Here is a 57214-nt window from a genome sequence, read left to right as displayed (position 1 = left end):
GCACCAAGCTGTCCAGCATCGCGGTGACCGACACCGTGTCGTTCATGGACGACCGCCTCCTGATCACGGCCGGCGCGCGGCGCCAGACGGTGGACGCGAAGAACCTGAACGCCGCCGGCGCCGTCACCGGTGCGTACGACGAAAGCGCGGTGGCGCCGCTGGCCGGCATCGTGTTCAAGCCGGTCGACAACGTCTCGGTGTACGGTAACTTCACCGCCGGCCTGTCGCGCGGCAGCACCGCGCCGGACACCGCGGCGAACCGCGGCGAAGTGTTCCCGCCGTACCGCTCGAAGCAGTACGAAGCGGGCGTCAAGGTCGAACACGACAAGATGATGAGCGCGGTCTCGGTATTCCAGGTCGACCGCCCCAACGCGCTGACCGATCCGTTCACCAATATCTACAGCCTGGACGGCAAGCAGCGCAACCGCGGCCTGGAACTGTCGACGATGGGCGAAGTGGCCGGCGGCGTGCGCCTGATGGCCAGCGCCATCTTCTACGACGCCACGCTCGAGCGCAGCGCCGGCGGCGTCAACGACGGCAAGGATGCGATCGGCGTGCCGAAGCGCGCCTTCAACCTGGGCGCCGACTGGGACCTGCCATGGGTGCCGGGCCTGGGCCTGAACGCGCGCGCGATCTACACCGCCGAAGCGCCGTTCGACGTCGCCAACACCTTGCTGCTGCCGTCGTGGAACCGGATCGACATCGGCGCGCGTTACACCACCGCGGTGATGGGCAAACCCGTGGTACTGCGTCTGAACGTGGAGAATGTGGCCAACAAGGCGTACTGGCTGTCGAGCAGCACGCTGGCGACGGTGGGCACCGTGGCGGCGCCGCGTACCGTCCTGCTGTCGGCGCAGGTGGACTTCTAAGCGGGAGTGGTGTGTTGTAATGCGCTACCGGCCTCGGGGCTGGTAGCGCTGTCTTTCTCTCGTGCTCGTCATATGAGCACGCAAGCCATTGCTATTCCGTTCCTTCAAACTTACGTAAAACTATTCACAGCTAGCTTTACCGTTGAATTCCTGCTTCGTCGAAGCTGGTTTCACCCTGCAATTTTGCAGGGCCAGAGCCGTCTTCTCCACAGGCTGACACGGTGGAACTCACCGCCGTATGATAAGACTACGCAAGTTTGAATGAGTTCCAAGCTAACTGCTAAAACCCTACCGCACGGCGCTTAATGCAGCACCACCGGTTGGCTCATCAGGGTGTCGTACGAACCGAGGAAGTCGTCGATCTCTTCCATCGTCGGTTCGCTCGCAATCAGGTTGTTGACTTCGCGCCGGAACGACTGCGCCAGACGGCCACCGATGAACGCTTCGCACCGGCCCGCCTTGTCGACGATTTCAAAGCCGCCAAAACGCAGCGCCTCGACTTCGCGGTCCACGCCGAATTCGACGATGCTGTACTGTTCGCTGTTGTAGATCATGTTCATGATGACTCCTTCTCTTGATCAGAGTGTTTTGTGCAAACCTGCCGTCTGGCGGCGAGCGGCAGGCTCTTCACTTCGTTAAAGAGGTGGGGCTGGCCAAACCGATTTCAAGAGTGACCACACGATGTCCATATCGGGTGGCGGGTCTTAAGCGGGAGTCGCGGAGACCACCGGGTTTAGCCTCAACAGCTGATCGTATGGCGTCGACTGCAGCCACGATCGCAACTGATCAAGATGTTCGCTGCTCGCCAGACCGATGAACAATCGTCGAGGGCGTTGGCGCAGCAATCGATTCAATGTTACACGCAAAACCAGATTGCCGTCGCAGCACAGGCAGCCTGGAGCGATCCGCGTCACATGCAGGCCGGGGCCGCTTGCAAGCGGCTCGGCGGCGACGCCGAATCCTTCGAGGATGACGGCGTCGAATACGGAAGGATGGTCGGTGGAAGCATCGGGAGCGAGTGCGCCGTCCCCTGGAGCGGAGACGGCCGTGTCATGCGATGCGGATGCCAGCAGCGCCGCGATCGCGCCTTCGCGCGCGCCGGCGCTGGCGCCGCTGACGAGGGTGGTGGCGACAGGCGCCATCGGCCCCGCCATCAGCCCCCTTTTTTGGCCAGCTTGCCCGGCTCGACGCCCAGCTGCTTGAGCTTGCGGTACAGGTGAGTGCGCTCGAGGCCGGTCTTCTCGGCCACGCGCGTCATGCTGCCGCCTTCGCGCCCCAGGTGGTGTTCGAAGTACATGCGCTCGAAGGCGTCGCGCGCCTCGCGCAGCGGCAGGTCGAACGACAGCGTGTAGCCGGTGCCCTCCCCATGCGAGATCGCGTGCACCAGGCGGGTGCCGTTGCCGCCGCCGGCCATGCCGCCCATGCCGCCCATGCCGCCCACACCCGCGTTCATGCCGACACCCGCGCCCAGCCCCGCTCCCGGCGGCGGCGCGAACATCGGCGCGCTGGCGGCCGGTTCGCTGGCCACGGCCGGCGCGCTCGGGGCGATCGGCCGCGGCGGCGCCATCGGCGCGCGCGCCACTTCCTGGGCCCGGCTCAGGCCCTGCTGCACGGCTTTCAGCAGCTTTTGCAGGGCAATCGGTTTTTCGAGGAAATTCAATGCGCCGATGCGCGTCGCCTCGACCGCGGTGTCGATGGTGGCGTGGCCCGACATCATGATCACCGGCATGGTCAGCAAGCCATCGCGCTGCCACTCCTTGAGCAGGGTGACGCCGTCGGTGTCCGGCATCCAGATATCGAGCAGCACCAGGTCGGGCGCCCCCGCCGCACGCGCCTCGCGCGCCTGCTGCGCGTTCTCGGCCAGGGTGATGGCGTGGCCTTCATCGCCAAGGATCTCGGACAGCAGTTCCCGGATGCCCATTTCATCGTCAACTACGAGTATGTTCGCCATCTCTCTGCCTTCCTGATCTTCTACCCGTCATGGTGTGTATTTTATAAGTCTTTCACACTTCGGCCAAGTTCGCCTCTGGGGCTAACTTTAACAGCAAAATCGAAACCGCTGCGCCACACCCGTCGGCGCGGTTGGTGAGATCGATCCGGCCGCCGTGTTCGTCCACGATCTTTTTCACCATCGGCAGCCCGAGGCCGGTGCCGCGCGCCTTCGAGGTGACGTAGGGTTCGAAGGCGCGCGCCAGGATGCGCGGCGCGAAACCGGGGCCGTTGTCGACGATCGCCAGGCGCACCGCGGTGCCGGCCAGGCCGTCGGCGCCGGTGTAATGAATCGCTTCGGTGGTGACCTCCACCAGCGGCGGCGGCGCGTCCGGCTCGCGCTCACGGTCACGATCAGTCAATGCATCCTGGGCGTTCTGCAGCAGGTTGTGGATCACCTGGCGCAGCTGGGTGGCGTCGCCCATCACGCGCGGCAGGCCGCCCGCCAGGCGCGCGCGGATGATGTCGGTGGAGTCCTCGGCCAGATACAGGCTCAGGATCTCTTCGATCAGGCCGTTCAGGTCGAGCGGCTCGAGCACCGCCGGCGGCGTGCGCGCGTAGTCGCGGAAGTCGTCCACCATGCGCTTCATGGCGTCGACCTGGTTGACGATGGTGGTGGTGCTGCGGCGCAGGAGGTCGGCCTGGGTCTCGGGCAGATGGTCTTCCAGCTTCATCTGCATGCGCTCGGCCGCCAGCTGGATCGGCGTGAGCGGGTTCTTGATCTCGTGCGCCAGGCGGCGCGCCACCTCGCCCCAGGCCACCGAGCGCTGGGCCGTGATCACGTCCGAGATATCGTCGAACACCACGATGAAGCCGCTGTCCAGGCCTACCGGCAGGCGCGAGCCGCGCGCCAGCAAGACGATGTCATGGTCGATTTCCTCGCCGCCCGACTTGCGCAGCGTGTCGCGCGGGATCTCGATCTGCTGCTGCCAGTGGCCGCGCTTGCGGCGGTCGGCGGCCGAGTGCGCGCTCTGGGCCGAGAACGCGCGCGTGATGCACAGCGAGAAGTGCTCGAGGCCCGGGATCTTCCCCAGCGGCCCGGCCAGCGCGCCCGGCTCCACCTGCAGGATGCGGTAGGCGGCGTCGTTGGAATTGACCACCGTGCCTTCGGCGTCGAGCACGATCACGCCGGCCGACATGTTCGCCAGCACCGACTCCAGGTGGGCCTTGGCGCTTTGCAGCGCGGCGCGGTTGCGCTCGACCGCGCTCCTCGCCTCGAACAGCTGGCCGGTCATGGCGTTGAAGGATTGGGTCAGGGTGCCCAGTTCGTCGTTGGTCTCGACGATCGGGCGCGGCGACAGGTCGCCCTCGGCCACCGCCTGGGTGCCTTCGGCCAGCACCAGCAGCGGCTGGGCCAGGTTACCGGCGATCAGGAAGGCGCTGGCGATGGCGCCGAAGATGGCCAGCAGCAGCGTCAATGTGAGCGTTTCGATGTACATCTTGCGCAGGCCCGTGCGCGCCACGTTGCGCTGCTGGTATTCGCTGTAGGCGGTGCGCAGCACTTCGGCATTCGAGGCCAGGTTGACCGGCACCGATTGCAGCAGCTGCAGGTAGCGCGGCGCCGCGCCGGGCGGCTCGGGCACCGCCAGCACCACGCGCAGGCGCAGGCTGGTGACGGCGTCGAGCGCATTGGCCTGGCCGTTGCCGCGCGCTTCCTGGTCGCGGAAATCGCGTTCGATGCCGCCCTCGGCGCGCGCATACCCGCCCGGCATCGAGGCCGAGCGCAGCATCTGCGGATCGGGAATGTCGGCCGCCAGGTTGGCGCGCCGGTCTTCGGTGGCGGCGGCCAGCACGCCGCCGTTGGCGTCCAGCAGCATGGCGCTTTGCAGGCCGCTGGTGTCGCTCAGCAAACGCGCCAGCACCGGCTGCGCCGTCATGTCGTTCTGGCCGGCCAGGGTGGCGGCCGCGGTCTGGCCGGTGGCGCCCAGTTCGGACAGCGATTCGTCCAGCGCCGCCCGCCCCAGATTCAGGCCCGAGGTCAATGCGGCCTCGATCTTGACGTCGAACCAGGAGTCGATCGAATGCGACACGAACATCACCGACACCATGAAGATCACCAGCCCGGGCAGGATGCCGATGCCGGCGAACAGCAGCACCAGTCTGGCCATCAGGCGCGAGCCGAACTTGCCGGCCTTGTAGCGCGAATAGAGCCGCGCCAGGCCCACCACCACCAGGGTCAGCAGCAGCACGGCCATCGCCGTGTTCAGGCCCAGCAGCCAGCCATAGTAACGGTCGAAGAAGCCGGAATTGTCGGACGCCGACGCCAGCAGGAACAGCAGGATGGAGACGATCGTGCCGCCCACCACCAGCGCATAGCGCAACGCCTGATTGAGCGATTTACTCCGCACGGTAGGTGAAGGTCTTCCTGTTGGAGGTGAGGCGCCAGTCGGAGTCGTTGAAGGCGTTCACCTGCAACGGTTTCTGCAGGTATTCGCGGTCCATGTACATGCGCAGCGAGACTTCATAGGTTTCGCCGGGCTTGAGCTTGCCCTTGGGCGCGATCAGCCAGCGCGTCGGACGCCGGATCATGAACATCGCTTCGTCGAAGGTCTGGAAGCTTTGCTGGAAGCTGCCCATCACCATCACGTGGTATTGGCGGGTCAGCACGTCGTAGGAAATGCGGATGGTGCGCTTCTGCTCCACCGCTTTCTCGTCGCGCCACCACCAGCGCGGGCGGGTCAGCTCGATCTCGGTGGTGAAGTGCAGCTGCACCCCGTGCTGGATCGCATCCTTGAGACCGTGATTGAGTTCGAAATCGTAGGCCGTGTTCAGGCGGTAGCCGTCGTCCCCGGCCTCGATGGTGGCGCGCGTGATGTCGATGCCGTCAGCCGCCCACGCCGGCGCGCCCGCGAAGGCACACGCAAACGCCAGCAGCAGCTGGCATGCGAGGAGGCGGAAAAATCGGTACGTCACGGGTGGGCCGGTGCCTTACATTGCGCGGATTATAGGAGAACGACTGCTGGAGAACATCACGCCCCTTTCTTCTGGAACAAGGCGTAGAACAGACCGTCATGATCCTGCCCGGAGCCGCCGGTCGGCAGCAGTTGGCCTGGCGCGTCGAGGCGGACTGCGTCGTGGCGCACCGCGAATGCGGCGGCCTGCGCCTCCGATTCCTGGGGCCAGAGCGAACATGTCACGAACAGCAATTTACCATTGGGCAGCAACATCTGCCAAAGATTGTCGAGTATTTTGGTGGAAAGTGTTGCAAGTTGGGATGTATCCGACTTGCGGCGCAACCAGCGGATGTCCGGGTGGCGGCGCACGATGCCGGAGGCGGTGCACGGCACGTCGGCCAGGATGCGGTCGTAGCCTTTGCCGTCCCACCAGTCGCTGCTACCCGCATCGGCTGCCAGCAGGCTGGCCTGCAGGCCCAGGCGGCCCAGATTGTCCCCCACCCGCGCCAGGCGCGCCGGGTCGGCATCGACCGAAGTCAGGTTCACATTCGCCGTCTCCAGGATGTGGCCGCTCTTGCCGCCGGGGGCGGCGCAGGCGTCCAGCACGCGCATGCCGTCCTGCAGGTCGAGCAGCGGCGCGGCCAGCTGGGCGCCGGCGTCCTGTACCGAGACCACGCCGTCGGCGAAGCCCGGAATCTGGGCCACGTTGATGGCCTGCGCCAGGCGCACTGCCGTCGGGCCCACCTGCTGCGCTTCCAGCCCGGCGTCCGCCAGGATCTGCAAGTAAGCGTCCACTGTCGTGTGGCGGCGGTTGACGCGCAGGGTCAGCGGCGGATGGACGTTGCCGGCGCGCAGGATCGCTTCCCAGTCGCGCGGATAGGCGCTGCGGGTGGCGTCGATCCACCACTGCGGATAATTCCAGCGCGCCAGCGGTTCGCGCAGCGCCTGTTCGACCAGGGCCTCGCGCTCGCGCAGGAAGCGTCGCAGCACCGCGTTGACCATGGCCTTGGCGTGGGCGAAATCGGGGTGGGCGGCGGCGGCGCTAACCGCCTGGTCGACCACCGTGAACGCCTCGTACGGGGGCTCGCCTTCGGCCGGATCGAGCAAGGCCAGCGCGGCCTGCAGCAAGGCGGCCAGCATCGGCGGCTCGGGCGCCTTGGTCGTCATCAGGCCGAGCAGGGTTTCGCCGCGGCCCAGCTGGCGCATGGTGCGGTAGGCGATGTCCTGGATCGCGCCGCGCGCCTGCGGCGCCGCATCGTAGGCGGCGAACACGGCCGCCAGCGCCTGCGGCAGCGCGGTGCCGGCGCGCACCCGCGACACGGCATTGGCCGCGCCCAGCAGGGCCAGCGCCAGCGAATCGCCTTTCAAATCGGGACGGTAGTCGCGCTGCGGCTGGACCTTGACCTCGTGGCTCTGGCGCAGGCGCGGCGCTTCGTCGCGCGGACGCTCGTGGCGCACCGGTTCACTGCGATGCTTTACCGCGCCGGGGAAGTCGCCACCCTGCACCCGCGGCGGCTTGCCGACCGGGCGCGCATCCTTGTCGAACGGACGCGGCTGGCCGGTGCTGGACGGCCCCGGCTTGCCGCCGCCCTGGGCCGGTCGCCCCGCACTGGAACTGGAACCGGCCTGGGCCGGTCCGCGGCCGACCGCGCCAGGCCGCGACGCGCCGCCGGCGGCCTTGGCCTTGGGTTTCAGGGTGAGCGTCGGGCGCTTGTCGGTCATGGCGAATACAATGTTGCGAAAAAGGGCGTCCATTGTAACGGTTATGCCTTTGGCGACGCTTAATAGCGTTGCAATGCCGTTACCTGAGTACCAATGGCCGCGCCGCCTGCCGCCAATCCGCTTTCCCAAACTAGTATAATGGCAGCTGTTTGCCTGACCACAGGCGCCAGCGTCACCGCATCCCCTTACTCTTTCGACCATTCCCATGCTCGCCCAACAAAAACAACAAATCGTTGCCCTGTTCCAGGCAGCCCTGGCGCCGATCGTCGCCGGTACCGACCTCGTCCCCAACGTCGTGCTCGAGCGTCCGCGCGACCCGTCGCACGGCGACATCGCCTGCAACATCGCCATGCAGCTGGCCAAGCCGCTCAAGACCAACCCGCGCGAACTGGCCACCCGCCTGGTCGCCGCGCTGCAGGCCGAGCCGGGCGCGCAAGGCCTGGTCGAATCGGTCGACATCGCCGGCCCCGGCTTCATCAACCTGCGCCTGGCCAACGCCGCCAAGCAGTCGGTGGTGCGCACCATCCTCGAACAAGGCCAGGCATTCGGGCGCGGCACCTCAGGCAACGGCCACCATGCGATCATCGAATTCGTCTCGGCCAATCCGACCGGCCCGCTGCACGTCGGCCACGGCCGCCAGGCTGCGCTGGGCGACGCGCTGTCGTCGCTGTTCGAAGCCCAGGGCCACCAGGTGACGCGCGAGTTCTACTACAACGACGCCGGCGTCCAGATCGCCACGCTGGCGAGCTCGGTGCAGGCGCGCGCGCGCGGCTTCAAGCCGGGCGACGCCGAATGGCCCGAGTCGGCCTACAACGGCGACTACATCCAGGACATCGCCGACGGCTTCCTGGCCAAGGCCACCGTCTCGGCCAGCGACGGCGAACCCGCCACCGCCAGCGGCGATGTGGAAGACATCGAATCGATCCGCCGCTTCGCCGTGACTTACCTGCGCAACGAGCAGGACATCGACCTGCAGGCCTTCGGCGTCAAGTTCGACAACTACTACCTCGAGTCGTCGCTGTACGCCGACGGCAAGGTCGAGCAGGCGGTGCAGGCCCTGATCGACGCCGGCGTCACCTACGAACAGGACGGCGCCCTGTGGCTCAAGACCACGGATTATGGCGACGACAAGGACCGCGTGATGCGCAAGTCCGAAGGCGGCTTCACCTACTTCGTGCCGGACGTCGCGTACCACATGCAGAAGTTCCGCCGCGGCTTCGACCAGGCCATCAACATCCAGGGCAGCGACCACCACGGCACCATCGCGCGCGTGCGCGCCGGCCTGCAGGCGGTGAACATCGGCATCCCGCAGGGCTACCCGGACTACGTGCTGCACAAGATGGTCACCGTCATGAAGAACGGCGAAGAGGTCAAGATCTCGAAGCGCGCCGGCTCCTACGTGACCGTGCGCGACCTGATCGAATGGTCGGGCAACGGCGACATCACGCGCGGCCGCGACGCGGTGCGCTTCTTCCTCATCTCGCGCAAGGCCGACACCGAGTTCGTGTTCGACGTCGACGTCGCGCTGAAGACCTCGGACGAGAACCCGGTGTACTACGTGCAGTACGCCCACGCGCGCATCTGCTCGGCCCTGAACAACTGGGGCGGGGACGAAGCAGCGCTGGTGAACGCCGACCTGTCGGTGCTGACCACGCCGCACGAAGCCAGCCTGCTGGCGAAGCTGGCCGCCTATCCGGAAATGCTGCAGCGCGCCCAGGCCGAACTCGGCCCGCACCAGGTGGCGTTCTACCTGCGCGAACTGGCCGGCGAACTGCACAGCTACTACTTCGCCAACAAGTGGCTGCTGGACGACGACGAGCCGCTCAAGCTGGCGCGCCTGGCGCTGGCCACCGCCACCCGCCAGGTGCTGCGCAACGGCCTGGCCTTGATCGGCGTCTCCGCGCCCGACAAGATGTAATGTAACGATGTGATGGTCCCGGCGCTGCGCTGCTTCGCGCTGCATTGCCGGACCATCACTTCCCCTCTCCGACCAATCGAAAGCAACATGACCGCCATCCGTTCCTTCTCGAAGCGCAGCCAGCGCGGCAGCACCCTGACCGGCATCATCATCGGCCTGATCATCGGGCTGGGCATCGCGGTAGCGGTCGCGCTCATGATTACCAAGGGCGCGTCGCCGTTCACCGAGCGTTCCAACAAGATGGGCCGCCCGGCCGACCTCGAGCCGAGCCAGGCCACCGACCCGAACAAGCCGCTGTACGGCAACCGCGACGCCGCGCGCGAAGCGAATCGCGCGCTGGCCGAACGGGCAGCCCCTGCTGCACCGGCTGCGCCCGCGGCACCTGCGCGCGCGCCGGCCGCTGCCGCCGATTCCGACCCGCTCGGCGCGGCGATCGCCGGCATGCAGGAGCAGCCGAAGCTCGCCAGCGCGGCCCCTGCCGCTCCTGCCGCGCCGGTCAACACCGCGGCCCCGGCCGGCGCTGCCGCCGCCGTCACCGACGGCTACATCTATTACCTGCAGGCCGGCGCCTTCCGCGAAATGTCGGACGCCGAGAACACCCGCGCCAAGCTGGCCCTGCTCGGCTTCGAAGCCGCGATCACCGACCGCAGCACCGACAGCGGCGTGCTGCACCGCGTGCGCGTCGGCCCGTACAACCAGGTCGAAGCCGTCAACAAGGCGCGCGCCAAGCTGCTCGACAGCGGCATCGACGTCGCCATCGTGCGCAACCAGCGCTAAGCTTCAACCCGCCGACCATGCACGCGCCGCGCACAGGGGACCGGGTCTTCATCACCGGCGCCTCGAGCGGCATCGGCGCCGCGCTGGCGCGCGAGTACGCGGCGCGCGACGCCAGCCTTGGCCTGCTGGGACGGCGTCGCGACGCGCTCGAGGCGCTGGCTGCTTCCCTGCCCGATTCCAAACGCCATCGCATCTATGTCGTCGATGTGCTCGACCGCCCTGCCCTGCAGGCGGCGGCGCACGACTTCATCGCGGCCAACGGCGGCGCCGACATCGTCATCGCCAGCGCCGGCATCTCGCACGGCACCCTGACCGAGCGCGCGGCCGACCTGTCCGTGTTCGACGCCGTCTTCGCCACCAACGTCAACGCCACCGTCGCCACCTTCGCGCCGTTCATCGACGCCATGCGCGCGCAGAGCAATCCATGCCGCCTGGTCGGCATCGGCAGCGTGGCGGGCATCCGCGGCATGCGCGGCGCCGGCGCCTATTGCGCCAGCAAGGCGGCGGTGCACAGCTACTGCGAATCGCTGCGCGTCGAACTGCGCAACACCAACATCCGGGTGGTGACCATCGCCCCCGGCTACATTGCCACACCCATGACCAGCAAGAACCGTTTTCCCATGCCCTTCCTGATGCCCGCCGAGCGTTTTGCGGCGCAGGCGGTTGACGTCATCGCGCGCGGCGCCGGCTACCGCGTGCTGCCCTGGCAGATGGGCCTCGTGGCCAAGCTGCTGCGGCTGCTGCCCAATGTCGTATTCGACTTCGCGTTTTCGCGCGCGCCGACCAAGCAGCGCAAGGGGGACGCATGAACGCCGACGCTATCGCCAGCCTGTCCACATCCGGCGTCGCCGTCGAAGTGGTGCGCGAGACCGGCTCCACCAACGCCGATCTCCTGGTGCGCGCCCCTACGCTCGATGCGCCGCTGCTGTTGATCGCCGAGCACCAGAGCGCCGGTCGCGGACGCGCCGGGCGCAGCTGGCTGTCGTCGCCCGAAGGCTCGCTGACCTTCTCGCTGGCGTGGAAGTTCGACGGTGGCCCGCAAGCGCTCTCCGGCCTGCCGCTGGCGGTCGGCGTAGCGCTGGCCGAGACCCTGGGCGCGCTCGGCCAGCAGGTGCAACTGAAGTGGCCGAACGACCTGCTCAAGGACGGTGACAAGCTGGCCGGCATCCTGATCGAGACCCAGTCGGCGCCGGGCGGCGGCACCTGGACCGTGATCGGCATCGGCCTGAATCTCCTGATGCCGGACGAGATGGAGGCGCAGCTGGGCCGCAGCGCGGCCGGCGTGCCGTGGCTGGCGCGCATGGAGCGCGACGTGCTGATGGCCGCCCTGCTCGACGGCCTGGCCGGCGCCCTGCGCGAATTCGCCGCGCGCGGCTTCGCCGCCTTCAGCGCGCGCTGGAACCTGCATCACGCCTGGCAGGGCCAAACCGTGGTCCTGCTCGACAACGGCGCCGTGCTGCACGAAGGCCGGGCGGCGGGCGTCGACGACAGCGGGCGCTTACTGCTCGACACCGACGCCGGCCGCGTGCCGATCCTGGCCGGTGACGTCTCGCTGCGGGTCAAGGCATGATGCTGCTGGTCGACGCCGGCAATACCCGCGTCAAGTGGGCGCTGGTGGACGATGATGCTGCGCCCGGTAGCTGGCGCGCGCATGGCGCCGGACTGCATGCGGAGCTGGATCGCATGGCGCCCGGATGGATTGGATGCACGCGGGCGCTGATCTCGAACGTGGCCGGCCCGCTGCTGCGCGAACGCATCGCCGCCGCGCTGCCGGCTGGGATCGCGGTCGAGTGGTTCGCCTCGACACCGGAACGCGCCGGCCTGCGCAACGGCTACCGCGAACCGGCCCGCCTCGGGTGCGACCGCTTCGCCGCCGCCATCGGCGCGCGCGCGCTGGCTCCTGGCCAGGACCTGATCGTGGCCACCTGCGGCACCGCCACCACGGTCGACGCGGTGAGCGCCGACGGCGTGTTCATCGGCGGCATGATCCTGCCCGGCCTGGCGCTGATGGCGTCCTCGCTGGCGCGCAACACCGCCCAGCTGCCGCAAGTGGCAGCCGGGCGCGCGATACCGCCCCTGTTCGGCGACAATACCGATGATGCCATCGTCGCCGGCTGCCTGTCGGCGCAGGCCGGGGCGATCGAGCGCGCCGTCGCCGGTCACGGCGCGCGGGTCTGCATCGTCTCGGGCGGCGCCGCGCCCAGCATCGCGCCGGCGCTCAAGGTCGATTACCGGGCGGTCGATAACATCGTGCTGGTCGGCCTGCAGGCGGCCGCACGCTGACAAGGAGGAGAACCGCGGTGCTGAAATTCGTATTCTGGGCTTTGGTGGCAGTGAACGCCGCCCTGTTCGCCTTCCGCCAGGGCTACCTGGGCCCGGCCGGCGCCGAGGAGCACGAACCGGCGCGCCTGAAAAACCAGTTGGCCGGCGAGCGCCTGGTGCTGCTCACGGAAGGCGAAGCGACAGCCGCCGCCACGAGCACCGACGCCTCCGACAACGTCGCCGAAGAAGAAGCCAGGGAGCCGGAAGCGCCGGCCGCCCCGCCTGCCCCGGTTCCTGCTCCCACAGTGCAGCTGATCGCCTGCGTCCAGGCCGGCCCGTTCTCGACCGCCGACGCGCGCCGCTTCGAATCGCGCATCAACCGCCTCGACCTGGCCGCGCGCGCGTCGCGCGTCGACACCCCATTCCAGGAAGTCACAAGCCGCCTGGTCTACCTGCCGCCGAACGGCGGCCGCGAAGGCGCCCAGCGCCGCGCCGCCGAACTGAAGGAACGCGGCGTGGCCAACTTCTTCATCATGCAAGGCGACTCGCCGCTGCGCTACGCGATCTCGCTGGGCGTGTTCAAGACCGACGGCGCGGCCCAGAAACTGGCCGCCGACCTCGGACGCCAGGGCGTGCGCGGCGTGCGCATCCTGCCGCGCGGCCCGCAGACCACGCGCACCGCGTTCCAGTTCCGGCGCATCGACGCTGGAGCGCGCACGCGCATTGCCGGCATCGCCGACGATTTCAGCGGCGCGGCGGTGCGCAACTGTGACTGATCACGACTGACGGCTGCTGCCCGCAGAGCCGCAGCAGTGCCGGATTACTCGTCAGTATCCGCGACGGTTTCTGCCGCCCGCTTCGGAAAGAGGTAGGTACAAATCGCGATGAAGCCAATACCGGTCTGCACGACAGTGGCGCCGACCAGGGCCATGATCACATTGGATGTAATGAGCCTGTCCGATGCGGTGATCTGTCTGGCAACGAGCATCTCCTTGTCGCTTTTCATGACCTCGGCAACGATATCCAGCACTCCATGGTTGAGCCAAATGAAAATTCCTGACACGACCACAACCATCAGAAATCGAAGAACGATGTCGACATAGATACTGTTGGCCCTGGCACTTCCGAGCCTGCTTGCATGAGCGCCGAGATTGACGACACTCTCGTTATGCCCGCTCATCGGAGAATGATCTTCGTTTCGTCTGTCTTGTTCTGGACGATCGAGAGGCTTCCATCAGCGTTTTCATGGCGCGCAGCAACATCCAAGAGTGCAATTGCCTTACGCAAAACTTCGCTTTTCGAAGAAGCGCCAAAGTGCTTCTTCAATTCCTCCAGCTTGGCATCCAGCCGACTATCAATATTGAATGAAGTTGCCATAATGATACCTCCGTTTATACGCAAATTTTGCGTAGATTATACCCCTGCATTGGGGTCCGGATTGGATGGACATCGTGCCGACGGCGAAACGTGCAAGCGTACCCAGCTCAGGAATGGAAAGTAGACGAAAACGTCAACGCAGGCTTGCCGGCGTCGCCAGCCTGCTTGATAGCGCCCTGAACCAGCAAGAAACTGAGGTGCCTCAGCGCCGCACGACGATCGGCTTCAAGCCAAAATCGACCGGCACCGCCCGCGCCGCTTCCGCCGCATCGGCCCTTGTCGCGAACGGCCCGCCGTACAGGCGATTGAGCGCCCCTACCTTCACCACTTCCAGCGTGCCCAGGTCGACGCCGGCGCGCGCCAGCTTGTCGCTCAGCGCCTCCGCGGTGCCGGCACGGCCGTAGGCGCCGAGCTGGATGTAGTAGCCGCCGGCCGGGGATGCGGGCGCGGACACGCCCGACGCGTTGGCCGCGGCCGGCATGTCGGTGATCACCGGCTCCATCTGCGCCGCCAGCGCCTTCGCTTCGACCCGGTCTTCCAGCATCAGGGCCGCGATGTCCGGCGGCGCCGATTGTTCTTTCGACACGGCTTCGCGGCGCACGGTGGCGATGCGGGTCGGGTCGTTCGGGAACAGGCGCTCGATCTCGACTTCATGGCTGCCCTTGCCCAACAGGCCGAGTTTCAGCGCCGCCGTGTACGAGACGTCGATGATGCGGCTGGAGTGGAACGGGCCGCGGTCGTTGATGCGCACCACCACCGACTTGCCCGAATCGACGCTGGTCACGCGCACGTACGAGGGAATCGGCAGCGTCGGGTGGGCGGCCGTCATCTTGTACATGTCGTAGGCTTCGCCCGACGAGGTGCGCTGGCCGTGGAACTTGACGCCGTACCAGGTGGCGACGCCGCGCTGGGTAAAGGCGTCCTGGTGCAGGATCGGCGTATAGGTCTTGCCGAACACCGAGTACGGGCGGTTGGCCCACTTGGCATACGGCTCATCCTTGACGATCGCGTCCGGCACGTCGAGCAGGCCGTCGGGGATGTCGTCGCCCGGGCCGTCGTCCTTGTAGTAGCCGCCGCGGCCGGAGTTGGCCGCGGGCAGCTTCGGTGCCGGGCCGTGCTTGGCGGCCGGCTTGTGCGGCCAGGGCAGCGGGATCAGTGGTTTATGTTCGCCGGTGGTGCTGCAGCCGGCCAGTAGTACTGCAAATCCGGTAACCAGAGCCGCCGGGATGTTTCTTCGAACGGCCATGGGTCGTCCTCCATCTATTACGTCTGCACCAGTTTACGATGTCTTTGAATACTCATCAATATGCCGGCGCCAAGGCCGAGCGTGATAAATGCGGTGCCGCCGTAGCTCATGAAGGGCAGCGGCACCCCCACCACCGGCAGAATCCCGGCCACCATGCCCATGTTCACGAATGCATAGGTGAAGAAAATCATGGAAATCGAACCGGCCAGCAGGCGCCCGAAGGCGTTCGGGGCATTGGCCGCGATCATCAGTCCGCGCCCGATCAACAATAGATAAACGAACAACAGCACCAGGTTTCCGACCAGGCCAAATTCTTCCGAATACACCGAGAACACGAAGTCGGTGGTGCGTTCCGGGACGAATTCGAGGTAGCCCTGGGTGCCCTGCATATAGCCCTTGCCGGTGACGCCGCCCGAGCCGATCGCAATGATCGACTGGATGATGTGGAAGCCCTTGCCCAGCGGGTCCGAGGTCGGGTCGATCAGCGTCATCACGCGCTCGCGCTGATAGTCGTGCATCATCGACCAGCCCAGCGGCAACGAGGCCAGGCCGGCCACGGCCAGCGCGATGATCGCCTTCCACGACAGGCCGGCCAGGAAGATCACGTACAGCCCCGACGACGCCACCAGCAGCGAGGTGCCGAGGTCGGGCTGCTTCATGATGAAGGCGACCGGGATCATCAGGATCACGGCGGCGATGACGTAGTGCTTCCAGCCCGCCACCTGGGCCCGGGTCTGGAAGTACCAGGCCAGCATCAGCGGCACCCCGATCTTCATGATCTCGGACGGCTGGATGTCGATCACGCCGATGTGCAGCCAGCGCCGCGCGCCCTTCTTGATCAGGCCGAACATGGCCACCGCCAGCAGCAGCGCCACGCCGACCGTGTAGATCGGCACGGCCAGCCGCATCAGCGTCTGCGGCGCGATGTTCGCGGCGATCCACATGACGGCGAACGACAGCAGGAAGTTGCGGATCTGGTGCTCGACCCGGTCCGGGAAGTCGGCGCCGGCCGACATCATGGTGACCATGCTGATCGTGACCAGGATCCCCAGGATCAGGGTCAGCGGCAGGTCGAACACCGTGAAATAGGGACGCAGGCGGCGCCGCAGCGAGCGGCGTTCTGGAATATGGGCCATGGTTACTGGGTTCGGGTGGTGGCGGCGGCGCTGGCGACGACGGGATTGACTGCGGGTGCCGGCGCGGGAGCCGGTGCAGGCGCAGGTTTGCGGGCGCTGCCCGGCGCGGCGCCGTCCTTCGGTTCCGGCGGCGGCGCCGGACGCTTGCCGAGGATGGCGTAGTCGAGCACCTTGCGCGCGATCGGCGCCGCCACCACGCCGCCGAAGCCGGCATTCTCGACCACCATCGCGATCGCGATGCGTGGCTGGTCGGCCGGCGCGAAGGCGGTGAACAGGGCGTTGTCGCGATGGCGTTCGTCGATCGCATTGGCGTCGTACTTCTTGCCGCGCAGGCCGATCACCTGCGCGGTGCCGGTCTTGCCGCCCGCGGTATAGGCGGCGCTGGCGAAAGCGCGCTGGCCGGTGCCTTCGCGGATCACGCCCGCCATCGCATCCTTGATGAAGTCGATGTGCTCCTGCTTCAACGCCAGGCGCCGGGTTTCCTTGGGCACGGTCAGGGTGCGCTGGCGGGTCGATCCGTCCTCGACCATCTTGACCAGGTGCGGCTTCATCACCACGCCGTTATTGGCCAGGATCGCGGTCGCATGCGCCAGCTGCAGCATGGTGTAGTTGTTGAAGCCCTGCCCGATCGAGATCGAGATGGTGTCGCCGCCCACCCATTTCTGGGCCGCGCGGTTGCGCTTGAAGCGTTCGGCCTTCCATTCCTTGGACGGCAGCACGCCGGTCTTTTCGTGATCGAGATCGATCCCGGTCGGCTGGCCGAAGCCGAATTCGCGCATGAAGTTGGAGATGTTATCGATCCCCATCTCGTTGCCGAGCTGGTAGTAATAGGTGTCGCAGGAGTGGGCGATCGAGTGGTACATGTTGACGATGCCGTGGCCGCCCGGCTTGTCGTCGTTGAAGCGGTGCCCGCCCAGCATGAAGAAGCCGGGGTCGCGGATCGCGTCGTGCGGACGGCGGAAGCCCATCTCGAGCGCCGCCAGCGACATGAAGGGCTTGAAGGTCGAGCCGGGCGGATAGGTGCCCGACAGCGGACGGTTCATCAGCGGGCGGTCGAGCGAGGTGTTCAACTCGTTCCAGCTCTGGGTGTCGATGCCGTCGACGAACAGGTTGGGGTCGAACCCCGGGCGCGAGACATAGGCCAGCACGTCGCCGGTGGACGGCTCGATCGCCACCAGCGCGCCGCGGTAGTCGCCGAAGGCTTCCTCGGCCACCTTCTGCAGCTCGATGTCGATCGACAGGATCAGGTTGCTGCCCGGGGTCGGCGCCGTGCGGCGCAGGGTGCGGATCGCGCGCCCGCCGGCCGAGCGCTCGACCTGCTCGTAGCCGGTGACGCCGTGCAGCTGGCGCTCGTAGCGCTTCTCGACGCCTTCCTTGCCGATATGGTCGGTGCCGTTGTAGTTGGCGGCGTCGTCGCTTTCTTCCAGCGCGTTCGCCTCCTTGGCGTTGATGCGGCCGATGTAGCCGATCACGTGCGAGGCCACCTCGCCCATCGGATACTGGCGGAACAGGCGCGCCTGCACCTCGACCCCGGGGAAGCGGAAGCGCTGGGCGGTGAAGCGCGCCACCTCGTCGTCGGTCAGGCGGGTGCGCAGCGGCACGCTGGCGAAACTGCGCGACTCTTCGCGCAGGCGCTTGAAGCGGCGCCGGTCGCGCGCGTCGATCTCGACCAGCTTGGCCAATTCGTCGATCACCGACTCGAGGTCGGCCTGCAGCTTCGACGGCGTGATCTCGAGCGTGTAGGCCGAATAGTTACGCGCCAGGACCACGCCGTTGCGGTCGACGATCAGGCCGCGGTTGGGCACGATCGGCACCAGCGCGATGCGGTTGTCCTCGGCCTGGGCCGCGTACTGGTCGTGGTGCAGCACCTGCAGCCAGACCACGCGCGCGACCAAGAGGCCGAAGCAGATGAAGACCAGGATCACCAGCGCCGTCAGGCGCGTGCGGAACTGGTGGATCTCGCGGTCGCTGTCCTTGAACTCGGTCATTCGCAATAATGCCTGGTCAGATGGGGCGGGTGTGGTCGCGGTCGACGGCGCGCCGCTGGGGCGCCAGCAGCAGCCAGGTGATCGCCGGCCACAGGGCCACCGCCACCACGCTTTCGATGAATTGCAGCAGGCCCGGGAAGCGTCCCGAGACGGCGAAATGGACCACCAGCTGGATGGCCTGGGCCAGCAGCAGCAGCGGGAACACGTGCATGGCCTGGGTCAGCACCGGGAACCACAGCACGCGGCGGTGGATCATGATCGCCAGGTAGGACAGCAGCGTATAGGCCAGCGCGTTCTCGCCCAGCAGGCTGGCGTCGTGCACGTCCATCAGGAGGCCCATGCCGAAGGCGATGCCGATGCCGACCTTGCGCGGCTGGTGGATGCCCCAGAACACCAGCACCAGCGCGACGAAATCCGGCGCGCCGATCCAGCGGCCCCAGGGCAGCAGGTTGAGCATGAAGGCGCACACCAGGCTGAACGCGATGAACAGCGGGCTGACGGGCAGCAGGATGTAATGCGGGCGGTTAGCGGACATTGGGATTGACTCCGTTGGGCGCGGCCGCTGCGGCTGGCGTGGTTGCCTGGCGCGCGGCCGGCGCGGTCGCTTGCGCTGCGCCCGGTGCGGTGTTGGTGGTTGCGGCAGGCGCTCCTGCGGCAGGCGCTCCTGCGGCAGGCGCCCCTGCGGCCTGCGCCGCGGCGGCCGGCGTGCCGGCTGCAGGCAACGGCGCCGCCGGCAGCGGCGGCTGCGGCACCGGTTCCATCTTCGGCAGCTTGCGGCGGCTGCCTTCGTGCGCCTGGGCCGGCTGCGGGCGTTCCGGCAGCGCGTTGTGCGACATGATCACCAGCACCTGGCGGTTGCGGTCGATGCCGGCCAGCGGCTGGCCGACCACGCGTCCGAACGAGCCGGCCGCCTTCTCGACCTGGGTCACGCGCGCCACCGCCAGGCCGGCCGGATACATCCCGTCCAGGCCCGAGGTCACCAGCACGTCGCCGACCTGGATGTCGGCGTCCTGGGCCACGAAGCGCAGGTCGAGCAGGCCCGAATGGCCGCGGCCGTACACGATGCTGCGCAAGCCGCTGCGCAGCACCTGCACCGGAATCGCCTGGTCCTTGTCGGTCAGCAGCGTGACTTCGGAAGTAAAGGGAAACACGCGCGTGACCTGGCCGACCACGCCGGCATTGTCGATCACCGGCAGGCCGAGCGTGACGCCGGCGCGCGAGCCGCGGTCGATCACCACGCGGCGGGTGGACGGGTCGCGCGCGTCGTACAGGATCTCGGCCATCTGCGACTGCACCGGCAGCTGCGCCTTGCCTTCCATCAGGCGCCGCAGCTGGGCGTTCTCGGCCATCTGCAACTGGGCCTGCTGCAGCAGGGTCGCCTGCTGCAACTGCTGTTCCTTGAGCGCCTGCACTTCGCGCTGCAGCGTCGACACCGACGAGAAATAACCGCCCATATTGGACAGCGCTTCGCGCGGCATCAGGGCCGCCATCTGCACCGGGTACAGCACGGTGGCGGCCACGCTGCGCACCCCGCCCAGCAGGTTCATGCGCGCGTCCAGCACCAGCAGCACGATCGCGATCAGCGCGAACACCGTCACCTTGACGCGCGCGGGCGCGCCTTGTTTGAACAGCGGCGGAGGACTGTATTCCATGACGTTGGTGATGGTGGAACGGGATGCCGGCGCGCGATGACGAAAAGGGCGGAAGATACGTCAAGGCGGGCAGCCGCACGCGCTTGTCCGCCGTGCGTACTGCCCGCCCTGTGCCTTCATGTCGCGCTCATGTAGCCTTGATGCGTGCCGGTCCGTGTTTTTATTCGTACGAGAAGATCGATCCCAGCTTGTCCATGCGTTCCAGCGCCATGCCCGAACCGCGCACCACGCAGGTCAGCGGATCTTCGGCCACCAGCACCGGCAGGCCGGTTTCTTCCATCAGCAGGCGATCGAGGTCACGCAGCAGCGCGCCGCCGCCGGTCAGCATCATGCCCTTCTCGGCGATGTCGGCGCCCAGTTCCGGCGGCGCCTGTTCCAGCGCATTCTTGACCGCCGAGACGATGTTGTTGAGCGGGTCGGTCAGCGCTTCCAGGATCTCGTTGCTCGAGATGGTGAACGAGCGCGGGATGCCTTCGGACAGGTTACGGCCCTTGACTTCCATTTCCTTGACTTCCGACCCCGGGAACGCCGAGCCGATCGCCTTCTTGATCGCTTCCGCGGTCTGTTCGCCGATCAGCATGCCGTAGTTGCGGCGGATGTAGTTGACGATCGCTTCGTCGAACTTGTCGCCGCCGACGCGCACCGAACCTTTATAGACCATGCCGCCGAGCGAGATGATGCCCACCTCGGTGGTGCCGCCGCCGATGTCGACCACCATCGAGCCGGTCGCATCCGACACCGGCAGGCCGGCGCCGATCGCGGCCGCCATCGGCTCTTCGATCAGGTACACCTGCGAGGCGCCGGCGCCGAGCGCCGATTCGCGGATCGCGCGGCGCTCGACCTGGGTCGAGCCGCACGGCACGCAGATGATGATGCGCGGCGACGGACGGAAGAATTTCGAGTCGTGCACCATGCGGATGAACTGCTTGAGCATCTGCTCGGTGACGGTGAAGTCGGCGATCACGCCATCCTTCATCGGGCGGATCGCCTCTATATTGCCCGGCACCTTGCCCAGCATCTGCTTGGCTTCCTTGCCGACCGCCTGGATCGTCTTCTTGCCATTCGGGCCGCCTTCCTGGCGGATCGCCACCACCGACGGTTCATCCAGCACGATGCCCAGGCCGCGGACGTAGATCAGCGTATTGGCGGTGCCGAGGTCAATCGCCAGGTCGTTCGAGAAGTAGCTGCGTAAAAAACCAAACATGGGTGTCCTGATGCGCATCAATGTGCGCCTAAACATTGATCGGGAATTCTGTGCCGCGCCTGCCAACCGAGGGCGGCGCGGGCTTCGCTGCGTGGTTGCGCGGCTTTCGGCACGACAACGCATTAGCCCGCCATTCTACCTTATAATTTGGCGTTTACATGCTGAATACCGGCGGTTTTCCCTGCCGATTAGCAAGCGAATTCGGGGGTGTTTGCAGGGTTTTATCGACCGTAAAACGCCGTTCGCTGACAACTTGCTAACATTCATTATTCGCCCAATCATATTTTGCGCGTGCCGATGCGCGCCTATTTGCCATGTCCCTGACTCTTTCAGACGTAAAACGCATCGCCAACCTGGCCCAGCTCGACATGGATGACACCCATGCCGAGACCGCGCTGGCCGAGCTGAACGGCATCTTCGCCCTGGCCGAACAGATGGCGGCGGTCGACACCTCCGGCGTAGCGCCGCTGGCCCAGCCACTGGAGGCCATCCTGGCCCTGCCGCTGCGCCTGCGCGACGACGTGGTCACCGAACAGAATCGCCGCGAGGACTACCAGGCGCCGGCCCCGAAAGCCCAGGACGGCCTGTACCTGGTGCCGAAGGTCATCGAGTAATCGCCCTGCTCTCTTGAATCGTTTTTGAATCGAACCGCATATGCATAACAAGACCCTCAAAGAGCTGTCCGCGCTCCTGCAATCGAAGCAGGTCTCGAGCACCGAACTGACGCGCCATTACCTGGACCGCATCGACGCCAGCGGCCACAACGCCTTCCTGCACGTCGACCGCGAACTGTCGCTGGCGCAGGCCGCCGCGGCCGACGCGCGCATCGCCGCCGGCACCGCGGGAGCGCTGACCGGCGTGCCGATCGCGCACAAGGACATCTTCGTCACGCGTGGCTGGCGCACCACCGCCGGCTCCAGGATGCTGCAAGGTTACGTCAGCCCGTTCGACGCCACCGTGGTCGAGCGCCTCGGCGCCGCCGGCATGGTCACCCTCGGCAAGGTCAACCTGGACGAATTCGCGATGGGTTCGGCCAATGAGAACTCGGCCTACGGCGCGGTGAAGAATCCATGGGACGCGACGGCCGTGCCGGGCGGCTCCTCGGGCGGCTCGGCCGCCGCGATCGCCGCGCGCCTGGCGCCGGCCGCCACCGCCACCGACACCGGCGGCTCGATCCGCCAGCCGGCCGCCTTCTGCGGCGTCACCGGCATCAAGCCGACCTATGGCCGCGTGTCGCGCTTCGGCATGATCGCGTTCGCCTCGTCGCTGGACCAGGGCGGCCCGATCGCCCAGACCGCCGAGGATTGCGCGCTGCTGCTGAACGACATGATCGGCTTCGACGAGCGCGATTCGACCAGCCTCACGCCGGAACAGGGCAACGGGCGTGAAGACTTCACCCGCGACCTGAACCAGCCATTGAATGGCCTGCGAATCGGCGTGCCGAGCGAGTACTTCGGCGAAGGCCTGGCGCCTGACGTCGAAAGCGCGGTGCGCACGGCGCTGGAGCAGTTCGTGAAACTGGGCGCGACCCTGGTGGACATCTCGTTGCCGAAGACGGCGCTGTCGATCCCGACCTACTACATCATCGCCCCGGCCGAGGCTTCGTCCAACCTGTCGCGCTTTGACGGCGTGCGCTACGGCCACCGCGCCAGCGAGTACAAGGATTTGCAGGACATGTACCGCAAGACGCGCGCCGAAGGTTTCGGTTCCGAAGTCAAGCGCCGCATCATGGTCGGCACCTATGTGCTGTGCCACGGCTACTACGACGCGTATTACGTGCAGGCGCAGAAGATCCGGCGCCTGATCGCCGACGACTTCCAGGCCGCGTTCGCGGATAAATGCGACGTGATCATGGGACCGGTGGCGCCGACGGTGGCGTGGGACCTGGGCTCGAAGTCGAATGACCCGGTCGCCAACTACCTGGCCGACATCTTCACGCTGTCGACCAGCCTGGCCGGTCTGCCGGGCATGTCGATCCCTTGCGGTTTCGGCGCAGGCGAGAAGAACGGCAAGCGCCCGGTCGGCCTGCAAATCATCGGCAACTACTTCGCCGAAGCCAAGTTGCTGAACATCGCGCACCAGTACCAGCAGGCGACCGACTGGCACACCCGCGCGCCGGAAGGCGTGTAAGTCCGTCGACACTGAACAAAGAGAGAACACTATGCAATGGGAAGTCGTCATCGGTCTTGAGAACCACGTCCAGCTCACGACCCAATCGAAAATCTTCAGCGGCAGCTCGATCCGCTTCGGCGCCGAGCCGAACACCCAGGCCAGCCCGGTCGACCTGGCGCTGCCGGGCGTGCTGCCGGTGCTGAACCGCGGCGCGGTCGAACGCGCGATCCGCTTCGGCCTGGCGGTCGGCGCAAAGATCGCGCCGCAGTCGGTCTTCGCGCGCAAGAACTATTTTTATCCCGACCTGCCGAAGGGTTACCAGATCAGCCAGATGGACGATCCGGTGGTCCAGGGCGGCACCATCAGCTTCGCCTACGAGAAGGACGGCAAGCTGGAGACCAAGACCGTCAACCTGACCCGCGCCCACCTCGAGGAAGACGCCGGCAAGTCGCTGCACGAAGATTACGCGGGCATGAGCGGCATCGACCTGAATCGCGCCGGCACGCCGCTGCTCGAGATCGTGTCCGAGCCGGAGATGCGCAGCGCTGCAGAAGCGGTGGCGTATGCCAAGGCGCTGCACTCGCTGGTGATGTGGCTGGGTGTCTGCGACGGGAATATGCAAGAGGGGTCCTTCCGCTGCGACGTCAACGTCTCGGTGCGCCCGCTCGGCCAGAAGGAATTCGGCACCCGCTGCGAGATCAAGAACCTGAACTCGTTCCGCTTCATGGAAGAAGCGATCCACTATGAAGTGCGGCGCCAGATCGAGCTGATCGAAGACGGCGGCAAGGTGATCCAGGCGACCCGCCTGTGGGACCCGGACCGCAAGGAAACCCGCTCGATGCGCACCAAGGAAGACGCGCAGGATTACCGCTACTTCCCCGACCCGGACCTGCCGCCCCTGATCATCGGCCAGGACTGGATCGAGCGCGTGAAGGCCGAGATGCCGGAACTGCCGGAAGCCATGCGCCAGCGCTTCACCGGCGACTACGGCCTGCCGGAATACGACAGCCTGGTCCTGACCTCGTCGCAGGCGATGGCCAACTACTACGAAGCCGTGGTGGCCAAGGCCGGCAAGGAAAACGCGAAAGCGGCCGCCAACTGGATGATGGGCGACGTTTCGTCGACCCTGAACCGCGAAGGCGTCGAGCTGCTGGACGCGCCGGTGAGCGCGGCCCAGCTGGCCCTGCTCCTGAAGCGCATCGCCGACGGCACCATCTCGAACAAGGCCGCGAAAGAAGTCTTCGCCGCCATGTGGGACGCCAAGTCGACCGATGAAGCGCTGGCCGACACCGTCATCGACCAGAAAGGCCTGAAGCAGATCTCGGATACGGGCGCGCTGGAAGCGATCGTCGACGAAGTCCTGGCCGCCAACGCCAAATCGGTCGAACAATACCGCGCCGGCAAGGAAGCTGCCATCAATGCCCTGATCGGCCAGACGATGAAGGCCTCGAAAGGCAAGGCCAACCCGGCCCAGGTCACCGAACTGCTGAAGAAAAAACTCGCCGGCTAAGCCCTCCCGCTTCGCCCCGACAATTAGGGTCAGAGTCGAATTATTGAGCAATTTCTCACGTTGCTTGGCGATTCGACACTGACCCTGATTTACTTTCGCTGCGTGCAATTTCCCAGCTCGCGCACCTTGTCCCCATTTATCGTCCGACCTCGAGCAATTGCTCAATAATTCGACTCTGACCCTAATTATTTTGGGATCGAAAGTTGCAGTAGACAATTGAATTTGAAAGCAATTCTGAACGGCTTCAGAAGACGCTGTAACGCCCGTGGATAAAAGTTATCCCCAGCAACAAGATACCCCAAAAAAAATTAGGGTCAGAGTCAAATTGTTGAGCAATTTCTCAAAACTGCCAAACAATTCGACTCTGACCCTAATTCGTTCCTGGAGAAACAATTGCAAGATAATGAGGGTCAGAGTCGATTTAAATGACAACTAGCGAAAGTTGTCAAACAATTCGACTCTGACCCTATTTGAAAGGGTTAGATGCCGTAGCGGGTGCGGTAGGCGGCGACGGCGTCTTTGTGTTGGGACAGGCGCGCATCAGCGGTATGGGTGTCCAGATAGCTGAACAGATCGGCCAGATTGGCGATCGAAATCACCGGGATGCCGAACTCGCGCGCCACTTCCTGCACTGCCGACAGCTCGGACAGCGCGTCGTCCTTGCCCGAGCGCTCCATGCGGTCCAGCGCGATCAGCACGGCGGCCGGTTCGGCGCCGGCAGCGCGGATCATCGTCACCGATTCGCGCACCGAGGTGCCGGCCGAGATCACGTCATCGACGATCACGACCTTGCCCTGCAGCTTGGCGCCGACGATGGTGCCGCCTTCGCCGTGGTCTTTTGCCTCTTTGCGGTTGTAGGCGTACGACGTGTTGCGGCCCTTCGCGGCCAGGGCCACGGCGGTGGCGCTGGCCAGGGTGATGCCTTTATAGGCCGGGCCGAACAGCATGTCGAATTCGACGCCCGAGTCGAGCAGGGTCTGGGCGTAGAACTCGGCCACCTTACCGAGGGTGGCGCCGTCGTGGAACAGGCCGGCGTTGAAGAAGTACGGCGACAGGCGCCCGGCCTTGGTCGTGAATTGACCGAACTTCAATACCTCGGCCTCGACCGAAAATCCAATGAATTGCTGGCGCAGATCGCTCACGTGCTTCCCCCTGAATGTCGAAAGCGGCTATTTTACGCGCTCCGCTCGCCGCCCGCGACCACCCGCGCCGCATCGTCAGGACTGATCGGCTTGACCAGATGGCGCTCGAAGCCGCACGCGCGGCTGCGTTCACGGTCCGCTTCCTGGCCATAACCGCTCAGCGCCACCAGCCGGCAGTCGCGCCCCGCGTCGGTGGCGCGGATGCGCGCGGCCAGCTGGTAGCCGTCCAGCACCGGCAGGCCGATGTCGAGCAGCGCCACGGTCGGGCGCAGGCGCTCGAGCGCCGCCAGCGCCGTCACCGGGTCGTAATACACCTCGACCTGGTGGCCGTGCGCGCGCAGCAGCCGCCCCAGCGTGTCGGCGCCGTCTGCGTTGTCGTCGACCAGCAGCACGCGCTGCGGCGCCACCTGCGCAGCCGGCAGCAGCGGCGCCGCAGCAAGAGCAGGCGCCAGCATGCCCGCGCCGCGCTGCAGCGGCAGCCGCACCACGAATTCGCTGCCCAGGCCGCGGCCCTCGCTGCGCGCTTCGACCCGGCCGCCGTGCAGCTCGACGATGTTCTTCACCAGCGCCAGCCCGATCCCGAGCCCGCCTTCGGCGCGGTCGATGCTGCGTTTCCCCTGGAAGAACAGGTCGAACACCTGGCCGCGCACTTCCGGCGCCAGGCCGATGCCGGTGTCGCGCACGCTGACCACGGCGTCGTTGCCGTCGCGCCGCGCCTGCAGCCGGATCTGCCCGCCCGGCTCGGTGTAGCGCGCCGCGTTGGTCAGCAAATTCGACACCACCTGCGCCAGCCGCACCGGATCGCCTTCCCACAGCACGCCCGGCGCGATCTCGACCTCCAGCCGGTGGCGGCGCTGCTCGATCAGCAGGCTGGCCATCTCGACCGCCTTGCCCAGCGCCTGCGCCAGCTCGACCCGCTCGATCTTGAGTTCGATCTTGCCGCGCGTGACCTTCGACACGTCCAGCAGATCGTCCACCAGGCGCACCAGGTGATCCACCTGGCGCCCGATGATCTCGCCCTCGCGCCCGTGCGAACCGTCGCCGCGCATGCGCATCAGCTGCAGCGCGGTGACGATCGGCGACAGCGGGTTGCGCAGCTCGTGGCCGAGCATGGCCAGGAACTCGTCCTTGGCCTGGCTCGCCGCGCTGAGATCGACCAGCAGCTGTTCGCGTTCGCGCTGCGCGCGCTCGATCGCCTGGCGGTTGCGCACGTGTTCGGTCACCTCGACCTGCACCAGGATCACGCCTTCCGGGCGACCATCGGCGCCCAGCAGCGGTTCGAGGCTCAGACGGAAGAAGCGCTCCTGCGCCACGCCGTCGGCGCCGGCCACCGTCAGCGCCAGCTCTTCCTCGTTGAACGCTTCGCCGCTGCGGTAGACGCGCGCGATGGCCTCGGCCACGGCGCTGCCTTGCACCTGCGGGAAAGCCTCGACGAAGGTCTTGCCCTTCAGGTCCGAGCAGTCGACCAGTTCGCAATAGCGGCGGTTGGCCAGGTGGAAGCGCAGCTCCGGCCCCACCAGCAGGGCCGCCGCCACCGGCGCGTTAAGCAGCATGGCATCGCGCTGGGCCAGGGCGACATCGCGCTCGTGGCGCTCGGTGGCGTCGCGCGTGAAGCAGCGCGTGTAACGCAATTCGCCATCTTCGAAGTGGCCGTTGGAGTGGATCAGCACGCGCTTGATCGAGCCGTCCTTGCAGCGCAGGCGCGCCGGCTGGTCGTACAGCGCCCCGCCGGACAGCAGCGTGGTCAGGATGTGGTCGATGGTCGACGGGTCGGCGTGGAATTCGGCGATGTGGCGGCCGACGTATTCTTCCCAGCGGTAGCCGAGCATCTGCAGCTCGGCGCGGTTGGCCCACAGGATGGTGCCGTCGGGGCCGACGCGGTGCAGGCCTTCAACGGCCTTCTCGACGAAGTCGGCCAGTTCCGTGACCGATGCATCGTCATGCATGCGCACGCCGGGTCCGGCGTCGAACGATTTGTCGTTTTTCATGGATAGGGATTCGTGTGGCGCGGCAAAGGACAAACACGGAGTCTAGCGCGCGGAAGGATTGACCAGTGTAACAGATCGTTTCCGTTAAACATGTGCCTGGCGGCATTTCCGCAACAGAGGGCCAGGTGACCGCGGCGGGACAAAAGCGTTACACTGACGCCTGAAGTTGCCGGACATCATTGAAAGCCGGCAGTCCCCCCACTGCTTTCCGATATCACCATGCCACGAATTATTTCCGCCAACCTGAACGGCATCCGCTCGGCACACAAGAAGGGTTTCTTCGACTGGCTGGCCACCCAGCAGGCCGACTACATCTGCGTCCAGGAGCTGAAGGCGCAGGAAGCCGACATGACCGAGGACTTCCTGCGCCCGCACGGCTACCACGGCCGTTTCCACTATGCCGAAAAGAAGGGCTACTCGGGCACCGGCGTGTACAGCAAGAGCGAACCGGACCAGCACCGCATCGGCTTCGGCTGCGGCGAATTCGACGCCGAAGGCCGCTACACCCGCTGCGACTTCGGCAACCTGACCGTCATTTCGCTGTACGCGCCGTCCGGTTCTTCGTCGCCCGAGCGCCAGCTGGCCAAGTTCCGCTTCATGGAAGTGTTCCTGCCGCACCTGATGGAATTGAAGGCCGAGGGCCGCGAAGTGGTGATCTGCGGCGACTGGAACATCGCGCACAAGGAGATCGACCTCAAGAACTGGAAGGGCAACCTCAAGAATTCGGGCTTCCTGCCCGAAGAACGGGCCTGGATGACGCGCATCTTCGACGAACTGGGCCTGGTCGACGTGCACCGCGGCCTGGATCCGCGGCCCGAACAGTACACCTGGTGGAGCAACCGCGGCCAGGCTTATGCCAAGAACGTCGGCTGGCGCATCGACTATCACGTCGCCACCCCGGGCATTGCCGCCTGCGCGAAAACCGTGTCGGTCTACAAGGACGTGAAGTTCTCGGACCACGCGCCCCTGATCATCGATTACGAGCTGTAAAACCTACGCCGGCCAGTCGAGCGTGAAGGCGCTGCTGAAGCTGCGCGGCTGGCCCGTCAAGGGATCGTCGAAGGCGATCGAGCGCGCCAGCAGCTTGAGCGGCGCGCTATAGTCGTCGCCCTTGCACGGCAGCGCCACCGGATAGAAGGTGTCGTTGACGATCGGCGCGCCCAGTTGCGACAGGTGCAGGCGCAGCTGGTGCTTGCGTCCCGTATGCGGATGCAGGCGGTAGCGCGCCAGGTCGCCGCGCCGCTCCAGCAGTTCGATCACGGTCTCGGAGTTCGGCTCGCCTTCCACCTCTTCGCTCACGAAGAACTGCTCGGCATCCTGCATGCGGCTACGGTAGGTGAACGGGAAATCTCTTCCTTGCATGCTGCCGGCCAGCGCCTCGTAGGTCTTCTGCACCACGCGCTTCTGGAACATCGACTGGTAGGCGCCGCGCGAATCCGGATTGTGCGAAAAGATCACCACGCCGGCGGTCTCGCGATCGAGCCGGTGGATCGGCACCAGGTGCGGCAGGTCGTATTGCCGCTTCAGGCGCACCAGCAGCGTCTCTTTCAGAAAGCGTCCGGTCGGGATGGTCGGCAAAAAATGCGGCTTGTCGGCCACCAGCAGGTGCTCGTCCTGGAACAGCACCCGTTCCTGGAACGGGATCGGCGTCTCTTCGTGTTCCAGTTCGCGGTAGTACCAGATGCGCATGCCTTGCCGCACGTGGCTGTCGGCGTTCAGCGCCACACCCCTGGCGTCGACAATCTCGCCGCGCGCCAGCCTTGCCGCCCACGCCGCCGCGCTCACGTCCGGAAAGCGCTCGCACAGGAAGCGCAGCATGCCGCCGGCGCGGGTCTCGGTCAGCCACAGGTAGCTGGGCGCGACACCGTCGCGCAGCGGCAGCGGCACGAACGCATTGGCTTCGGCTTGATGGCCTTTTATTACTCGTGCCATGCGCGAGCCATCAGCGCAGCGCGGTGCTCTGGTACGACGGCAGCTTCGCCACCGTCGTGTTTTTCGCGCGCGCGTACAGCGGCAGCAGCACGTTCATGTGCTTTTCCATGTCCTGGATGCGGGTCTCGCCGCCCGGGTGGGTCGACAGCAGCTCGAGCGGCGCGCCCTGGTTCAGCTGCGCCATCTTGCGCCACAGGGCGATGCCGGCGCGCGGGTCGTAGCCGGCGCGCGAGGAGATGTCCAGGCCGACCAGGTCGGCCTCGCGCTCTTCGTCGCGCGAGAATTTCAGCACCAGCATCTGGCCGCCCATGTTGGCGATGGTGCCGGTGATGTTGGGATCGACCCCGAAGATGCCCGACACCAGCGCGCCCCCGACGCGCGCGCCGATCGAGGTGACGTTCGACTTGGCCATCCGCTCGCGCCCGTGCTCGCGCAGCGCGTGGGCGATTTCGTGGCCCATCACGGCCGCGATCTCGTCGTCGTTGAGTTTCAACTGGCTGATGATGCCGGTGTAGAAACCGATGCGGCCACCCGGCATGCAGAAGGCATTGACCTCGTTCGACTGGATCAGGTTGACCTGCCATTCCCACTTGGTGGCGGCCTGGTTCCAGCGCGGCGTAAACGGGATGATGCGCTGGGCGATCGAACGCAGGCGCTTGACCTGGGGATCGGACGCCGGCACCAGCACGCCTTTCTGCTGGGCTTCGCTCATCATCTGCGTGTACTGGGTGCGCGCGGCCTCGTTGACCGTTTCTTCCGGCGCCAGCACGCGCATGCGCGACAGCGGCTTGACGGCGATGCCGTCCTGGACCACGGTGTCCTGGGCCGGCGCCAGGCCGGTGACGGCGCACAAGGACAGGCAAAGGGCCAATGTTTTCAGTTTTTTCATCGTATCGGCATCGGGCCGTGGTTGGCGGCCCCTCCTCTCAAGGTTTAGTCGGCAGGATCCGCGTCGGGACGCAGCTCAGCTGCGATGATGCGGCAAGCGGCGCGTACGTACTAGCCGCCAACGCACATAGCGCAGCGCCTGGTCAGCCGGCCGGACGAACTTTCTTGCGCAAACGAAACACCGCCAGGCTACCGCGCAGATTCGGCAGGAAGTTGATCACCTTGCCATCGGCCAGCGCCACGCATTCCAGCACTTCGAGGCCGCATTCCTCGGCCAGTTCCTGGAAATCGTAGATCGTGGCGCAGCGCACGTTGGGCGTGTCGTACCACTGGTACGGCAGCGACCGCGAAACCGGCATGCGGCCCTTGAGCAGCGCCAGCCGGTGTGGCCAGTGCGCGAAGTTGGGGAACGAGACGATCGCCTCATGGCCGACGCGCACGATGTCGCGCAGCAGCGCTTCGACGTGCTGCATCATCTGCAGGGAATTCAGGCACAGCACCGTGTCGAAGGTGTTGTCGCCAAACAGGCCCAGTCCCTGCTCCATGTCGTGCTGGATCACGCTGACGCCGCGGCGGGTGCTTTCCAGCACCTTGTCGTCGGCGATCTCGATGCCATAACCGGTGCAGCGCTTGCCGGATTCCAGATAGCGCAGCATGGCGCCGTCGCCGCAGCCGACGTCCAGCACGTGGGCGCGTTCGCCCACCCAGTGCGCGATGAAGGCCAGGTCGGGACGCAGGGTATTGAGGTCGTTGAAGTTCATGCGGCCTCCTTGCCGGCAGTGGCAGCAATGGTAGCCACCGGCGCGATCGCCAGGTCGAGCGCGATCCGGTCGTAGTAGGCGCGCACCACGTTCATGTAGCGCTCGTCCTCGAGCAGGAAGGCGTCGTGACCGTGCGGCGCGTCGATCTCGGCGTAGGTGACGCGGCGCCGGTTGCTGATCAATGCTTCGACGATCTCGCGGCTGCGCTCGGGCGAGAAGCGCCAATCGGTGGTGAACGAGGCGATCAGGAATTGGGCCTTGGTTCCCGACAGCGCCTTCACCAGGTCGCCGTCATGCTCGCGCGCCGGATCGAAGTAGTCCAGCGCCTTGGTGATCAACAGGTAGGTGTTGGCGTCGAAGTATTCCGAGAACTTGTCGCCCTGGTAGCGCAGGTAGGATTCGATTTCGAAGTCGATGCCGAAGTCGAAGTTGTAGTCGTTGGTCTCGGCCGCGTTGCGCAGCTTGCGGCCGAACTTCTCGGCCATGTCGTCGTTCGACAGATACGTGATGTGGCCGACCATGCGGGCGACCTTCAGCCCATTTTTCGGCACCACGTCGTGTTCATAAAAGTCGCCGCCGCGGTAGTCCGGGTCGGTCAGGATCGCCTGGCGCGCCACGTCGTTGAAGGCGATGTTCTGCGCCGACAGCTTGGGCGTGGACGCGATCACGATGCAGTGGCGCAGGCGTTCGGGATACATGATGCTCCACGACAGCGCCTGCATGCCGCCCAGCGAGCCGCCCATCACGGCGGCGAATTGTTCGATGCCGAGGCGGTCGGCCAGGCGCGCCTGCGCCGCCACCCAGTCTTCCACCGTCACCAGCGGGAAGGCGGCGCCGTAGGGTTTACCGGTGGCCGGGTTGACGTGCATCGGGCCGGTCGAGCCGAAGCAGGAACCGAGGTTGTTGACGCCGATGACGAAGAAGCGGTCGGTGTCGACCGGCTTGCCCGGGCCGACCATATTGTCCCACCAGCCCGTGCTTTTCGGGGTGGCGTAGTGGCCCGCCACGTGGTGCGAGGCATTGAGCGCGTGGCAGATCAGCACCGCGTTCGACTTGTCGGCGTTGAGCGTGCCATAGGTTTCATACATCAGCGTGTAGTCGCCGAGTTCGGCCCCGCTTTGCAGGCGCAGCGGCTCGGCGAAGTGCATCGCCTGCGGTGTGACTATTCCAAGAGATCCCATGAAGGTGTGGCTACTGTAGATTGGTACGGGTGATTGGTACTGAATGTGTGTGCGAAGCGGTACTGCAAGCCGGGCCGGCGCGCGCCGGCCCTTGCATTACAGGGCCTGCAGCGACTCGACCGCGGTGGCGATTTCGCCCGGCTCCATCGCGCGCAGGATGCGCCGGGTGCGGGTGGTAACCGCGGACAGGTCCGTGTTCAGGATTTCCTGCTTCACCGCCAGCAGCTGCGCCGGGTGCATCGAGAATTCGCGCAAGCCCATGCCCAGCAACAGGCGGGTAAGCTTGACGTCGCCCGCCATCTCGCCGCACACCGCCACGTCCAGGCCGGCCTTGTGGCCGGTGGCGATGGTCGAGGCGATCAGCTGCAGCACCGCCGGATGCAGCGGATTATACAGGTGCGCCACCTCGTAATCGACCCGGTCGATCGCCAGCAGATACTGGATCAGGTCATTCGTGCCGATCGACAGGAAATCCATGCGCCGCACGAACAGCGGCAGCGCCAGCGCCGCGGCCGGGATCTCGATCATGGCGCCGACCTCGATCCCTTCGTCGTACTTGACGCTCTCTTCGCGCAGCTGGGCCTTGGCCTGCTCGATCATGTTCAGGGTCTGGTCGATCTCGAAGGCGTGCGCCAGCATCGGGATCAGGATGCGCACCTTGCCAAACGCGGAGGCGCGCAAGATGGCACGAAGCTGCGTGAGGAACATCTGCGGCTCGGCCAGGCAATAGCGGATCGCGCGCAGGCCGAGCGCGGGATTGAGCGCCGTGTGCTCGGTCTGGTCGAGCGGCTTGTCGGCGCCGACGTCGAGCGTGCGGATCGTCACCGGGCGCCCCTTCATCGCCAGCACCGCCTTGCGGTACTGCTCGAACTGCTCGTCCTCGTTGGGGATGCGCAGCGCCTGCGCGCCGCTGCCCATGAACAGGAATTCGGAGCGGAACAGGCCGACGCCGTTGGCGCCCGCTTCCAGCGCCGCCGGGCAGTCGTCGGGCAGTTCGATATTCGCCAGCAGCGTGATCGCGGCGCCGTCGCGCGTCACGGCCGGTGTCTTCTTCAGCTTGAGCAGGCGCTTGCGCGCCTTGATCATGGCCTGCTGGCGCGCGCGGTACTGTTCCAGCACCAGCTGGCCCGGATTGCAGATCACCACGCCGGCGTCGCCGTCGACGATCACCCAGTCGTCCTGCTCCACCAGGCGCGAGGCCTGGCTCATGCCGACCACCGCCGGGATGTCCAGGCTGCGCGCCACGATTGCCGTGTGCGAGTTCTGGCCGCCGACGTCGGTGACGAAGCCGATGAAGGAGCGCGGCACGCCGGGGCGGTCGCGGAAGGCCAGCATGTCGGCCGGCGAGATGTCGTGCGCCACCACGATCATCTGCGGCGGCGGCTGGTCGGGGTCGATCTCGATCGGCGGCACGCTCAGCGCGGTGCCGGTGAGGACCTTCAGCACCCGCTCGGCCACCTGCTGGATGTCGTGCTTGCGCTCGCGCAGGTACTCGTCTTCGATCTCGTCGAACTGGCTCGACAGCTCGTCGATCTGGGTCACCAGCGCCCATTCGGCGTTGTAGCGGCGCGCGCGGATGATGTCGAGCGGCGCTTCCGAGATCAGCGGGTCGGACAGGATCAGCGCATGGACATCGATGAAGGCGCCCAGTTCGGTCGGGGCGTCCTTCGGCAGGTCGGTCCACAGCTCTTCGAGGTTGCGGTGCACGGCGGCGATCGCGTCCTGCAGGCGCCGCACCTCGGCCTCGACCTGCTCTTCCGGCACCAGGTAGTGCTTGACGTCGAGCGCGGCCGGCGTGAGCAGGTGCGCGCGCCCGATCGCGATCCCGCGCGAGACCGGAATGCCGTGAAGGAGGAAGGAGGCCATGCTGGACCCTGTGGAGCGAGACGCCACCGCCGCCGTGTCGAACCCGGAGGCGGGCGGCGGCATTACTCGCCTTCGCCGAACTTGTCGTTGACCAGGGCGGCCAGGGCGGCCACCGCTGCTTCCTCGTCCTTGCCCTCGGCTTCCAGGGTCACCTTGGCGCCCTTGCCGGCGGCCAGCATCATGACGCCCATGATCGACTTGGCGTTGATCCGGCGCCCGTTGCGGGTGAGCCAGACGTCGCTCTGGTATTTCGCGGCCAGCTGGGTGAACTTGGCGGAAGCGCGGGCGTGCAGGCCCAGCTTGTTGATGATCTCGAGTTCTTGTTGAATCATGTTCGCTTTATCGTTGTATTTGTCGAATCTGTATCGCCATCACGCCATGGTATTGCCTGTGTCAGCCGGAGCCGACCCGGATCCGGTTGTCGACCCGCACCGCCCCGTTCTGGGCGCCGGCCAGCGCCATCTCGACCACCACGTCGAGCGTGTCGCGCCGGTAGGTGATCGCGCGCAGCAGCATCGGCAGGCTGATGCCGGCGATGATCTGCACGTTGTCGCTGTTCGACAGCGCGTTGCAGCAGTTGGACGGCGTGCCGCCCTTGATGTCGGTGATCACCAGCACGCCGTCGCCCTCGTCCAGGCGCCCGATCGCGGCCTTGGCCAGGCAGTTGACCTCGTGCGGGTCCTGGTCGGCTACCACGTCGATCGCTTCGAAGCGCTCGGTGGGGCCGCGGAAGACGTGCGCCACCGCGGCGATGAATGCCTGGCCCAGCGGTGCGTGGGTCAGGAGCAGGATGCCTACCATGTCAAATATTCGCTCGTTGCTTGGGCTCTCGCCCGGTATTTACAGCTTAATGTTGTTGCTGGGCCTGCGCTTCGACGGCGTCGATGAACATCGCGGCCACGTCGAAGCCGGTCTGGTCGAAGATCTCCTGGAAGCAGGTCGGGCTGGTGACGTTGACCTCAGTCAGAAAATCGCCGATCACATCTAATCCTACCAGCAACAGGCCACGCTCGGCCAGCACCGGGCCCAGGGCCTCGGCGATGGCGCGTTCGCGCTCGCTGATCGGCTGCGCCACGCCCAGGCCGCCGGCGGCCAGGTTGCCGCGCACTTCGCCGCCCTGCGGGATGCGCGCCAGCACGAACGGCACCGGCTTGCCGCCGATGACCAGTACGCGCTTGTCGCCCTTCTCGATGGCGGGGATGAATTTCTGCGCCATGATGGTATGGCGGCCATTGGCGGTGAGGGTCTCGATGATCGAGCCCAGGTTCAGGCCATCGCTTTTGACGCGGAAGATGCCGGCGCCGCCCATGCCGTCCAGCGGCTTGAAGATCACGTCGCCGTGCTTGGCGTGGAAGGCGCGCAGGCGCTCTTCGCTCGAGGTGACCAGGGTCGGCGAGGTGTAGTCGCTGAACTGGCCGATCGCCAGCTTTTCGTTATGGTCGCGGATCGCCGATGGGCGGTTGAACACGCGCGCGCCCTGGCGCTCGGCCAGTTCCAGCAGATAGGTGCCGTAGACATATTCCATGTCGAACGGCGGATCCTTGCGCTCGATGATGGCGTCGAACGTCGACAGCGACACCTCTTCGGCCGGGTCGGCGCGGTACCAATCAGTTGCATCGCCGGTCAGGTGGATGCGCGCCACCCGGGCGCTGACCACGCCTTCTTCCAGCACCATGTCGCGCTGTTCGAACGCGTACACGGCATGGCCGCGCCGCGCCGCCTCGCGCATCATCGCGAAAGTCGAGTCCTTGTAGGTCTTGAAGCCGGACAGCGGGTCGGCGAGAAAAGCGATTTTCATGGGGCATCCAGTTGAGGTGATGACCTGATTTTAGCCCGAAACGGCAAATCTCGCGGCCGAGGCCCCACTTCCGGTTTCTGCCTTGCCTCATTCATGTCAGACAAGGAAATGCACTTCAGCAATTTGCGAGCTCACAGGGTTTCCACGTGAGCAGCCTCAATCGCGCTGCGCTGGACACGGGTCACCATAGGGTCATGGAACCACCATCCAACAGCCAAGCCGAACAGGAACGCATCCGCCACGTCTACCGCGCCTGGCACGGCGGCGCCGCGCTGGCGCGCTACGCCTGGAACCGCCCCGAGATCCTGCAGCAGGTGGCGGCGCGCGCGCGCGGCTTCGCCGATCTGCTGTCCAGCACGGTCGGCTCCGACCTGGCGTCGGTCGAGGTGCTGGACGTCGGCTGCGGCACCGGCGGCTTCCTGCGCCAGCTGATCGACTGGGGCGCGACCCCGGCCAAACTTACCGGCACCGAATTGCAGAAAGACCGGCTCGACCACGCCCGGCGCTGCACCGCGCCCGGGGTCCGGTGGCACCTGGGCACGCTCGAGGCGCTGCCGCAGGCCGGGTATGACCTGGTGACGGCGCAGACGGTGTTTTCCTCGGTGCTCGATCCGGTCCTGCGGCGCGAGCTGGCAGCGCAGATGTGGCATGCGCTGCGCCCCGGCGGCTGGTGCCTGGTGTTCGATTTCAGGTATGACAATCCCCGTAACCGCAACGTGCGCAAGGTCACGCGCGCCGAGTTGCAGGAATGGTGGCCCGGCAGCGGCCAGCGCTACCGCAGCCTGGTGCTGGCGCCGCCGATCCACCGCGTGCTGGCGGGGGCGCCGTGGCTGGCGTGCGAACTGCTGACGGCGATCGCGCCGGTACTGCGATCGCATTTCATGTACGTGGTGCGCAAGGAAGAATGATGGCGCCGGCCGTATGGTAATTCATGCGATGGCTGGACGCGTGGACGGCGAAGCCGTCCACCCTACGTTATGTATCAATATCCGATCAATACACTTCCGGATCCGGATCGGTACGCTCCAGCTCGATCGACGCCGCCAGCATGCCCAGGCGCGCCACCACGCCATACACGTAGAAGCGGTTCGGCGCCGCCGTGCCCGGCTTGGCCTTCAGGTCCGGCATCGCATGCTGCTGGGCAAACGCCAGCGGCACGTACTGCGAACCGGGCGAATTCAGGTTCTGGTCGATGCCGCGTTCGGCGTGCACGCGGTAGAAGCCGCCCACCACGTAGCGGTCGATCATGTACACCACCGGCTCGGCCACGGCGTCGTCGATCGACTCGTGGGTCGGCACGCCTTCCTGGATGATCAGGTCGGTCACGGCGACGCCGTCCTTGATCACCGACATGCGTGCGCGCTGGGCGGGGGTCAGGTCGCGCACTTCGCTGGCGTCCTTGATCGTCATCACGCCCATGCCGTAGGTGCCAGCGTCGGGTTTGAGGATCACGAAGGGCTTCTGCTCCTTCATGCCGTATTCCTTGTACTTCTTCTTGATCTTGGAGAACAGCGCCGCCACGCTGTCGGCCAGCTCTTCGGTGCCGACGTTCTCGCGCAGGTCGACTTCGCCGCACTTGCTGTGCAGCGGATTGACCAGCCACGGGTCGATGTCGATCAGCTTGCCGAACTTCTTGGCAACTTCATCGAACGCCTTCAGGTGGTTGCTCTTGCGGCGCAGCGCCCAGCCGGCGTGCAGCGGCGGCAACAGCGCCTGCTCGTAGACGTTTTCCAGGATCGGCGGGATGCCGCCGGACAGGTCGTTGTTGAGCAGGATGGTGCACGGGTCGAAGTCGGCCAGGCCCAGGCGGCGGCCGTTGGGCGAGCGCACCAGCGGCTCCAGCACCAGCATGTTCCCGTCCGGCAGCGCCAGCGGGGTCGGTTCGGTGATGTCGGGCGAGAACGAGCCCAGGCGCACGTGCAGGCCGGTCTGGCGGAAGATCTGCATCAGGCGCGCCACGTTCTGCAGGTACATCGGGTTGCGGGTGTGGGTTTCCGGCACCAGCACCAGGTTGCGCGCGTCGGGGCAATACTTGTCGATCGCCGCCATCGCGGCCTGCACCGTCAGCGGCAGCATCTCGGCGGCCAGGTTGTTGAAGCCGCCCGGGAACAGGTTGGTGTCGACCGGCGCCAGCTTGTAGCCGGCATTGCGCAGGTCGACCGAGCTGTAGAACGGCGGCGTATGTTCCTGCCACTCGAGGCGGAACCAGCGTTCGATCGCCGGGGTGGCTTCGAGAATTTTCTTTTCCAGGTCCAGCAAAGGACCGGTCTGGGCGGTGGCGAGGTGCGGAACCATGAATGAGGACTTCCTTGTTGTGCGCTTCTTGTTGTTAATTTAAGTCGGCAATTGCATATGGGGGTGCGCAATTCATTTTAAAGGGAAAGCCCGAGAACGCAAAAACGCCACCCCTGCTCGCGCAGGGATGGCGTTGTAAAGACCGACGATGAAGCGATCAGTAGCGGTAAGCCGACTCGCCGTGGCTGGTCACGTCCAGCCCTTCACGCTCTTCGTCTTCCGGCACGCGCAGGCCGATCACGATGTCGACCAGCTTGAAGGCAATAAACGCCACCACGGCCGACCAGACGACGGTAACGACCACCCCGTGCGCCTGCACCAGGACCTTGTCCGCGATCGAATAAGCGGTGTCCATGGCATTGGTGGTGTAATCCCACACGCCCTGGCCGCCCAGCGATGGAGATGCGAACACGCCGGTCAGCAACGCGCCCAGGATACCGCCCACGCCGTGCACGCCGAACACGTCGAGCGAATCGTCGGCGCGCAGCAGGCGCTTCAGGCCGGTCACGCCCCACAGACAGACAACGCCTGCCAGCAGGCCCATGATCAGGGCGCCCATCGGACCTACGAAGCCGGCGCCCGGGGTGATTGCCACCAGGCCCGAGATGGCGCCGGAAGCGGCGCCCAGCATCGACGGCTTGCGCTTGAAGATCCACTCGGCGAAGGCCCACGATACCGTGGCGGCGGCGGTTGCCAACAGAGTGTTGATGAAGGCCAGCGCGGCGACATCGCCCGCTTCCAGTGCCGAACCGGCGTTAAAGCCGAACCAGCCGACCCACAGCATCGAGGCGCCGACCATGGTCAGCGGCAGCGAGTGCGGCGCCATCGATTCGCGGCCGTAGCCGATGCGCTTGCCGATCACATAGGCGCCCACCAGGCCGGCCACGGCCGAGTTGATGTGCACCACGGTGCCGCCGGCGAAGTCGAGCGCGCCCTGCTGCCACAGGTAGCCGGCGCCCGCCGTGACGCTGGCCAGCGAAGCGGCGTCGGTGATCGCGTCAGGGCCGGCCCAGAACCAGACCATGTGCGCCATCGGCAGGTAGGCGAAGGTGAACCAGATCACCACGAAAGCCAGCACCGCCGCGAAACGCGCACGCTCGGCGAAGGCGCCCACGATCAGGGCGCAGGTGATGGCGGCGAAGGTGCCCTGGAAGGCGACGAAGATGAACTCAGGAATCATCGCCTCTTTGGTGAAGGTGGCGGCCATGCCGAATTTGCCGGTCGCCGGGTCCCAGATGCCGTTCAGGAACAGGCGGTCGAAGCCGCCGATGAAGGCGTTGCCTTGCGTGAACGCCAGCGAGTAGCCATACAGGCACCACAGCACGATGATCAGCGAAAACACCATCATGACTTGCATCAGGACCGACAGCATGTTCTTGGCGCGCACCAGGCCGCCGTAGAACAGCGCCAGGCCCGGAATCACCATCATGACCACCAGCAGCGTGGCGACAAACATCCACGCGGTATCCCCTTTGTTGATGGACTGCGCCGCCATGGCCGGAAGGGCCGTGCCAAGGCCCAGCATGGCGGCAAGAATCATTGTAGTTATACGCTTCATATGGAACTTTCCCTCTTACAGTGCGTCGTTGCCGGTCTCGCCGGTGCGGATACGGATGACCTGGTTCAGGTCGGCCACGAAGATCTTGCCGTCGCCGATCTTGCCGGTGCGGGCAGCGCCCTGGATCGCGTCGATCACCTGGTCGACGACGGCATCGTCGACGGCGGCTTCGATCTTGATCTTGGGCAGGAAGTCGACCACGTACTCGGCGCCACGGTACAGCTCGGTGTGGCCCTTCTGGCGGCCGAAGCCCTTCACTTCGGTCACCGTCATGCCTTGCACGTTGATTTCCGACAGCGCTTCGCGCACCTCGTCGAGCTTGAAGGGCTTGATGATGGCGGTAATCATTTTCATGGTATTGCCTCTTTTGCTATCAAAAAGTTTTTGAAACACTGAGCACCGCAGCCGACTTGCCCAGGTTTTCACCGGATGGGCTCAGGTAGCCGTCGGTATTGGCCTTGATCCAGGCCAGCGACAAGGTCGCCACGCCGAAGTCCTTGGTCACGCCGACCTTGTAGTCGGTGTACGAGAACGCGCTGTTGTTCTTCACGCGCTGGCGGCCGACGTGCAGGTTGAGCAGGAAGCCGTTGCCGACGTCGATGTCGGCGCCCAGGTCCAGGTAGCCGCTGCGCTTGCTGTCGGCGGTGCCGAACAGGTTGGTGGTCGAGTGCGAGTACTTGGCATAGGCCGGGCCGAAGCCGAGCTTGCCGTACAGTTCGAAGGTGTTCGCACTCGGGCTCAGCCCATTGTCCGGATAGTAGTAATACAGTCCGCCGACGTCGTAGCTGACCGTCTCGGTCAGTTGGCCGCGCTTGCCGGCGTACAAATCCCATTCGATATTGCCGTCTCCGCCCAGGTCTTTCGTCCACTTGATAGTGGACAACCAGGTGCCGACGTACAGGCCGGTCGGGCCATGCACGTAGTCGACGCCGCCCTGCAGGGCCGGGTCGAGGCGGGTTTGCGACAGGCCGCGATAACGGTAGTCGCTGGTGATGCTGGCGTTGTAGCTCACCTGATGTTCGGCGGGTTGTTCCTGAGCCATGCCCGGGATGCTGGTAAAGGCCAGGATGGCCAGGCTGGCTGCTGCACGTGTTGCTTTGCACTTCATGACAAACCCCCTTGATGAACGGTAAAGCTGTTGCGGTTTAAAATCCTCTTCTGGTTACGCATTCAAGGTTTGATTTAGCAGGATGTGTGCCAGCCCAGAATGGGGGGAAAAAATGCCTTGTTTTTTTGGTAAACACACCCCATATCGACATTGCTTCAACACAAGCGACCGCGCGGTGCGTCCAGCGCGCGGCATGGCGCACCAAATCAGGCCGTATTGCACTCTCGTGGTGCGTGCGGCCCCGGCATAAAGGGATACAGGGATATGAACAGCAACTTCTTCAGCGATATTCAAGGCAAGATCAACCAGGCACTGGAAAGCGGTCCGGCCAAGGACATCGAACGCAACGTCAAGGCGGCGATGACCCAGGGCTTCGCCAAGCTCGACCTGGTGACCCGCGAGGAATTCGATATCCAGGCCCAGGTGCTGGCCAAGACCCGCGCCAAGCTGGAAGCGCTCGAGCTGCGCGTGATCGAACTGGAAGCGCGCCTGTCCGGCCAGCCGGCCGCAGCCAGCGCAGCCGCTACCCGCGCCGAAGCGGCAGCCACCGCGGCAGCGGGTGCGCGCTCCGACGCGGCCTTCCCGGCCGCGCCGGAAGACCCGACCGTGGCCGAGCCGCAGCAGTCCGGCCTGCATTCCAGCCCGACCCTCGACAAGAAGTAAGCCGGCCGCATTCATGGACGGCGCGACGAACATGAATGCGATCGACGGACTTGCCGGCGGCCTGGCGCCGCAGGAAGTCTCCCTGGACGTGCTGCGCGAGAAGTATGCGCACGGCAGCGAGCGCAGCATCGGCGACGTGCGCCGGCGCGTGGCGCACGCCCTGGCCGCGCTCGAACCCGAATCGGTGCGCGCCGAACACGAGGCGCGCTTCGTCCGGGCCCAGCAACAAGGCTTCGTGCCGGCCGGGCGCATCAATGCCGCCGCCGGCCGCCAGCTGCGCGCCACCCTGATCAACTGCTTCGTGCAGCCGGTGGGCGACGCCATCACCGGCAGTGACGACGGCCTGCCCGGCATCTATACCGCCCTGGCCGAAGCGGCCGAGACACTGCGCCGCGGCGGCGGCGTCGGCTACGACTTCAGCGCCATCCGCCCGCACGGCAGCAAGGTGCACGGCACCGCCTCGCAAGCCTCCGGCCCGGTGTCGTACATGGAAGTGTTCGACGCCTCGTGCCGCACGGTGGAATCGGCCGGCGCCCGGCGCGGCGCCCAGATGGGCGTGCTGCGGGTCGACCATCCCGACATCGAGCGCTTCATCGCCGCCAAGGACGGGGGCGCGCTCACCAACTTCAATATCTCGGTCGGCGTCACCGACGCCTTCATGCGCGCGGTGGAAAACGACGCCGGCTTCGAGCTGGTGCACCGCGCCGAACCGGGAGATGAATTGCTTGCCGCAGGCAGCCACCGGCGCGAGGATGGCCTGTGGGTCTATCGCACGGTGCGCGCGCGCATGCTGTGGGAAAGCATCATGCTCTCGACCTACGACCACGCCGAGCCGGGCGTGCTGTTTATCGACCGCATGAACCTCGAGAACAACCTGTGGTACTGCGAGCGGCTGGCCGCCACCAATCCCTGTGGCGAGCAACCGCTGCCGGCCTACGGCTGCTGCGACCTCGGTTCCCTGAACCTGACCGCCTTCGTCGATGCGCCGTTCACGCCGGACGCGCGCCTCGACTTCGAACGCCTGCGTGAAGTCGCGACGGTGGCGGTGCGCATGCTCGACCTGGTGCTGGACGCCACCGAGTGGCCGCTGGCGCAGCAAAAGCTCGAGGCCCACCAGAAGCGCCGCATCGGCCTCGGCTTCCTGGGCCTGGGCAGCGCGCTGGTCATGCTGGGACTGCGCTACGACAGCGAAGCCGGCCGCGCCATGGCGGCGCGCATCGCCGAAGAACTGCGCGACAGCGCCTACGCCGCCTCGATCGACCTGGCGCGCGAAAAAGGCGCCTTCCCTCTGTTCGACGCCGACCAGTACCTGCGCGGCCAATTCGTCGCGCGCCTGCCGCAGGCGCTGCGCGACGCCATCCGCGAGCACGGCATCCGCAACTCGCACCTGCTGTCGATCGCGCCCACCGGCACCATCTCGCTGGCCTTCGCCGACAATGCCTCGAACGGCATCGAGCCGCCGTACGCCTGGACCTACCTGCGCAAGAAGCGCACCGCGGACGGCGGCACGCGCAGCTACGAGGTGGCGGATCACGCCTGGCGCCTGTACCGCCAGGCCGGCAACGACATGGAGGAGTTGCCGCCGTCGTTCGTCACCGCGCTCGAGATGCGCGCGCTCGACCACTTGCGCATGGTGCAGGCGGTGCAGCCCTTCATCGACACGGCGATCTCGAAGACCGTCAACGTGCCGGAGGATTATCCCTACGACGACTTCCGCGGCCTGTACCTGGAAGCCTGGCGCGCCGGCCTGAAAGGGCTGGCGACCTATCGCCCGAACACGGTACTGGGTAGCGTGCTGTCGATCGCGCCGCGGCCGGATGCGCAATCGAACACCGTGCCGGCCGCGGATCCGGAGCAGCCGGTAGCGCTGCCCGACGACGATCCGCTGCGCAAGCGCTTCGAACGGCGTCCGCTGGGCGAGCTGGAATCGGTGACCTCGAAGATCGAATATTCGACCCAGGAAGGCCGCAAGAGCGCCTACCTGACGGTGAGCTTCCTGCGCACCGAGGGCGTGTGGGAAGGCAGGCCGGTCGCCATCGAGCGCCCGTTCGAATTCTTCATGCCGGCCAACCAGCGCACCGGCGGACACCAGTGGATCACCGCCTCGATGCGGCTGCTGTCGATGGTGGCGCGCGCCGGCGGGCCGATCGCGCGCGCCCTGGCCGACATGCGCGACGTGGTATGGGAAAAAGGCCCGGTACGCTGCGGCCACCTGCTGCGCGAGGACGGCGTGGCGGTGCCGGTGTACCACGACTCCGAGGTCGCCGCGATCGCCTTCATGCTGCAGCGGATCCTGATCCGGCGCGGCTTCCTCGACGAACAGGGCAACCAGGCGCCGGTGCCGCAGCTGGCGCGCGCCTTCGCCGCACGCTCGGGCATGGGCGCGGATGTGGGAAAGCCGGCGCCGCAGCCGGCCGCGGTTGCGAATACCGAAGACGCCCTGCCCGCTCTGTCTTCCACCAACGGCGCCAAGTGCCCGGAATGCGGCGCCCGCGCGCTGCGCAAGGTCGACGGCTGCACCCGCTGCGCATCCTGCCACTACGTCGGCGAGTGCGGCTGACCATTTCGCCTTCGCGGCGGCGCTGGCGTGCTTCGGCTACATCGTCGCGGTGGCGCTTGCCAAGGAGCCGCTCATCGTGACGTGAGCGGTTCAGCGCCCCTTCAGCGACGCCAGCCGGGCCTTGGCTTCTTCCTGCTCGCACGGGTCGAGCGGCGGGTGACCGGTCAGCGCGGCGCGGTAGGCCGAGATCGCGCGCCGCTTGTCGCGCCGCGCTTCGGCCACCTCGCCCAGCATCTTGTACACGTAGGGCCTGGGCGCGACCAGCGCCGCCCGTTCCAGCTGCGCGGCGGCCTCGGTCAGCTTGCCCTGAGCGCGCGCCACCAGCGCCAGGCCGTAGGGTCCGAGTTCGCTGGCCGGCGCGCGCCGTCCCAGTTCCTGAAACAGGCGCGCGCTCTCGGCGTAGCGGCCGGCGTTGAGGTGGGCGCTGGCCAGTTCCTGCAGCAGGTCGCGCTGGCTGTCCTGCACCAATTCGTATTCGGACAGGTCGGCCGCCAGGATGTACTGCTCGGCGTCGCCCGGCCGGCCCTCTTCCAGCGCGTACAGGGCGCGCATCAGGCGCGTCAGGTCGGGGTCGGTGCGCTGCGCTTCGCTCGCCAGTTCGCGCGCGCGGCTCTCGCTGCCGCCCAGGAAGAACGGCGTGGACAGGTAAAAGCGCAGCAGCGCCACGCGCGCGCGGTAATTCTTGGGATCGAGGTTGAGCGCGCGCTCGAAGTTGTCGCGGATCGGCCGCGCCTGGCGCACCAGTCCGAACAAGCCGCCGGCGCGCGCCTGCGCCGCCTGCACGTTGGCGAGCGCCTCGGCGCACAGGCTGGCCTCGGGATTGGCGCGCACGCAGCGCGTGGCCAGGGTGCGGGCTTCCTGCAGATGGCCGCCATGGCCGCGCGCCAGCGCCAGGTCGACGCTGCCGGCCAGCGCCGCCGCGTCATTCGCATTGCCTGCCAGCCGCTCGGCGATGGCGCGGTCGGCCTCGACGTAGCGCTTGTGCTGCACCATCTGCGCCAGCGGGTCGGCCTGGCCTGCCTGCGCCGGCGCACCCGCCAAGGCAAGCAGCGCCAGCGGCGCCAACGTTTTCCACCACGACCACGCGTTCGCAAGCATCGCTTTCCCCTCCCGTCGCGCGGGCTGGCCGTCGTCGCGGCCGCCTCACGTCATGCACTCTGGATAAGCGTTGTCTTTATTGATTGAAAACAAATCGTCACACACTGGTAACTGTTCGTCAATACGCAAAAGCCACCGGAAGCATGAAATTTTTGCGGAAGTCGGCAAATTCGACACGTTGCGCAGCATCACCAAATTGGCCAGCAATGTGCGCACAGGGACAGGCGTTGCGCTTGCCGGAATGACGTTGTGTTTAACGGGATGGGGATGCGCGCTGCGCGGCGCGGTATTTCGCCAGCTCGGCCTTGAGCCAGGCGGCGCTGTCGACCGGCGCCGCGCTTCCGCAGCGGACCTGGTAGGGTTTGCCGGTCATGCTGCTTTCGCTGGCGGCGCGGTCAATGAAATCCTCGCTCGTCGCGATCAGGTCGCGCTTGACCAGATACTCATACTTGCGCTCCAGGTGCTGGGCCGCCTTGCCGGCCTCGTGCCAGCTGCCGTTGCGGTGGAAGCTGCAGCCGGACGCGTTCAGGTAGCCGACCAGGTGCGCGATCTCGGCGCGCGCGGCCGGCGTGGGCGCGGCCTGCGCCAGGGTCGAAGACAGGGACAGCGCGGCGGCAAGGGCAAGCAGGATCGGTTTCATCTGGAGGCGGCGAAAAGGCGGACAGCGCCAGTATGCCCGTTTGCGCGCGGCGTGTGCGCCGTCCTGGCGCCACGCCGCGCGGCCACGTCAACCGCAGTGCATGCATCGCATGTTCCTGTCACCTGAAGCCAGGGCAGGCGCAACTGACGAAGGATGGGCCACTGCCGGATTGCACCGGCGGCAACGCCAGCTCCTTCTTACTCGATCGCGACTTCCTTGCGGTTGTCGCGCGAGACGCGGTCGATCATCTTGTTGTACGGGTCGACGCCGACCTCGAACGGCTGCTCCTTGACCGTGACCGTGACCACCGGATTGGCGCCCGACAGCGCGCGCTTGTCCAGCAACAGCACGCGCTCGTCGGCCTCCGAAGCGCCCTTGGCGCGCGCGAACACGCCGATCTCCACCGGCTCGTCGTAGGCGCGCGCCGTTTCCTGGCCCATGCCATCGGCCTGCATCTTGGCCAGGTGCAGCTTCATGGTCACGTCCCATTGGCCGTCGCTGCGCTTGCTGGCGCTGGCCTCGAGCACCCGGTTATCGTAGAACACGATTTTCTCGAACATGTCCGCGATCAGGGCATGTTTGGACGCAGGCGCTTCGGCGCGGATGTAATCGAGCAGCTCGCTGGACGTGGTGAACGGCGACTCCTGGTAGCCCTTGTCGGTCAGGAAGCGCTTCAGTGCGCGGTTCAGCGCCTCTTCGCCGATCTCGTCGCGCAGGCGATAGAAGATCAGGCTGCCCTTGCGGTAGTGGATGTAGTCCTGGTTTTCCACGCGCGCCAGCGGCAGTTCCTCGATCTTCTCGCTGCCGCGCGATTGCAGGTAGCGATCCAGTTCGTAGCGCAGGAAGCGGCGCATCTGGTGGCGGCCGTATTCCTTCTCCATCACCATCAGCGCCGAATACTGCGACAGCGATTCGATCAGCATGCTCGCGCCCTGCACGTCGGCCGCGGTCACCTGGTGGCCCCACCACTGGTGCGCCATCTCGTGCGCCGTGACGTAGAACACATAGTCGATGTCTTCCTTCTTGCGCAAGTCGGCGATGAAGCCGATCGACTCCGAGAACGGGATCGTGTTGGCGAACGACTGGGCGAAGCTCTGGTAGTTGGGGAACTCCAGGATCCGTACCTGCTTGTGCTGGTAAGGCGTGAACTGGGTAGTGTAATAGTCGAGCGACTTGCGAGTCGCCTCGATCATCCGCTCCACGTTGTAGCCGTGCTTGGGATCGTGATAGACCTCGATCGGGATGCCGTTCCACTCGCCCTTCTTCACTTGCCAGTTCGCCGACAGGTAGGCAAAGAACGGCATCATCTTCCGGTCCATCTTGTAGTGGTAGAAGTTGCGGCCGTTCTCCTTCCACGACTTCTGCAGGTAGCCCGGCGCCAGCGCGATCTGATCGCCGCCCGTCGAGACCGTGGTCTCGAAACTGATCCAGTCGGCGCCGGCGCCGAACATCGAATTGGCGCGCGCCGCCACGTCCTCGAGCTTGGCCATGCGCTGCGGTTCGCCCAGGCCGCGCTTGCGGCGTTCGTTGCGGTCGGTCAGTTCGAAGTCCGGCTGGTAGCCGATCAGCGGGAAGAATTCCTGGTTGTTGAAGAAGGTGCCGTTCAGGTTGATGGTGTCGGGCGTGCCCGAGTTCGAGTAGCCCGGGCGGCGCACGTCAACCGTGAAGCGCAATGGCATGCTCGCTCCCGGCGCCAGCGGCTGGTCCAGCTTCAGGATCAGGAAGCCCGACTCCCTGTCGTCCAGGATCACCCGGTGCGGCGGCAACTGGCCCAGCGTGGTGACCACGTCGGCGTTGCGCTGCAGGCGCAGGGTGTCGAGCGGTCCATTCGTCTTGTTCTGCAGGACGTAGCTGCCGCTGACCAGCACGCGGCGCTGCTCGGGATAGATGTCGACCGCGGCGCGCACGTCGGTGACCTTCGGATGCGGCAGGTCCTTGTACCGGCGATACGCCTTTTCGTAGCGCGCCTGCTTGTCCATGGTGACGTCCTTGGCTTCGTAGCGGTCCAGGGTGACGGTGTTGTGGAAAATCCAGCCGCCCACCAGCGCGAACGCCACCGTGCACAGCGCCAGCGCGGCGCCGCTGCTGCCGCTCAGGCGGCGCAGCGCCGCGCGCAGGCGCGGACGCCATCCGGCCGACAGGCCGCGCACCCAGAAGGCCTGGGCCACGATCAGCGCCGCCACGCAGAACAGGGTCCAGTACAGCGCGAACCAGGCCCACCCGGTGAGGAAGTGGCCGAAGCCGTTCATGTCCGAGTACGGCGTTTCCGGCAGCAGCCCGATGTTGTAGAGGTTGTGATCGAAGTGCATCACGCTCAGCACGATCTGCGCGATCATCAACACGATCATCAACAGGTAGCCGATGAATTTATTGTTGGTCACCACCTGCAGCACGATCGCGATCAGCGCCATCAGGACGTACGGCAAGCCGGCCATGAACACGCCTTTGATGTAGACACCGAGTTCGACCGGCGCCCCGCCGCGGTACAGCTGGATCGCGATCGCGGTCAGGATGCCGGCGCCGAGGAAGGCCAGCACCACACCCACCAGCGCCAGGCTCTTGGCCACCAGCGGCGCCCAGTTCGGCATCGGCATGGCGTCGCTGACGTCGGCGATCCTGGCCTGGCGCTCGCGGAAAATCAGCTCGCCGGCATAGAAGGTGACGATGATGATCAGGAAGAAGCTGAAGCTGCCGTTGAGCAGGTCGATCATCAGGTGGGTGCGCGGATAGACGTCGGTGCCGAACATCTTGTCCAATTGGCTCGAGCTGCCGACCATATTGAGCATCCCGAACAGCAGCATGACCAGGAACGGCACGCTCCTGAACACCGAGACGGCGTCGAACTTGAGGATGTGCCAGCACTGGATCCAGCGCGTGGCGGCGCCGAAGCGCGGCTCGATGCGCGGCAGCGCCGCCTGGGTCGGTGCGGCCGGCGCCGCAGCAACCGCTTTGGCCTTGCCGAACAGGCGCTTGCCGGTGCCGGCGCGCTGCGGCTTGAACAGGGCCAGCGTCAGGCCGAGCAGCGCCAGCGCGACCGCGCTCCACAGCAGGCGGTTGCCCAGCATGTAGCCGCGGATGTCGGGCAGGCCGGCGTTCGATTCGGCGGTCGAGAAATAACGCGTGGCGCGGCCAAGGGCGCGCACGCCGAACGGGTCGGCCAGCACCGCGATCCACTCGTTGTCGATGTTCGAGGTGAAGCTGCCGGCCACGATCCACAGCACGAAGAAGGCCATCACGCCGACGTACACCATCATGATCGAGCGCGTGGTGGCGGCCAGCAGCATCAGGAGCGCGCCGATGAAGAACAGGTTGGGCACCACGATTACGCCCAGCGCCCACAGGTAGGCCGCGCCCGGGAACGGGCCGACGCGCTGCGGATCGATCCACGGCATCAGCGGCCCGAGCATCATCCCGAGCACGATCAGGACGAAGATGAACAGGCAGGCCACCAGGCCGGCGCCGAAGCGCCCGACCAGGTAGTCGCGCTTCTTCATCGGGGTGGCGAACAGCATGTCGGCGATGCCGACTTCGCCGTCGCGCAGCACGCTGCCGGCGATGAAGATGGTGACCACGAACATCGACATCAGGCTGAACACGCCCAGCAGCTGCGCCACCACGACCGGCGCGTTGCGGTTGACGTTGCCGATGCTGCCGCCGACCTGGATCGCGTCGGTGGTGGTGGCGCCGAAGGCCAGCGCGCCGAAGATCAGCGCGCACACCCACAGCAGCGGCTGGCGCAGCTGGAAGTCCAGCTCGAACTTGAAGAATTCTCTCAGCATGCCCGCTCCCTTATTGGGTACCCGCTGCCGTCACCGGAACCGTAGCGCCCGGCGTGACGGTCGTGGCGACATCGGCCGCCCGGCCGGCGCTGCGCACCTGCAGGAAGTAGACGTCTTCCAGGTCCGGCTCGACGCTGGTAAAGCCGTCGTCCGGTTGCGACTCGGCGTACACGTTGATCTGCGGCCGGCCCGCCACCAGGCGCGTGGACAGCACGTTGAAGCGCTGCTGGTATTCCGGCAGCGCTTCCTGGCTCACGGTGCGACGCCAGACGCGGTTCTTGAGCGTGTCGATCGCCGCCTGGGGCTCGCCCTGCAGCAGCACCGTGCCCCTGGCGATCATCGCCATGCGCGGGCACAGGTCGGTCACGTCCTCGACGATGTGGGTCGACAGGATCACCACCACCTGTTCGCCGATCTTGGCCAGTAGATTGAGGAAACGGTTGCGCTCATCGGGATCGAGACCGGCGGTCGGCTCGTCGACGATCACCAGGCGCGGCGCGCCGAGCAGCGCCTGGGCGATGCCGAAGCGCTGGCGCATGCCGCCGGAATAGGTGCCGAGGCCGCGCTTTCTTGCTTCCCACAGGTTGGTCTGGTTCAGCAAGGCTTCGACGATTTCCTTGCGCTCGCCCTTGTGGGTGATGCCTTTCAGGACCGCGAAGTGGTTCAGCAGCTTCTCGGCGCTGACCTTCGGATACACGCCGAAGTCCTGCGGCAGGTAGCCGAGCCGGCGCCGCAGCGCCTCCTTGTCCTGCAGGACGTCGAGACCGTGGAAGTGGATGCTGCCGCTGTCGGGATCCTGCAGCGTCGCGATGGTGCGCATCAGCGAGGACTTGCCGGCGCCGTTGGGCCCGAGCAGGCCGAACATGCCGTTCGGGATGTCGAGACTGACGTTGTTGATGGCCTTGACGCCGTTGGCATAGGTCTTGTTGAGCTGCTGGATCGATAACATCGCTTGCTTCTCCCGAGTTCCGTTGATGATGTTCTGCCCCGCGCGAGAACTTGACGCGAGAATTATTATTGCCTCCAAGATAATGTAGCGTTAATGATTTGCAATGTCAGCTTTTTGTGACAGGCGGTGGAAATCCGGGAATGGGCGACGAATTTGCAGGTATATGCACATCGCATGCGCACCCCTGTCCGCTCTCAACAGGTGGCCATGCGAGCGTCTTAGGATAAGGGCCACCCTACTCGCCAGCACAAGGAATCCGATGAGCCTTGCCGTCCTCAGAAGCCGCGCCCTCGCCGGCATGGAAGCGCCCGCCGTCAGCGTCGAAGTCCACCTCGCCAACGGGTTGCCGGGTATGGCGATCGTCGGCCTGCCCGACACCGAAGTGCGCGAAGCCAAGGACCGGGTGCGCGCGGCGCTGCAGAATTCCGGCTTCGATATTCCGGCACGCCGCATCACGATCAACCTGGCGCCGGCCGATTTGCCGAAAGAGTCGGGGCGCTTCGACCTGCCGATCGCGCTTGGCATCCTGGCGGCGTCGCGCCAGATCCGCGGCGATACGTTGGAAGGGTACGAATTTGCAGGCGAGCTGTCGCTGTCGGGCGAGCTGCGCCCGATCCGCGGCGCGCTGGCGATGGCCTTCGCCATGATCCGCCAGAACGAGCACGAAGGCAGTGCGCGCGCCTTCATCCTGCCGCTGGCCAATGCCGACGAGGCGGCGCTGGTGGACGCCGCCGCGATCCACCCGGCGCGCACGCTGCTCGAGGTCTGCGCGCATTTCGCCAACACGCCGGATGCGCCCCGCCTGGCGCGCTACGGGCGTCCAGCCCTGCCGCTGGCGCCGGTGTATCCCGACTTCGCCGAGGTCAAGGGCCAGCAGCACGCCAAGCGCGCGCTCGAAGTGGCGGCGGCCGGGGCACACTCGGCGATCCTGATCGGGCCGCCCGGCGCGGGCAAGAGCATGCTGGCGGCGCGCTTTCCCGGCCTGCTGCCGCCGATGAGCGAGCGCGAGGCGCTGGAATCGGCGGCGGTGCAGTCGCTGGCCGGCGGCTTCTCGCCCGAGCGCTGGCGCCGGCGGCCGTTTCGCAGTCCGCATCACACGACGTCGGGCGTGGCGCTGGTGGGTGGCGGCAACCTGCCGCGTCCCGGTGAAGTCTCGCTGGCGCATCATGGGGTGCTGTTCCTTGATGAACTGCCCGAGTTCGACCGCCGGGTACTGGAAGTGCTGCGCGAGCCGCTCGAGTCGGGCCAGATCACGATCTCGCGCGCGGCGCACCAGGCCGACTTTCCGGCCCGCTTCCAGCTGATCGCGGCGATGAATCCCTGCCCTTGCGGCTGGCTGGGCCACGCCAGCGGCAAGTGCCGCTGCACCGGCGAAGCGGTGCTGCGCTACCAGGGCCGCATCTCGGGGCCGTTGCTGGACCGTATCGACATCCAGCTGCCGGTGGCGGCGCTGCCGCCCGACAGCATGGGCGCCCAGGCCGAAGGAGAGCCGAGCAGCGCCGTGGCGGCGCGGGTGGCGCAGGCGTATGCGTGCCAGCTGCAGCGCCAGGGCCATGCCAACAGCCAGCTGGCGCCAAGCGAGGTCGACCTGCACTGCGCGCCGGACGACGCCGGCCGGCGCCTGCTGCACAGCGCAGCCCAGCATCTGCACTGGTCGGCGCGCGCCTATCACCGCGTGCTCAAGGTGGCGCGCACGGTGGCCGACCTGGCCGGCGCCGAACATGTAGCGGCGAACCACGTGGCCGAGGCGATCGGCTACCGCCGCGCACTGCGCGAGGATTGATTATGGATGGAAGGCGGGCGCGCCGGCTCAGGCGGGCGTGGCGGCCTGCTCGCGCGCCGCGCGCTTGATCGCCTGCGGCGGCTGGCCGAAGGCGCGCAGGAAGGCGCGCCGCATGCGTTCCGGATCGGCGAAGCCGGTCTCGCGCGCCACCACGTCGATCGAATGGTTGCTGCTTTCGATCAGGGCGCGCGCCGCCTCCACCCGCAGCACCTCGATCGCGCGCGCCGGCGATTGTCCGGTCTCGAGGCGGAAGGTACGGCTGAACTGGCGCGTGCTCAAGTTGGCCGCTTCGGCCAGCTCGTCCACCGACAAGGGTTTGCGCAGGTGGCGCTTGGCGTAGCTGAGCGCCTGCTGGATGCGGTCAGACTTCGGCTCCAGCTCGAGCAGGGCCGAGAACTGCGACTGGCCGCCGCTACGGCGGTGGTACACCACCATCTGGCGCGCGATGTGCTTCGAGGCGTCCTTGCCCAGGTCGGCTTCGACCATCGCCAGGCACAGGTCGATGCAGGCGGTCATGCCGGCCGAGGTCCAGATGCGCCCGTCGTTGATGAAGATGCGGTCTTCCTCGACCCGGGTCCTGGGATAGGCGCGCTGCAGGTCGCGCGCCAGCGCCCAGTGGGTGGTGGCGCGCCGGCCTTCGAGCAGGCCGGCTTCGGCCAGGATGAAGGCGCCGGTGCAGATGCTGGCGGTGCGGCGCGAGGCGTGACTGGCGGCGCGCAGGAAGTCCAGGAAGGGCCCGGTCGAGCGCATGCCGATCGGATGCATGATGCCGGCCACGATCAGGGTGTCGTAGTCGTGGCGCCCGAAGGCTTCGGTGAACACGCCGACGCCGGACGAGCTGCCCAGCACTCCGCCCTGTTCGGACAACAGGGTCACGTCGTAGAACGGGCCGCCGTCCAGGCTGTTGGCGATCTCGAACACGGTGGTGGCCATCAGATCGAGCGCCTGGAAGCCCGGGGGTAGCAGGAAGCCGATTCTGCGTTTCATGATGGGTCCTCGATGGTGGCCGCTTGATGGCGCGCGTGATTGCAGATCATACGTCAAGCGCGCGGCGGCGGCGCAAAAAACCGGTGAGTGGCCGCGCCGGGACTGCTACCATCGTCCCATGCGACCACACATCCTGTTCCCGGCGCGCGGCGCCCTGATGGCCGCGGCCGTGCTGGCGGCATCGCTGCTGGCCGGCTGCAACCCGACCTATAACTGGCGCGACCACGCCAGCCCGGATGGCGCCTGGAAGGTGCTGTTCCCGGCCAAACCCGCCACCTTCGCCCGCAGCGTCGACCTCGACGGCCTGCAGGTGGAGATGACGATGACGGCGGCCGAGGTCAACGGTGTTACCTTCGCCGTCGGCAGTGCGAGCGCGCCCGATGGCGCCCGGGCACAGGCGGCGCTGCCGGCGATGCGGCGCGCACTGCTGCGCAATATCGGCAAGGACGATGACGTCGTATCTGCTGCACCGGCCGCACGGGACGGCTTGCAGGTCGACGCGACCGGCAGCAGCAACGGCCAGCCGGTGCGTCTGCAGGGGCGCTTCGTGGCGCGCGGCGTGCGTGTGTTTCAGGTGATCGTGCTGGGCAAGCCAGATGGCGCGCCGCCGGAGCAGGTCGAGCAGTTCATGACTTCGTTCACCGCGCAATAGGGACGACCATGGACGACAGTATCAACGACAGCGCGCCCGCGCTGCGCATCGAAGGCCTGCGCAAGCAATTCGGCCGGCCCGCCGTCGACGGTCTCGACCTGAACGTACGGCGCGGCGAGCTGTACGCGCTGCTGGGCCCCAACGGCGCCGGCAAGACCACCACGCTGCGCCTGGTGACCGGCCTGCTGGCGCCGGACGCCGGCACGATCGAGGTGCTCGGCGTCGACCTCGCCCGCGAGCCGGCGGCGGCCAAGATGCAGATGGCCTACCTGCCGGACGAGCCGCTCTTGTACGGGAAGCTCAAGCCCTACGAATACCTCGAGTTCGTTGCCGGCCTGTGGGGCGTGCGCGCCGACGAGGCGGCGCCGCGCGCCCAGGAGCTGCTCGACTGGCTCGACCTGAGCCGCCACGCGCACGAGCTCACCGAGGGCTTCTCGCGCGGGATGAAGCAGAAGCTGGCCCTGGCCGGTGCGCTGATCCATCAGCCGCAATTGCTGATTTTGGACGAGCCGCTCACCGGGCTCGACGCGGCCGCGGCGCGCCAGGTGAAGGACCTGCTGCTGTCGCACGTGGCGGGCGGCGGCAGCGTGATCCTGACCACCCACATCCTCGAAGTAGCCGAGCGGCTGGCGCAGCGCATCGGCATCATCCGCGAAGGACGCCTGATCGCCGAAGGCACGCTGGACCAGTTGCGCGAGCGCACGCAAGGAGGCAGCCTGGAAGAGGTGTTCCTGCAGCTGACCGCGGCGTCATGAGGTTTGCCGCCGGGAGTGGGCTGTGGCTGCTGCGGCACGAGCTGCGCCTGTTCTGGTATGGCGCCGGCAGCGGCAAGGGCCATGGCGCCGGGCGACGGCCGGGCATGGGCACGATCGCGACGGTGGCGCTGGTGTGGCTGGCGCTGCACGCGGCCGGTTGGCTTGCGATGTGCAATCTGGCGGGCATCCCGGTCGGCGATCCGCGCATCCTGCTCGCGGTGACGGCGCTGCTGGCGGTGAGCGGCACCTTCATGCTGTCCACTGCCATCAAGTCGAGCGTGCTGGCGCTGTTCGAGCGCGGCGACCTGGATCTGCTGCTGTCCTCGCCCTTGTCCTCGCGCAGCATCTTCAGCGTGCGCCTGGCCGGCGTGGTGGCCTCTACCGCCGGCATCCACCTGTTTGTCCTGGCGCCGTTCGCGCACGGCGCACTGCTGCATGGTCAGTGGCGCTGGCTGGGCGTGTATCCGGCGCTGGTCGGCATTGCGGTGCTGTGCGCCTGTGCGGCCATGTTACTGACGCTCGGCCTGGTGCGCCTGATCGGCGCGCGCCGCACGCGGGTGGTAGCGCAGGTGATCGGCGCGCTTGCCGGGGCCCTGCTGGTGATCGCATCGCAGACGTATTCGCTGTTCGAGCGCCAGTGGCAGGGCCGCATGCGCGAGCTGCTGGGCGGCATGCTGGGCCCCGATGGCGTGCTGGCCGAGGACAGCCCGGTGTGGCTGCCGGCGCGTGCGCTGCTGGGGGATCCCGGCCCGATGCTGGCGCTGGCGGCGCTTGCCGTCGCCGCGTTCGCGCTGACGGCGCGCCATACGCACCGCTTCTTCGCAGTCGGGCTGCAGCTGTCGGCTTCCACCGGTTCTTCGTCGGCGCGCCGGAAAGCCGCGCCGGTGCGTCTGCGCTTCGGGCGCAGCCTGTTCGATACCGTGGTGATCAAGGAGTGGCGCCTGATCGTGCGCGATCCGCAGCTGATCTCGCAGGTGCTGCTGCAGCTGCTGTACCTGGTGCCGATGTGCTTCGTGGTGTTTCGTGACGACGGCTTGCACGTACCGGCGATCGGCGCCGGCCTGACCTTGCTGGCCAGCTCGCTGGCCGGGTCGCTGGCATGGATCGCGCTGTCGGCCGAGGATGCGCCCGACCTGCTGCTGGTATCGCCGGCGTCGCCCGGCGCTCTGCGGCGCGCCAAGCTGGCGGCGGCGGTGATGCCGGTGCTGGTACTGGTCGGCCTGCCGCTGTTGTGGCTGGTGGTGCGCTCGCCGCTGGGCGGACTGGTGCTGTGCTTCACCGCCAGCGCCGCCGTACTGGGCGCCGGGATGATCGTGTTCTGGTGCGGCCGGCCGGGGGTACGCAGCAACTTCCCGGCAAGCGGCAAGCGCGGCTTCGTGATGAACCTGCTGCAGTTGCTGAACAGTCTGGCATGGGGAGGCCTGGCCTGGCTGCTGGCCGCCGCAGCACTGGCGCCACCGTCCGGCAATGCCGCACTCCGGGCTGGCGCTGCCTTTGGGGTGGCGCTGCTCACGCTCGCTTCGGCCTGGCTGATGAGGCAGCCGCGGGATCGCGCCGTGTGAGCGCTCGCGCACGATCACGGTGCGCCATACGTGCTATCGTTTAATCACTAACAAAACCAAGAGATAGCTATGTTGATCACATTTAAATGCAAGTCGTACCCCGAAGTCCTGATGTATCAGGAACACGCCAAACGCATCTTCGACCTGCTGGACAAAGAACCGGAACGCGGCGTCATCACGTCGGCTGAAGCCGCGCGCGCGATCGACCTGATCGAACCGGAGATCGAAGAAAGCCGCAGGCACCAGGCGTCCGAACAGGTGGCGCAAGACATCCATGCCCACGATCGCGACGCCGACGATCATGACCACGGGCCAATCGAAGTCGTCAGCTTCTCGACCCGCATGTATCCCCTGCTCGAAATGCTGCGCTCGGCCCGCGACAACAAGACCGATATTCTTTGGGGTGTTTGACGCTGCGACGTGAGCTTCACCAATGACGTCATCGTAGGGTGGACGGCTGCGCCGTCCACGCGTCCAAGCAGCTGATTAAGTGCCGATCTGCCAGACATTTCAGCTGCTGGTGTTCGGCGACAGAACGCAAAAAAGCCCGCTCAGATCACTGAGCGGGCTTCTTCTTATAACTAGCCTGACGATAACCTACTTTCACACTGGT

51 protein-coding genes and 1 pseudogene (1 of these 52 cut by a window edge) are annotated in these 57214 nt (G+C 66.4%); 19 read left to right on the top strand and 33 right to left on the bottom strand.

The genetic code is table 11. The annotated features are described in order from the left end of the window. On the top strand, positions 1-869 hold the 3' portion of the coding sequence (locus tag QPK27_RS10450) for a TonB-dependent siderophore receptor (RefSeq protein WP_290418169.1). Its footprint begins 1333 nt before the window's first position; the window shows 869 of its 2202 coding nt (coding positions 1334-2202); its start codon lies off the left edge, out of view; the stop codon is at positions 867-869. 302 nt (positions 870-1171) lie between these two features. Here QPK27_RS10450 and QPK27_RS10445 read toward each other — a convergent pair whose 3' ends face one another. The 6 genes from QPK27_RS10445 to rsmB all read right to left on the bottom strand — a co-directional run bounded on the left by QPK27_RS10445 (position 1172) and on the right by rsmB (position 7474). Continuing rightward, positions 1172-1429 (bottom strand): DUF3567 domain-containing protein, encoded by a 258-nt coding sequence (locus QPK27_RS10445; protein ID WP_290418168.1) that lies wholly within the window; start codon positions 1427-1429, stop codon positions 1172-1174. Positions 1430-1573: 144 nt separating this feature from the next. Then, positions 1574-2011, bottom strand: a complete 438-nt coding sequence (locus tag QPK27_RS10440) for a GTPase (RefSeq protein ID WP_290418167.1) — start codon at positions 2009-2011, stop codon at positions 1574-1576. Positions 2012-2022: 11 nt separating this feature from the next. Beyond that, the gene (locus QPK27_RS10435) at positions 2023-2820 is read right to left on the bottom strand and encodes a response regulator (RefSeq protein WP_290418166.1); all 798 of its coding nucleotides are present in this window, start codon (positions 2818-2820) and stop codon (positions 2023-2025) included. 52 nt (positions 2821-2872) lie between these two features. After that, on the bottom strand, positions 2873-5206 hold the full coding sequence (locus tag QPK27_RS10430; RefSeq protein WP_290418165.1) for an ATP-binding protein: 2334 nt from the start codon (positions 5204-5206) through the stop codon (positions 2873-2875). Then, the gene (locus QPK27_RS10425; protein WP_290418164.1) at positions 5196-5771 is read right to left on the bottom strand and encodes a DUF4390 domain-containing protein; all 576 of its coding nucleotides are present in this window, start codon (positions 5769-5771) and stop codon (positions 5196-5198) included. Before QPK27_RS10425 ends, QPK27_RS10430 begins: the two co-directional genes overlap by 11 nt. A gap of 56 nt (positions 5772-5827) precedes the next feature. After that, positions 5828-7474, bottom strand: coding sequence for a 16S rRNA (cytosine(967)-C(5))-methyltransferase RsmB (gene rsmB / locus QPK27_RS10420; RefSeq protein ID WP_308633450.1), 1647 nt, complete (start codon positions 7472-7474; stop codon positions 5828-5830). Between the two features lie 205 nt (positions 7475-7679). Between rsmB and argS the strand changes: the two genes are divergently transcribed. From argS to QPK27_RS10390, 6 genes are all read left to right on the top strand, one after another. Continuing rightward, on the top strand, positions 7680-9392 hold the full coding sequence (gene argS, locus QPK27_RS10415; RefSeq protein ID WP_290418163.1) for an arginine--tRNA ligase: 1713 nt from the start codon (positions 7680-7682) through the stop codon (positions 9390-9392). Between the two features lie 87 nt (positions 9393-9479). Then, entirely contained in the window at positions 9480-10169 is a 690-nt protein-coding gene (locus QPK27_RS10410; protein WP_290418162.1) for an SPOR domain-containing protein, read from the top strand. A 17-nt stretch (positions 10170-10186) separates the two neighbouring features. Then, positions 10187-10978, top strand: a complete 792-nt coding sequence (locus QPK27_RS10405; RefSeq protein ID WP_290418161.1) for an SDR family oxidoreductase — start codon at positions 10187-10189, stop codon at positions 10976-10978. Beyond that, the gene (locus tag QPK27_RS10400; protein WP_290418160.1) at positions 10975-11739 is read left to right on the top strand and encodes a biotin--[acetyl-CoA-carboxylase] ligase; all 765 of its coding nucleotides are present in this window, start codon (positions 10975-10977) and stop codon (positions 11737-11739) included. Before QPK27_RS10405 ends, QPK27_RS10400 begins: the two co-directional genes overlap by 4 nt. After that, positions 11736-12452 carry a type III pantothenate kinase gene (locus QPK27_RS10395; protein WP_290418159.1) on the top strand — a complete coding sequence of 239 codons (717 nt, stop codon included), beginning with the start codon at positions 11736-11738 and terminating at the stop codon, positions 12450-12452. The genes QPK27_RS10400 and QPK27_RS10395 overlap by 4 nt, the downstream gene beginning before the upstream one ends. A 17-nt stretch (positions 12453-12469) precedes the next feature. Further along, entirely contained in the window at positions 12470-13207 is a 738-nt protein-coding gene (locus QPK27_RS10390; protein ID WP_290418158.1) for an SPOR domain-containing protein, read from the top strand. Positions 13208-13251: 44 nt separating this feature from the next. Here the strand turns inward: QPK27_RS10390 and QPK27_RS10385 are convergent, their stop codons facing one another. The 8 genes from QPK27_RS10385 to QPK27_RS10350 all read right to left on the bottom strand — a co-directional run bounded on the left by QPK27_RS10385 (position 13252) and on the right by QPK27_RS10350 (position 21034). Further along, positions 13252-13611, bottom strand: a complete 360-nt coding sequence (locus QPK27_RS10385; RefSeq protein ID WP_290418157.1) for a hypothetical protein — start codon at positions 13609-13611, stop codon at positions 13252-13254. Further along, positions 13608-13808 (bottom strand): ribbon-helix-helix protein, CopG family, encoded by a 201-nt coding sequence (locus tag QPK27_RS10380; RefSeq protein ID WP_290418156.1) that lies wholly within the window; start codon positions 13806-13808, stop codon positions 13608-13610. Before QPK27_RS10380 ends, QPK27_RS10385 begins: the two co-directional genes overlap by 4 nt. A 202-nt stretch (positions 13809-14010) precedes the next feature. Continuing rightward, entirely contained in the window at positions 14011-15054 is a 1044-nt protein-coding gene (locus QPK27_RS10375; protein ID WP_290418155.1) for a septal ring lytic transglycosylase RlpA family protein, read from the bottom strand. A 17-nt stretch (positions 15055-15071) separates the two neighbouring features. Then, positions 15072-16190 carry a rod shape-determining protein RodA gene (gene rodA / locus QPK27_RS10370; protein ID WP_290418154.1) on the bottom strand — a complete coding sequence of 373 codons (1119 nt, stop codon included), beginning with the start codon at positions 16188-16190 and terminating at the stop codon, positions 15072-15074. 2 nt (positions 16191-16192) lie between these two features. Continuing rightward, on the bottom strand, positions 16193-18178 hold the full coding sequence (gene mrdA, locus QPK27_RS10365; protein ID WP_290418153.1) for a penicillin-binding protein 2: 1986 nt from the start codon (positions 18176-18178) through the stop codon (positions 16193-16195). Between the two features lie 16 nt (positions 18179-18194). After that, entirely contained in the window at positions 18195-18713 is a 519-nt protein-coding gene (gene mreD / locus QPK27_RS10360; protein ID WP_290418152.1) for a rod shape-determining protein MreD, read from the bottom strand. Beyond that, positions 18703-19830, bottom strand: a complete 1128-nt coding sequence (mreC, locus tag QPK27_RS10355; protein ID WP_290418151.1) for a rod shape-determining protein MreC — start codon at positions 19828-19830, stop codon at positions 18703-18705. The genes mreD and mreC overlap by 11 nt, the downstream gene beginning before the upstream one ends. A gap of 160 nt (positions 19831-19990) precedes the next feature. Continuing rightward, a complete protein-coding gene (locus tag QPK27_RS10350; protein ID WP_036247668.1) occupies positions 19991-21034 on the bottom strand; it encodes a rod shape-determining protein in 1044 nt (347 codons plus the stop codon). Positions 21035-21348: 314 nt separating this feature from the next. Between QPK27_RS10350 and gatC the strand changes: the two genes are divergently transcribed. Genes gatC through gatB form a run of 3 tightly spaced genes read left to right on the top strand, consistent with a single transcriptional unit; the run spans position 21349 to position 24656 of the window. Next, positions 21349-21648, top strand: coding sequence for an Asp-tRNA(Asn)/Glu-tRNA(Gln) amidotransferase subunit GatC (gatC, locus tag QPK27_RS10345; protein WP_290418150.1), 300 nt, complete (start codon positions 21349-21351; stop codon positions 21646-21648). A gap of 40 nt (positions 21649-21688) precedes the next feature. Then, positions 21689-23164 (top strand): Asp-tRNA(Asn)/Glu-tRNA(Gln) amidotransferase subunit GatA, encoded by a 1476-nt coding sequence (gene gatA / locus QPK27_RS10340; protein ID WP_290418149.1) that lies wholly within the window; start codon positions 21689-21691, stop codon positions 23162-23164. Between the two features lie 31 nt (positions 23165-23195). Next, positions 23196-24656: an Asp-tRNA(Asn)/Glu-tRNA(Gln) amidotransferase subunit GatB gene (gene gatB / locus QPK27_RS10335; protein WP_290418148.1), complete on the top strand. Its 1461-nt coding sequence runs from the start codon at positions 23196-23198 to the stop codon at positions 24654-24656. Positions 24657-25135: 479 nt separating this feature from the next. Here the strand turns inward: gatB and pyrE are convergent, their stop codons facing one another. Together pyrE and QPK27_RS10325 are read right to left on the bottom strand one after the other, a co-directional pair. Beyond that, entirely contained in the window at positions 25136-25798 is a 663-nt protein-coding gene (gene pyrE, locus QPK27_RS10330; RefSeq protein ID WP_290418147.1) for an orotate phosphoribosyltransferase, read from the bottom strand. A 32-nt stretch (positions 25799-25830) separates the two neighbouring features. Further along, on the bottom strand, positions 25831-27786 hold the full coding sequence (locus tag QPK27_RS10325) for an ATP-binding protein (RefSeq protein ID WP_290418146.1): 1956 nt from the start codon (positions 27784-27786) through the stop codon (positions 25831-25833). Positions 27787-28005: 219 nt separating this feature from the next. On the opposite strand from QPK27_RS10325, the gene QPK27_RS10320 reads away from it, so the two are divergent. Continuing rightward, positions 28006-28776, top strand: coding sequence for an exodeoxyribonuclease III (locus QPK27_RS10320; protein WP_290418145.1), 771 nt, complete (start codon positions 28006-28008; stop codon positions 28774-28776). 3 nt (positions 28777-28779) lie between these two features. On the opposite strand, the gene QPK27_RS10315 is transcribed toward QPK27_RS10320, so the two are convergent. The 8 genes from QPK27_RS10315 to gshB form a co-directional block, all read right to left on the bottom strand. Continuing rightward, a complete protein-coding gene (locus QPK27_RS10315; RefSeq protein WP_290418144.1) occupies positions 28780-29718 on the bottom strand; it encodes a pseudouridine synthase in 939 nt (312 codons plus the stop codon). A gap of 10 nt (positions 29719-29728) precedes the next feature. Next, complete coding sequence (locus tag QPK27_RS10310) at positions 29729-30607, bottom strand: M48 family metallopeptidase (RefSeq protein WP_290418143.1); 879 nt, start codon at positions 30605-30607, stop codon at positions 29729-29731. A 142-nt stretch (positions 30608-30749) separates the two neighbouring features. Further along, complete coding sequence (gene metW / locus QPK27_RS10305; RefSeq protein ID WP_290418142.1) at positions 30750-31367, bottom strand: methionine biosynthesis protein MetW; 618 nt, start codon at positions 31365-31367, stop codon at positions 30750-30752. Next, entirely contained in the window at positions 31364-32515 is a 1152-nt protein-coding gene (locus QPK27_RS10300; protein WP_374047045.1) for a homoserine O-acetyltransferase, read from the bottom strand. Before QPK27_RS10300 ends, metW begins: the two co-directional genes overlap by 4 nt. A gap of 129 nt (positions 32516-32644) precedes the next feature. After that, positions 32645-34414, bottom strand: a complete 1770-nt coding sequence (ptsP, locus tag QPK27_RS10295) for a phosphoenolpyruvate--protein phosphotransferase (RefSeq protein ID WP_290418140.1) — start codon at positions 34412-34414, stop codon at positions 32645-32647. 62 nt (positions 34415-34476) lie between these two features. Next, positions 34477-34746, bottom strand: coding sequence for an HPr family phosphocarrier protein (locus QPK27_RS10290; RefSeq protein WP_290418139.1), 270 nt, complete (start codon positions 34744-34746; stop codon positions 34477-34479). A 61-nt stretch (positions 34747-34807) separates the two neighbouring features. Further along, positions 34808-35215 (bottom strand): PTS sugar transporter subunit IIA, encoded by a 408-nt coding sequence (locus QPK27_RS10285; protein WP_290418138.1) that lies wholly within the window; start codon positions 35213-35215, stop codon positions 34808-34810. A 46-nt stretch (positions 35216-35261) separates the two neighbouring features. Further along, a complete protein-coding gene (gene gshB / locus QPK27_RS10280) occupies positions 35262-36212 on the bottom strand; it encodes a glutathione synthase (RefSeq protein WP_290418137.1) in 951 nt (316 codons plus the stop codon). 194 nt (positions 36213-36406) lie between these two features. Between gshB and QPK27_RS10275 the strand changes: the two genes are divergently transcribed. Beyond that, complete coding sequence (locus QPK27_RS10275) at positions 36407-37120, top strand: class I SAM-dependent methyltransferase (RefSeq protein ID WP_290418136.1); 714 nt, start codon at positions 36407-36409, stop codon at positions 37118-37120. An 85-nt stretch (positions 37121-37205) separates the two neighbouring features. Here QPK27_RS10275 and gshA read toward each other — a convergent pair whose 3' ends face one another. The 4 genes from gshA to QPK27_RS10255 form a co-directional block, all read right to left on the bottom strand. Further along, on the bottom strand, positions 37206-38507 hold the full coding sequence (gene gshA / locus QPK27_RS10270; protein WP_290418135.1) for a glutamate--cysteine ligase: 1302 nt from the start codon (positions 38505-38507) through the stop codon (positions 37206-37208). A gap of 157 nt (positions 38508-38664) precedes the next feature. Further along, positions 38665-40065, bottom strand: a complete 1401-nt coding sequence (gene amt / locus QPK27_RS10265) for an ammonium transporter (RefSeq protein WP_374047044.1) — start codon at positions 40063-40065, stop codon at positions 38665-38667. A 15-nt stretch (positions 40066-40080) separates the two neighbouring features. Further along, positions 40081-40419 carry a P-II family nitrogen regulator gene (gene glnK, locus QPK27_RS10260; protein ID WP_005667790.1) on the bottom strand — a complete coding sequence of 113 codons (339 nt, stop codon included), beginning with the start codon at positions 40417-40419 and terminating at the stop codon, positions 40081-40083. Positions 40420-40438: 19 nt separating this feature from the next. Continuing rightward, positions 40439-41173, bottom strand: a complete 735-nt coding sequence (locus QPK27_RS10255; RefSeq protein WP_290418133.1) for a TorF family putative porin — start codon at positions 41171-41173, stop codon at positions 40439-40441. A gap of 264 nt (positions 41174-41437) precedes the next feature. Between QPK27_RS10255 and QPK27_RS10250 the strand changes: the two are divergent. Further along, positions 41438-41668, top strand: a pseudogene (locus QPK27_RS10250) (accessory factor UbiK family protein); the annotation flags it as partial. Positions 41669-41867: 199 nt separating this feature from the next. Next, complete coding sequence (locus tag QPK27_RS10245) at positions 41868-44396, top strand: adenosylcobalamin-dependent ribonucleoside-diphosphate reductase (RefSeq protein WP_290418132.1); 2529 nt, start codon at positions 41868-41870, stop codon at positions 44394-44396. Positions 44397-44486: 90 nt separating this feature from the next. Here QPK27_RS10245 and QPK27_RS10240 read toward each other — a convergent pair whose 3' ends face one another. From QPK27_RS10240 to QPK27_RS10225, 4 genes are all read right to left on the bottom strand, one after another. Next, positions 44487-45494 (bottom strand): hypothetical protein, encoded by a 1008-nt coding sequence (locus QPK27_RS10240; RefSeq protein ID WP_290418131.1) that lies wholly within the window; start codon positions 45492-45494, stop codon positions 44487-44489. A gap of 253 nt (positions 45495-45747) precedes the next feature. Then, positions 45748-46134, bottom strand: a complete 387-nt coding sequence (locus tag QPK27_RS10235; protein WP_290418130.1) for a DUF5329 domain-containing protein — start codon at positions 46132-46134, stop codon at positions 45748-45750. A gap of 197 nt (positions 46135-46331) precedes the next feature. Then, positions 46332-49913: a M1 family aminopeptidase gene (locus tag QPK27_RS10230; protein ID WP_290418129.1), complete on the bottom strand. Its 3582-nt coding sequence runs from the start codon at positions 49911-49913 to the stop codon at positions 46332-46334. Positions 49914-49923: 10 nt separating this feature from the next. Then, the gene (locus QPK27_RS10225; protein ID WP_290418128.1) at positions 49924-50862 is read right to left on the bottom strand and encodes an ABC transporter ATP-binding protein; all 939 of its coding nucleotides are present in this window, start codon (positions 50860-50862) and stop codon (positions 49924-49926) included. A gap of 259 nt (positions 50863-51121) precedes the next feature. On the opposite strand from QPK27_RS10225, the gene QPK27_RS10220 reads away from it, so the two are divergent. Continuing rightward, positions 51122-52645, top strand: coding sequence for a YifB family Mg chelatase-like AAA ATPase (locus tag QPK27_RS10220; RefSeq protein WP_290418127.1), 1524 nt, complete (start codon positions 51122-51124; stop codon positions 52643-52645). Between the two features lie 27 nt (positions 52646-52672). Here QPK27_RS10220 and QPK27_RS10215 read toward each other — a convergent pair whose 3' ends face one another. Further along, a complete protein-coding gene (locus tag QPK27_RS10215; RefSeq protein ID WP_290418126.1) occupies positions 52673-53632 on the bottom strand; it encodes a GlxA family transcriptional regulator in 960 nt (319 codons plus the stop codon). 118 nt (positions 53633-53750) lie between these two features. On the opposite strand from QPK27_RS10215, the gene QPK27_RS10210 reads away from it, so the two are divergent. From QPK27_RS10210 to QPK27_RS10195, 4 genes are all read left to right on the top strand, one after another. Continuing rightward, positions 53751-54284 carry a hypothetical protein gene (locus QPK27_RS10210; protein ID WP_290418125.1) on the top strand — a complete coding sequence of 178 codons (534 nt, stop codon included), beginning with the start codon at positions 53751-53753 and terminating at the stop codon, positions 54282-54284. Positions 54285-54292: 8 nt separating this feature from the next. Then, a complete protein-coding gene (locus QPK27_RS10205) occupies positions 54293-55039 on the top strand; it encodes an ABC transporter ATP-binding protein (protein ID WP_290418124.1) in 747 nt (248 codons plus the stop codon). Then, positions 55036-56601: a hypothetical protein gene (locus QPK27_RS10200; protein WP_290418123.1), complete on the top strand. Its 1566-nt coding sequence runs from the start codon at positions 55036-55038 to the stop codon at positions 56599-56601. The genes QPK27_RS10205 and QPK27_RS10200 overlap by 4 nt, the downstream gene beginning before the upstream one ends. 69 nt (positions 56602-56670) lie before the next feature. Continuing rightward, entirely contained in the window at positions 56671-57012 is a 342-nt protein-coding gene (locus QPK27_RS10195) for a DUF1840 domain-containing protein (protein WP_290418122.1), read from the top strand. The last annotated feature ends 202 nt before the right edge of the window (positions 57013-57214 follow it).

This window comes from Massilia sp. YIM B02443 (assembly GCF_030411955.1).
Classification (GTDB): Bacteria; Pseudomonadota; Gammaproteobacteria; order Burkholderiales; family Burkholderiaceae_D; genus Telluria.
Note: the sequence above shows the minus strand (reverse complement) of the source record. Positions and strands in the feature narration are given on the sequence as shown.

Coding starts and splice junctions, on each gene's coding strand:
- QPK27_RS10300 (WP_374047045.1), bottom strand. CDS start 32,515: ATGCACTTCGCCGAGCCGCTGCGCCTGCAAAGCGGGGCCGAACTCGGC.
- gshB (WP_290418137.1), bottom strand. CDS start 36,212: ATGAAAATCGCTTTTCTCGCCGACCCGCTGTCCGGCTTCAAGACCTAC.
- mreC (WP_290418151.1), bottom strand. CDS start 19,830: ATGGAATACAGTCCTCCGCCGCTGTTCAAACAAGGCGCGCCCGCGCGC.
- glnK (WP_005667790.1), bottom strand. CDS start 40,419: ATGAAAATGATTACCGCCATCATCAAGCCCTTCAAGCTCGACGAGGTG.
- gatC (WP_290418150.1), top strand. CDS start 21,349: ATGTCCCTGACTCTTTCAGACGTAAAACGCATCGCCAACCTGGCCCAG.
- QPK27_RS10410 (WP_290418162.1), top strand. CDS start 9,480: ATGACCGCCATCCGTTCCTTCTCGAAGCGCAGCCAGCGCGGCAGCACC.
- QPK27_RS10215 (WP_290418126.1), bottom strand. CDS start 53,632: ATGAAACGCAGAATCGGCTTCCTGCTACCCCCGGGCTTCCAGGCGCTC.
- QPK27_RS10405 (WP_290418161.1), top strand. CDS start 10,187: ATGCACGCGCCGCGCACAGGGGACCGGGTCTTCATCACCGGCGCCTCG.
- QPK27_RS10285 (WP_290418138.1), bottom strand. CDS start 35,215: ATGGTAGGCATCCTGCTCCTGACCCACGCACCGCTGGGCCAGGCATTC.
- QPK27_RS10245 (WP_290418132.1), top strand. CDS start 41,868: ATGAATGCGATCGACGGACTTGCCGGCGGCCTGGCGCCGCAGGAAGTC.
- QPK27_RS10435 (WP_290418166.1), bottom strand. CDS start 2,820: ATGGCGAACATACTCGTAGTTGACGATGAAATGGGCATCCGGGAACTG.
- QPK27_RS10440 (WP_290418167.1), bottom strand. CDS start 2,011: ATGGCGCCTGTCGCCACCACCCTCGTCAGCGGCGCCAGCGCCGGCGCG.
- QPK27_RS10385 (WP_290418157.1), bottom strand. CDS start 13,611: ATGAGCGGGCATAACGAGAGTGTCGTCAATCTCGGCGCTCATGCAAGC.
- QPK27_RS10375 (WP_290418155.1), bottom strand. CDS start 15,054: ATGGCCGTTCGAAGAAACATCCCGGCGGCTCTGGTTACCGGATTTGCA.
- mrdA (WP_290418153.1), bottom strand. CDS start 18,178: ATGACCGAGTTCAAGGACAGCGACCGCGAGATCCACCAGTTCCGCACG.
- QPK27_RS10195 (WP_290418122.1), top strand. CDS start 56,671: ATGTTGATCACATTTAAATGCAAGTCGTACCCCGAAGTCCTGATGTAT.
- QPK27_RS10445 (WP_290418168.1), bottom strand. CDS start 1,429: ATGAACATGATCTACAACAGCGAACAGTACAGCATCGTCGAATTCGGC.
- QPK27_RS10380 (WP_290418156.1), bottom strand. CDS start 13,808: ATGGCAACTTCATTCAATATTGATAGTCGGCTGGATGCCAAGCTGGAG.
- QPK27_RS10200 (WP_290418123.1), top strand. CDS start 55,036: ATGAGGTTTGCCGCCGGGAGTGGGCTGTGGCTGCTGCGGCACGAGCTG.
- QPK27_RS10290 (WP_290418139.1), bottom strand. CDS start 34,746: ATGATTCAACAAGAACTCGAGATCATCAACAAGCTGGGCCTGCACGCC.
- QPK27_RS10400 (WP_290418160.1), top strand. CDS start 10,975: ATGAACGCCGACGCTATCGCCAGCCTGTCCACATCCGGCGTCGCCGTC.
- QPK27_RS10220 (WP_290418127.1), top strand. CDS start 51,122: ATGAGCCTTGCCGTCCTCAGAAGCCGCGCCCTCGCCGGCATGGAAGCG.
- rsmB (WP_308633450.1), bottom strand. CDS start 7,474: ATGACCGACAAGCGCCCGACGCTCACCCTGAAACCCAAGGCCAAGGCC.
- QPK27_RS10325 (WP_290418146.1), bottom strand. CDS start 27,786: ATGAAAAACGACAAATCGTTCGACGCCGGACCCGGCGTGCGCATGCAT.
- gshA (WP_290418135.1), bottom strand. CDS start 38,507: ATGGTTCCGCACCTCGCCACCGCCCAGACCGGTCCTTTGCTGGACCTG.
- gatA (WP_290418149.1), top strand. CDS start 21,689: ATGCATAACAAGACCCTCAAAGAGCTGTCCGCGCTCCTGCAATCGAAG.
- QPK27_RS10205 (WP_290418124.1), top strand. CDS start 54,293: ATGGACGACAGTATCAACGACAGCGCGCCCGCGCTGCGCATCGAAGGC.
- QPK27_RS10210 (WP_290418125.1), top strand. CDS start 53,751: ATGCGACCACACATCCTGTTCCCGGCGCGCGGCGCCCTGATGGCCGCG.
- QPK27_RS10275 (WP_290418136.1), top strand. CDS start 36,407: ATGGAACCACCATCCAACAGCCAAGCCGAACAGGAACGCATCCGCCAC.
- rodA (WP_290418154.1), bottom strand. CDS start 16,190: ATGGCCCATATTCCAGAACGCCGCTCGCTGCGGCGCCGCCTGCGTCCC.
- argS (WP_290418163.1), top strand. CDS start 7,680: ATGCTCGCCCAACAAAAACAACAAATCGTTGCCCTGTTCCAGGCAGCC.
- QPK27_RS10320 (WP_290418145.1), top strand. CDS start 28,006: ATGCCACGAATTATTTCCGCCAACCTGAACGGCATCCGCTCGGCACAC.
- QPK27_RS10310 (WP_290418143.1), bottom strand. CDS start 30,607: ATGAAAAAACTGAAAACATTGGCCCTTTGCCTGTCCTTGTGCGCCGTC.
- QPK27_RS10225 (WP_290418128.1), bottom strand. CDS start 50,862: ATGTTATCGATCCAGCAGCTCAACAAGACCTATGCCAACGGCGTCAAG.
- ptsP (WP_290418140.1), bottom strand. CDS start 34,414: ATGGCCTCCTTCCTCCTTCACGGCATTCCGGTCTCGCGCGGGATCGCG.
- amt (WP_374047044.1), bottom strand. CDS start 40,065: ATGAAGCGTATAACTACAATGATTCTTGCCGCCATGCTGGGCCTTGGC.
- QPK27_RS10230 (WP_290418129.1), bottom strand. CDS start 49,913: ATGCTGAGAGAATTCTTCAAGTTCGAGCTGGACTTCCAGCTGCGCCAG.
- QPK27_RS10255 (WP_290418133.1), bottom strand. CDS start 41,173: ATGAAGTGCAAAGCAACACGTGCAGCAGCCAGCCTGGCCATCCTGGCC.
- QPK27_RS10395 (WP_290418159.1), top strand. CDS start 11,736: ATGATGCTGCTGGTCGACGCCGGCAATACCCGCGTCAAGTGGGCGCTG.
- QPK27_RS10235 (WP_290418130.1), bottom strand. CDS start 46,134: ATGAAACCGATCCTGCTTGCCCTTGCCGCCGCGCTGTCCCTGTCTTCG.
- gatB (WP_290418148.1), top strand. CDS start 23,196: ATGCAATGGGAAGTCGTCATCGGTCTTGAGAACCACGTCCAGCTCACG.
- mreD (WP_290418152.1), bottom strand. CDS start 18,713: ATGTCCGCTAACCGCCCGCATTACATCCTGCTGCCCGTCAGCCCGCTG.
- metW (WP_290418142.1), bottom strand. CDS start 31,367: ATGAACTTCAACGACCTCAATACCCTGCGTCCCGACCTGGCCTTCATC.
- QPK27_RS10240 (WP_290418131.1), bottom strand. CDS start 45,494: ATGCTTGCGAACGCGTGGTCGTGGTGGAAAACGTTGGCGCCGCTGGCG.
- QPK27_RS10315 (WP_290418144.1), bottom strand. CDS start 29,718: ATGGCACGAGTAATAAAAGGCCATCAAGCCGAAGCCAATGCGTTCGTG.
- QPK27_RS10350 (WP_036247668.1), bottom strand. CDS start 21,034: ATGTTTGGTTTTTTACGCAGCTACTTCTCGAACGACCTGGCGATTGAC.